The organism is Streptomyces sp. NBRC 110028 (genome assembly GCF_001417735.1).
In the GTDB taxonomy this organism is placed as follows: domain Bacteria; phylum Actinomycetota; class Actinomycetes; order Streptomycetales; family Streptomycetaceae; genus Streptomyces.
The window spans coordinates 1-49,776 of sequence record NZ_BBUZ01000052.1; the positions used below are offsets into that span (position 1 = coordinate 1).

General features: G+C 71.6%; 43 protein-coding genes and 3 pseudogenes. 24 read left to right on the forward strand and 22 right to left on the reverse strand.

Features of this window, described 5'->3' with window-relative positions; genetic code table 11:
• Positions 1-84: 84 nt before the first annotated feature.
• The 4 genes and pseudogenes from ASC60_RS35325 to ASC60_RS35340 all read right to left on the reverse strand — a co-directional run bounded on the left by ASC60_RS35325 (position 85) and on the right by ASC60_RS35340 (position 3,778).
• Complete coding sequence (locus tag ASC60_RS35325; RefSeq protein ID WP_055557806.1) at positions 85-531, reverse strand: hypothetical protein; 447 nt, start codon at positions 529-531, stop codon at positions 85-87.
• 38 nt (positions 532-569) lie between these two features.
• The gene (locus ASC60_RS43510) at positions 570-2,036 is read right to left on the reverse strand and encodes a restriction endonuclease fold toxin-2 domain-containing protein (protein ID WP_234357267.1); all 1,467 of its coding nucleotides are present in this window, start codon (positions 2,034-2,036) and stop codon (positions 570-572) included.
• 604 nt (positions 2,037-2,640) lie between these two features.
• Positions 2,641-2,970: pseudogene (locus ASC60_RS35335) on the reverse strand (SDR family oxidoreductase); the annotation flags it as partial.
• A gap of 25 nt (positions 2,971-2,995) precedes the next feature.
• Positions 2,996-3,778 (reverse strand): DUF899 family protein, encoded by a 783-nt coding sequence (locus tag ASC60_RS35340; RefSeq protein ID WP_055557808.1) that lies wholly within the window; start codon positions 3,776-3,778, stop codon positions 2,996-2,998.
• 195 nt (positions 3,779-3,973) lie between these two features.
• On the opposite strand from ASC60_RS35340, the gene ASC60_RS35345 reads away from it, so the two are divergent.
• Positions 3,974-4,627, forward strand: coding sequence for a TIGR03086 family metal-binding protein (locus ASC60_RS35345; RefSeq protein WP_055557840.1), 654 nt, complete (start codon positions 3,974-3,976; stop codon positions 4,625-4,627).
• Here ASC60_RS35345 and ASC60_RS35350 read toward each other — a convergent pair.
• The 3 genes from ASC60_RS35350 to ASC60_RS35360 are packed head-to-tail and all read right to left on the reverse strand — an operon-like array spanning position 4,605 to position 6,480.
• Complete coding sequence (locus ASC60_RS35350; protein ID WP_055557809.1) at positions 4,605-5,378, reverse strand: MerR family transcriptional regulator; 774 nt, start codon at positions 5,376-5,378, stop codon at positions 4,605-4,607. The two genes, ASC60_RS35345 and ASC60_RS35350, sit on opposite strands and share 23 nt — an antisense overlap.
• Positions 5,372-6,115, reverse strand: a complete 744-nt coding sequence (locus ASC60_RS35355; RefSeq protein WP_107097252.1) for an alpha/beta fold hydrolase — start codon at positions 6,113-6,115, stop codon at positions 5,372-5,374. Before ASC60_RS35355 ends, ASC60_RS35350 begins: the two co-directional genes overlap by 7 nt.
• A gap of 35 nt (positions 6,116-6,150) precedes the next feature.
• On the reverse strand, positions 6,151-6,480 hold the full coding sequence (locus tag ASC60_RS35360; protein ID WP_063787271.1) for a hypothetical protein: 330 nt from the start codon (positions 6,478-6,480) through the stop codon (positions 6,151-6,153).
• Between the two features lie 291 nt (positions 6,481-6,771).
• On the opposite strand from ASC60_RS35360, the pseudogene ASC60_RS35365 reads away from it, so the two are divergent.
• Positions 6,772-7,494, forward strand: a pseudogene (locus ASC60_RS35365) (glycoside hydrolase family 11 protein); the annotation flags it as partial.
• Between the two features lie 44 nt (positions 7,495-7,538).
• A complete protein-coding gene (locus ASC60_RS35370; RefSeq protein ID WP_234357269.1) occupies positions 7,539-8,201 on the forward strand; it encodes a polysaccharide deacetylase family protein in 663 nt (220 codons plus the stop codon).
• Between the two features lie 206 nt (positions 8,202-8,407).
• On the opposite strand, the gene ASC60_RS35375 is transcribed toward ASC60_RS35370, so the two are convergent.
• From ASC60_RS35375 to ASC60_RS35385, 3 genes are all read right to left on the reverse strand, one after another.
• Positions 8,408-8,704, reverse strand: a complete 297-nt coding sequence (locus tag ASC60_RS35375) for a GYD domain-containing protein (RefSeq protein WP_055557842.1) — start codon at positions 8,702-8,704, stop codon at positions 8,408-8,410.
• Between the two features lie 204 nt (positions 8,705-8,908).
• Positions 8,909-9,553: a DUF4232 domain-containing protein gene (locus tag ASC60_RS35380; RefSeq protein ID WP_055557812.1), complete on the reverse strand. Its 645-nt coding sequence runs from the start codon at positions 9,551-9,553 to the stop codon at positions 8,909-8,911.
• Between the two features lie 143 nt (positions 9,554-9,696).
• Positions 9,697-11,268 (reverse strand): serine/threonine-protein kinase, encoded by a 1,572-nt coding sequence (locus ASC60_RS35385; RefSeq protein ID WP_055557813.1) that lies wholly within the window; start codon positions 11,266-11,268, stop codon positions 9,697-9,699.
• A gap of 133 nt (positions 11,269-11,401) precedes the next feature.
• Between ASC60_RS35385 and ASC60_RS35390 the strand changes: the two genes are divergently transcribed.
• From ASC60_RS35390 to ASC60_RS35415, 6 genes are all read left to right on the forward strand, one after another.
• Positions 11,402-12,247 (forward strand): class I SAM-dependent methyltransferase, encoded by an 846-nt coding sequence (locus ASC60_RS35390; protein WP_199831140.1) that lies wholly within the window; start codon positions 11,402-11,404, stop codon positions 12,245-12,247.
• 150 nt (positions 12,248-12,397) lie between these two features.
• Positions 12,398-13,291: a TetR/AcrR family transcriptional regulator gene (locus ASC60_RS35395; protein WP_055557814.1), complete on the forward strand. Its 894-nt coding sequence runs from the start codon at positions 12,398-12,400 to the stop codon at positions 13,289-13,291.
• 39 nt (positions 13,292-13,330) lie between these two features.
• Positions 13,331-14,218: a 3-keto-5-aminohexanoate cleavage protein gene (locus ASC60_RS35400; RefSeq protein ID WP_199831142.1), complete on the forward strand. Its 888-nt coding sequence runs from the start codon at positions 13,331-13,333 to the stop codon at positions 14,216-14,218.
• Positions 14,219-14,264: 46 nt separating this feature from the next.
• Positions 14,265-15,242 (forward strand): 3-hydroxyacyl-CoA dehydrogenase NAD-binding domain-containing protein, encoded by a 978-nt coding sequence (locus ASC60_RS35405; RefSeq protein ID WP_055557816.1) that lies wholly within the window; start codon positions 14,265-14,267, stop codon positions 15,240-15,242.
• A complete protein-coding gene (locus tag ASC60_RS35410) occupies positions 15,239-15,712 on the forward strand; it encodes a thioesterase family protein (RefSeq protein WP_055557817.1) in 474 nt (157 codons plus the stop codon). The genes ASC60_RS35405 and ASC60_RS35410 overlap by 4 nt, the downstream gene beginning before the upstream one ends.
• Positions 15,713-16,029: 317 nt before the next feature.
• Positions 16,030-16,947, forward strand: coding sequence for a 1-aminocyclopropane-1-carboxylate deaminase/D-cysteine desulfhydrase (locus tag ASC60_RS35415; protein WP_055557844.1), 918 nt, complete (start codon positions 16,030-16,032; stop codon positions 16,945-16,947).
• 175 nt (positions 16,948-17,122) lie between these two features.
• On the opposite strand, the gene ASC60_RS35420 is transcribed toward ASC60_RS35415, so the two are convergent.
• Together ASC60_RS35420 and ligD are read right to left on the reverse strand one after the other, a co-directional pair.
• Positions 17,123-18,046: an ATP-dependent DNA ligase gene (locus ASC60_RS35420; RefSeq protein ID WP_055557818.1), complete on the reverse strand. Its 924-nt coding sequence runs from the start codon at positions 18,044-18,046 to the stop codon at positions 17,123-17,125.
• Positions 18,043-18,939 (reverse strand): non-homologous end-joining DNA ligase, encoded by an 897-nt coding sequence (ligD, locus tag ASC60_RS35425; RefSeq protein ID WP_055557819.1) that lies wholly within the window; start codon positions 18,937-18,939, stop codon positions 18,043-18,045. The genes ASC60_RS35420 and ligD overlap by 4 nt, the downstream gene beginning before the upstream one ends.
• 30 nt (positions 18,940-18,969) lie before the next feature.
• Here ligD and ASC60_RS35430 point away from each other — a divergent pair, with 30 nt between their 5' ends.
• Positions 18,970-19,968, forward strand: a complete 999-nt coding sequence (locus tag ASC60_RS35430; RefSeq protein ID WP_055557820.1) for a Ku protein — start codon at positions 18,970-18,972, stop codon at positions 19,966-19,968.
• Between the two features lie 97 nt (positions 19,969-20,065).
• On the opposite strand, the gene ASC60_RS35435 is transcribed toward ASC60_RS35430, so the two are convergent.
• A complete protein-coding gene (locus ASC60_RS35435; RefSeq protein WP_055557821.1) occupies positions 20,066-20,896 on the reverse strand; it encodes an NAD(P)H-binding protein in 831 nt (276 codons plus the stop codon).
• 144 nt (positions 20,897-21,040) lie between these two features.
• Here ASC60_RS35435 and ASC60_RS35440 point away from each other — a divergent pair, with 144 nt between their 5' ends.
• Positions 21,041-21,640, forward strand: a complete 600-nt coding sequence (locus ASC60_RS35440; protein ID WP_055557822.1) for a TetR/AcrR family transcriptional regulator — start codon at positions 21,041-21,043, stop codon at positions 21,638-21,640.
• A gap of 11 nt (positions 21,641-21,651) precedes the next feature.
• Here the strand turns inward: ASC60_RS35440 and ASC60_RS35445 are convergent, their stop codons facing one another.
• Positions 21,652-23,121, reverse strand: a complete 1,470-nt coding sequence (locus ASC60_RS35445) for a glycoside hydrolase (protein WP_055557823.1) — start codon at positions 23,119-23,121, stop codon at positions 21,652-21,654.
• A 212-nt stretch (positions 23,122-23,333) separates the two neighbouring features.
• A pseudogene (locus ASC60_RS44270) lies at positions 23,334-23,393 on the reverse strand (hypothetical protein); the annotation flags it as partial.
• 489 nt (positions 23,394-23,882) lie between these two features.
• On the opposite strand from ASC60_RS44270, the gene ASC60_RS35450 reads away from it, so the two are divergent.
• From ASC60_RS35450 to ASC60_RS35465, 5 genes are read left to right on the forward strand one after another with little or no spacing between them, the layout of a single operon-like run.
• Positions 23,883-25,604: a trypsin-like peptidase domain-containing protein gene (locus tag ASC60_RS35450; RefSeq protein ID WP_370593003.1), complete on the forward strand. Its 1,722-nt coding sequence runs from the start codon at positions 23,883-23,885 to the stop codon at positions 25,602-25,604.
• A complete protein-coding gene (locus tag ASC60_RS35455) occupies positions 25,601-27,928 on the forward strand; it encodes a serine/threonine-protein kinase (protein WP_055557825.1) in 2,328 nt (775 codons plus the stop codon). The genes ASC60_RS35450 and ASC60_RS35455 overlap by 4 nt, the downstream gene beginning before the upstream one ends.
• Positions 27,929-27,940: 12 nt before the next feature.
• Positions 27,941-29,422, forward strand: a complete 1,482-nt coding sequence (locus ASC60_RS35460) for a vWA domain-containing protein (RefSeq protein WP_234357271.1) — start codon at positions 27,941-27,943, stop codon at positions 29,420-29,422.
• Positions 29,419-30,351 (forward strand): hypothetical protein, encoded by a 933-nt coding sequence (locus ASC60_RS43515; protein WP_063787272.1) that lies wholly within the window; start codon positions 29,419-29,421, stop codon positions 30,349-30,351. Before ASC60_RS35460 ends, ASC60_RS43515 begins: the two co-directional genes overlap by 4 nt.
• Positions 30,348-31,649, forward strand: a complete 1,302-nt coding sequence (locus tag ASC60_RS35465) for an ABC transporter substrate-binding protein (RefSeq protein ID WP_063787273.1) — start codon at positions 30,348-30,350, stop codon at positions 31,647-31,649. Before ASC60_RS43515 ends, ASC60_RS35465 begins: the two co-directional genes overlap by 4 nt.
• Before the next feature lie 10 nt (positions 31,650-31,659).
• Here the strand turns inward: ASC60_RS35465 and ASC60_RS35470 are convergent, their stop codons facing one another.
• Together ASC60_RS35470 and ASC60_RS35475 are read right to left on the reverse strand one after the other, a co-directional pair.
• Positions 31,660-33,570, reverse strand: a complete 1,911-nt coding sequence (locus tag ASC60_RS35470; protein ID WP_055557827.1) for an MFS transporter — start codon at positions 33,568-33,570, stop codon at positions 31,660-31,662.
• Between the two features lie 187 nt (positions 33,571-33,757).
• Positions 33,758-36,370 carry a D-alanyl-D-alanine carboxypeptidase family protein gene (locus ASC60_RS35475; RefSeq protein WP_055557828.1) on the reverse strand — a complete coding sequence of 871 codons (2,613 nt, stop codon included), beginning with the start codon at positions 36,368-36,370 and terminating at the stop codon, positions 33,758-33,760.
• 256 nt (positions 36,371-36,626) lie between these two features.
• Between ASC60_RS35475 and ASC60_RS35480 the strand changes: the two genes are divergently transcribed.
• The 3 genes from ASC60_RS35480 to ASC60_RS35490 all read left to right on the forward strand — a co-directional run bounded on the left by ASC60_RS35480 (position 36,627) and on the right by ASC60_RS35490 (position 39,066).
• Positions 36,627-37,373 carry a GPP34 family phosphoprotein gene (locus ASC60_RS35480; RefSeq protein ID WP_055557829.1) on the forward strand — a complete coding sequence of 249 codons (747 nt, stop codon included), beginning with the start codon at positions 36,627-36,629 and terminating at the stop codon, positions 37,371-37,373.
• Between the two features lie 432 nt (positions 37,374-37,805).
• On the forward strand, positions 37,806-38,678 hold the full coding sequence (locus ASC60_RS35485; protein ID WP_055557830.1) for a helix-turn-helix transcriptional regulator: 873 nt from the start codon (positions 37,806-37,808) through the stop codon (positions 38,676-38,678).
• A 178-nt stretch (positions 38,679-38,856) separates the two neighbouring features.
• Entirely contained in the window at positions 38,857-39,066 is a 210-nt protein-coding gene (locus ASC60_RS35490) for a DUF397 domain-containing protein (protein ID WP_055557831.1), read from the forward strand.
• Between the two features lie 145 nt (positions 39,067-39,211).
• Here ASC60_RS35490 and ASC60_RS35495 read toward each other — a convergent pair whose 3' ends face one another.
• On the reverse strand, positions 39,212-40,084 hold the full coding sequence (locus tag ASC60_RS35495; RefSeq protein ID WP_055557832.1) for a hypothetical protein: 873 nt from the start codon (positions 40,082-40,084) through the stop codon (positions 39,212-39,214).
• A 143-nt stretch (positions 40,085-40,227) separates the two neighbouring features.
• On the opposite strand from ASC60_RS35495, the gene ASC60_RS35500 reads away from it, so the two are divergent.
• From ASC60_RS35500 to ASC60_RS35510, 3 genes are all read left to right on the forward strand, one after another.
• A complete protein-coding gene (locus ASC60_RS35500; protein WP_055557833.1) occupies positions 40,228-41,007 on the forward strand; it encodes an SDR family oxidoreductase in 780 nt (259 codons plus the stop codon).
• 315 nt (positions 41,008-41,322) lie between these two features.
• On the forward strand, positions 41,323-42,894 hold the full coding sequence (locus ASC60_RS35505) for a sodium:solute symporter family protein (RefSeq protein WP_055557834.1): 1,572 nt from the start codon (positions 41,323-41,325) through the stop codon (positions 42,892-42,894).
• A gap of 232 nt (positions 42,895-43,126) precedes the next feature.
• Positions 43,127-44,452 (forward strand): glycosyltransferase 87 family protein, encoded by a 1,326-nt coding sequence (locus tag ASC60_RS35510; RefSeq protein WP_370593004.1) that lies wholly within the window; start codon positions 43,127-43,129, stop codon positions 44,450-44,452.
• On the opposite strand, the gene ASC60_RS35515 is transcribed toward ASC60_RS35510, so the two are convergent.
• The 4 genes from ASC60_RS35515 to ASC60_RS35530 all read right to left on the reverse strand — a co-directional run bounded on the left by ASC60_RS35515 (position 44,430) and on the right by ASC60_RS35530 (position 48,175).
• The gene (locus ASC60_RS35515; RefSeq protein ID WP_055557835.1) at positions 44,430-45,554 is read right to left on the reverse strand and encodes an ADP-ribosylglycohydrolase family protein; all 1,125 of its coding nucleotides are present in this window, start codon (positions 45,552-45,554) and stop codon (positions 44,430-44,432) included. The genes ASC60_RS35510 and ASC60_RS35515 overlap by 23 nt on opposite strands.
• Positions 45,555-45,882: 328 nt before the next feature.
• Positions 45,883-46,191 (reverse strand): SCO5918 family protein, encoded by a 309-nt coding sequence (locus tag ASC60_RS35520; protein ID WP_055557836.1) that lies wholly within the window; start codon positions 46,189-46,191, stop codon positions 45,883-45,885.
• 84 nt (positions 46,192-46,275) lie between these two features.
• On the reverse strand, positions 46,276-47,727 hold the full coding sequence (locus ASC60_RS35525) for a DEAD/DEAH box helicase (RefSeq protein ID WP_079038842.1): 1,452 nt from the start codon (positions 47,725-47,727) through the stop codon (positions 46,276-46,278).
• A gap of 244 nt (positions 47,728-47,971) precedes the next feature.
• A complete protein-coding gene (locus tag ASC60_RS35530; protein WP_055557837.1) occupies positions 47,972-48,175 on the reverse strand; it encodes a cold-shock protein in 204 nt (67 codons plus the stop codon).
• A 919-nt stretch (positions 48,176-49,094) separates the two neighbouring features.
• Here ASC60_RS35530 and ASC60_RS35535 point away from each other — a divergent pair.
• Positions 49,095-49,442 carry a MerR family transcriptional regulator gene (locus ASC60_RS35535; RefSeq protein WP_055557838.1) on the forward strand — a complete coding sequence of 116 codons (348 nt, stop codon included), beginning with the start codon at positions 49,095-49,097 and terminating at the stop codon, positions 49,440-49,442.
• Between the two features lie 169 nt (positions 49,443-49,611).
• Positions 49,612-49,770, forward strand: coding sequence for a hypothetical protein (locus ASC60_RS41920; protein WP_159043387.1), 159 nt, complete (start codon positions 49,612-49,614; stop codon positions 49,768-49,770).
• The last annotated feature ends 6 nt before the right edge of the window (positions 49,771-49,776 follow it).

Consider the following 49,776-nt stretch of genomic DNA (forward strand, 5'->3'; position numbering starts at 1 on the left):
GCGCCGCGTGCCACCGTGCCGCCCGGCCCCCCGTGACCGCCGAACGGGCCGTGGGTCACGTGGGGAGGCCGTCGATCTTCGGATTCAGCCGAGTTCTCCGGTGGCCTTGAGGTGCTCCATGAACGCGGCAGCGATCCGCGGACGGGGCGCTTCTGGAACGAGGGTGTCCGACAGTTCGGCCTCCAGGCCCCATTCCGTGTTGAAGGCGACGGCCATTCCCGTCGGCAGCACGTTGTTCGAGAGCCAGACGGCGAAGGCGGCCGCTGTGTGCACGGTGCAGTCCATGATGGACACCCCCTCGGGGGCAAGCAGGGCCATACCTTCAAGCTCTTCGTCGTCCAGGGTGATCCCGAAGTGCATGGACGATCCGCTGACCGGGCCGTCGGAGCCATCGTCGATGCGAATGAACTCCTCCGGGTTGCGCTCGCGCAGCAGGGCCTCCAGGCCCTCATAGGACAGGCCCCAGCTCTGCCCCTCCGGCGGGCTGAAGATGTACATGGTGCGAAGTTCGGCGATCTCTTCCGGTTCCATCGTGGCGCTGTGCTTCCTGTGCGGCGGGGCAGCGGTGGTCAGGGTACGTAGCGGGCGTGGCCTTTGACACCGTAGGCGGCCATCATGACGCGCCAGTACTGGACCGACTCCTGGTTGTTCGTGACCGTCTCGACTCCTCGCATCTCCGTGTTCCTCGGATCGTCGAGCGCGGCAGCGTACTTCTTCAGCTCGTTGCGGTCCTTGTAGTAGAGGAAGTCCTTCTTCCCCTTCTCATGGTTCTCACGGAGTTCGTCGAGCGAGCGGTAGCAGCGCTGGTTCGGCTTGTGGACATACTTCGCCTCGACGGCCATCCCGTCGAGGTCACGGAATCCGTCCACCATCAGCGTGTTCCCTACGCTGTGGCCGGGCGGGATAGGGACCTCGTACTCTGGGGAGCCGGACACGCGCTTCTGGTAGGCGACTTCCGCCGGCTTGCCACCCGAGACCTCGCCCGGCCGCAGCGAGCTCAGCCAGGTCTGGAACTTCTTCTGCTCCCCGGGGGTGAGCGGTGGAAAGCGGGGGTCGGGCGGCGTGCCTGGGGGGATCGGCTGGACGCGCGGGCCGCCCTTGGAGGGGCGATAGCCGACCGGAACAAGGGTCGGGACACGGATCAGCGGAGCCAGGAACGGCGGCAGACCTGGTGGCACGAGGCTGTCGTTGTCGGGCTGCGGCATCTTCACCCTGGACTTGGACGTGTCCAAGGCAGCGGGGATCTTGCCGAGGGCGGCGATCCGTGTGTCACCGGCAATGGCCTCGTGAAGGCCGCCATCGTGGCCGTCCCCTCCAAACCTGGGCTGTTCCCAGGGCCAGAGGGACTCTCCGGTGAGGGGCATGGATTCCATGGCCCGGCGATCCTTGGCGGTCTCTATGTGATCGGCGTAAGCGTCACACGCGTTGGCGAGCATCTTGCAGGCGGTGGGAAGGTTCGCCATGAGCGTCTCGTCCTCGCCCACCGCGCTCGGCGGCGCGGTCTTGCCGACGAACTTCTTGAAGAAGTCCTCGACCGCGTCGGCGGTCTCGCCGACCTGGTCGAGGTTGGCGGTCTTCCACGCGGTGTCGGAGTCCCAGTAGGCGTCTTCGAGGATCTTCGCGGCGCTGCGCCAGGTCTTGGCGACGGCGCGGAGTTTGTCCGGCTGGCCGAGGAAGCGCTCGTTGAAGAAATACTGGTCGGTGCCGCTGGTTTCGCCGACCACGTCGGGCAGGTCCTCGGCGTTGTGGCTGGCACGTGGGTTGCAGTCGGGGCCGGATGGCTGGTCACCGATCCCCGGGTCCTGAGGGCTCTTGCCAAGGAGCTCCGCCGCTGTCTTGCTCTCGTTCTTCAGGAACTCCTCGGACGCTTTCAGCAGTGCACCGGCACCGTTGGCCATCACCTGATGGGCAAAGCCGGACTTGTCGAAGACCGTCTTCACGGCCTCCTTGTACACGGCGGCGAAGGCCCGTCCCGCCTCGTCGTCACCCGCCATCCCGCCATGCTCGCTGAGTTCGGTGAAGAGCAGACTCAGCATCTCGAAGATCAGATCACGCAGCCTCACCATCGACCAGGACGCGTTGACGAAGTTCGACGTCTGATGCCGGAGATCCAACGCTCTCCCGCCCTCCCCGCAGATCCACAACGGATGCCCACAGCACCGTACACGGGTGCGAACTGTGCGTGCACGAGCGACGGTTGACGCCCCCGTGTCGCAGACGGCCAGCGAAGCGAACAGCGACGCGCACTGACCAGATCCTGCCACCGGCGCCACCCGGACCTCGCGCCACAGAGCGTCAGCTACGCCTCCCAAACGAACGGCTTCGTGCGTGCGCGGTGCGTGAGCGGACTGTCCGGCACGAGCCGTCATAAGCAGGATCAACCAATCAGCGACCGTGGCGCTGACCAGGTAGAACAGCGCCAGACAACAGCACCGAGCACCCCCCGGCAAGGATTCGATCCCACTCCTAAAGCGGGTGTCGCAGGTTCGAATCCTGCCGGGGGCACCAATCTGATCAAGAGTCTCCGCAGGCCATGGGCGCGAGCACACTGACTCCCGAGTCAGGCCGGGTCCGGTGGGTGCCCGACGGAGGTGTTGAACAGTGCTTCGAGAGGTTGCCGCAGGCCGGGGCGTGGTCGTCTAGCACCCCTTTGAGGTTCACGTCGACCATCCGGTCCCACTCGTCGACCTTGAGTTCGTCGAGCGCGGAGACCGGTCCGACACCGGCGTTGTTCACCAGGACGTCCAGCCCGCCGAACTCGGCTTCGGCGGTCGCGACCAACGCCGCGACGTCTGCTCGGCTGGTCACGTCGGTCGCCACGGCCACGGCCTGTCCGCCGGCGGATCGGATGTCCTCGACCACGTCGTCGAGTGCCTTGTCGCTGCGGGCTCCGAGCACGACCTCCGCGCCACGCGCGGCCAGGCGGAGGGCTGTGACCCGGCCGATCCCGCCGCCGGCACCTGTGGGCGCGTGCCTGCGTGTCGGCGAAGGCGCGTCAGTGGTGGTGGCCGTGGCGGCCGAGGGTCTCCACGGGGGTCGCGCCGGGGCGGGTCCACTGTGGCACGGGGCGGCTGGTCGGGCCCCAGGTGGCGTTCCCGTTGGCGTCCGAGCGCCAGGACCAGCACGGGCTGCCTCCCTCGGGCCGGCCCTCGGGGGTGTCCTCCCACGCCTCGCCGCGGCCGTAGGGCGTCATGTCGAGCAGGCCCAAGGACCCGTTGACCCGCTCGTTGCCACGGCCCGTCGTGGAGTAGGTGAGGAACACGCGGTTGCCGTCGCGCAGGAAGCAGGTGAGGTGACCCATGTCGTCGCCGACCGGCGCGTCCACGTCGCGCACCGAGTACCAGGGCTGGGTGTAGCCCATGAACGCGACGTAGGGGGCCACTTCGTCCCACCGGCCCGTGGTCAGGATGGCGAACGAGACGCCGCGGGCGCCCAGGTAGACGTCGTCCTTCAGGTGCCAGGCCGTGGTGGTGCAGCCCTCGCACTGCCCTTGGTGCGGCGTGTCGTCATACCACATGTGCTTGTAGACCACGAGTTCGTCGCGGCCCTGGAACAGGTTCAGGAACGGGACCGGGCCGTCGGGTCCGACGACCTCGACCGTCCCGTCGAACTCCACCATCGGCAGGCGGCGGCGGGCGGCGGCGATGGCGTCGCCCTCGCGGGTGTGGGCCTTCTCGCGGGCCAGCAGTTCGTCGCGGGCGATCTGCCAGGTGGCCGGGTCGACCACGGGCGGGCGGCCGGGCTGTGGGGTGGTCGGGTCGTCCGGTGTGGTCGTCATGGTGTCCTCCGTGGTGTCTCGTGCCGGGCAGCGTCGTACGACGTTCTACGGCGGTCACCGGAAGAGACTCGCGGCCCGGCCGGAACTCATCGCAGCAGGCGCGTCGCGCTGCCCGGGCGAGCGGCCCTTCCCCGTCGTAGCGCGGCGTCCGATAGCCGCCGGACAGGGCGGGGGCAGGCGGCCAGCCTGTTGGACGTGAACGATTCTTCCGAAGCGCTCGTCGAGCGGTATCTGCTGGCCGGCGCCGAGTTCGAGCAGCGGCTGCGGGCCGTGCGGGCCGGGCAGTGGGCCTGGCCGACGCCCTGCACGGAGTGGAACGTACGCGACCTGGTCCATCACATGACCCGGGGCAACCTCGGCTACACGGGGCTGCTGAACGGTGACACCGGTGAGGACTTCCTGCGCCGACGGGACGCCGACGCCCTGGGCGACGACCCGGTCGGCGCGTATGTCCGGTCCGTGCGGGATTGCGCCAATGCCTTTGCCCGGCCCGGTGCGTTTGAGCGTGTTCTCGACTATCCCCTGGGCCGCGTTACCGGCCGGCAGGCCCTCGCCGTGCGTACCACCGACAGCGTGATCCACACCTGGGACCTCGCACGCGCCCTCGGCGTGGACGACCGCCTGCGCCCGGACCTGGTGGAGTGGGTCGACGGCCATGTGGAGGCGATCTACGCCGGGCTGCCCGAGACGCCCACCGCGACCGAGACGACCCATCGGTTCTTCGCGCCGCCCCTGCCCCCTCTCCGTCACGACGCCGCTCGCCAGGACCGGTTGCTGCGCCGGATGGGCAGGGACCCGGATGGGCTGGGACCCGGAGGGGAGGACGCTACCGGCCTCGGACGCGCTTGAGCCTGGTCCAGCCCGTCCAGCCCCGTTCCCTCAGCAGCTCGATCAGCCGGCGGGCGGGGGGCACGGTGTCGTACGCCAGGGTGTCCATCAGTGCCACGAGCGGGGGGTCGAGGTCGGCGTCGTCGACGTAGTGTTCGCCCCGCTCGTCGGCCAGTCGCGTGAGGTAGGCGGCCAGGTCGTCGGCCAGGCCGGTCAGGCGTGGATCGTCGGCGGCGTGGTCGAGGGCCTGGCTCAGGGTGCGGTAGAAGCCGATGAACCGCGGGTCGGCGATCTGCGCCCGCTTGCGGGCCATCCACTCCGGGACGCGTTCGGGTGAGCGCGCGGCCAGGGGGACCCAGCCGTCGCGGTCGGCCCGGACGATCCGCTCGTCGATGCCGAGAGCACGGAGGTGGTCGAGGAAGGCGACCACCTCCCGGGGCAGTGCCAGATGGTCCCCGGCGGCCAGGCGGGCGAGCTGGTCGCGGTGGTGTTGGCGCTCCTGGATCTCCGTGCGCAGCCGTTTGTCGATGTCCGCGACGGCCGCGGCGAAGTCCGCTTCGTCGGCCTGGAGGAGTTCGCGTACGCGCGCCAGCGGGACCCCGGCCCCGGCGAGGGTGCGGATCTTGATCAGTTCGACCACGGCGCCCGCGTCGTACCTGCGGTATCCGGACTGGTCCCGTTCCGGTTCCGGGAGCAGCCCCTTGGCGTGGTAGTGCCGCACCGCGCGGACCGTCACTCCGGCGTACGAGGCCAGTTCGCCGATGGTCAGCATCCCGGCAGGTTACGGATGATCTCCGCGATGTGCGGGGCGTGGGTGAAGACCAGGCGGTGGTCGGCGTCGAGCCAGGTCGTGGAGGTGTGCGGTCGTGCGCGTACGAGACGTTCGACGCCCGCGCGCCACAGCTGGTTGTGGCGTGGCGCACGGCCCTCGGCGCTGTCGCCGGCGATGTTGGCCGACATGATCAGGCTGATGGGGTGGTCGATCTTCCGGTAGCGGTCGAGGAGCGCGGACCGCACCACGTCGATTTCGAGGTTCAGGTCGTGGATGTCGTGTGCGGTGAGCCGCGTGGAATGCGCCAAGTCGTCTGCCAGTGAGCGGAATTCCGCCAGGTCGGCATCGGTGATGAACGGTTCGGGCAGCGGGTTCGCGCCGTCGATGAGGACGAGCCCCGCGACGGCGTCGGGGCGCTCGGAGGCGTAGTGCACGGCCAGGTCCGCGCCCAGCGAGTAGCCCACGAGCAGGGGCGCCGTGGGCAGGTCGAGCGCCGTCAGTACGGCGACGAGGTCGCTCAGGAACGCGTCGAACGAGTACCGGTCGGAGGCCGAGGCGAGACCGTGGCCCCTGAGGTCGAAGGTGACCACGTCGTGGTCGCGCCGAAGGAGCGCGGTCAGCTCGTGCAGGTCGGCCTGGGTCGAGTTCAGGCCGGGGCACAGGACCAGCGGGCGTCCCCGGCCGCCGCGAATCATCGGGATCGTGACGCCGTCGTGGTGGATCGTTTTCGTCGTCATGCCGGTCATGCTGCGGGGCTGCCCCTGCGGCAGGGTCAAGACGGGGGTGCCGTGAACCGTTCGGCGGCGTCCCGGAGTTCGTCCTCGCGCCGCGGGTCGTACGTCTCCTCCGACGACCGGGCCTCGCGGCCGCGGTCGACGTACGACCCGGTCGGCGCCCGGGTCGTACCGAGGACGACGTCGGCGAGGTAGCGGCCCGCGGTGCCGCGGGTGGTGGCGAACGGGGTGAGGGTCATCGCGGGCAGGACGCGGCGCATCGCGAAGCGGGAGACGGGAGCCGCGTTGCGGGCGAGGCCGGTGCCGGGGACGAATCCGGGGTGGTGGGCCACGACGTCGATCCCGGCCGGGAGGCGGCGCGCGTACAAGGACGCCGTGTCCCGCTGCCCCCGGGATGTCCCGGCTCGGCCGTCCGGTGAGCGAACCGCGCGCCGGGTCCGACGCCTTCGCGCACCATTGGGCCGTGCGGACGGCCGCCGTCCAGCACACCGCCGACCGGTAGCCGTCCTCCCGACTCCGGGGCGACCGGTAAATCTTCGGAAGTTTTCGTGATTCTTTCCGGAATGCTGTTGACTGTTGATGTGAGCAGATCAAAACTGCGAGGCAAACGCCGCATGGTCTCCCCACCGGCCTCATGAGGGCGAGGAGGAATCACGCACATGAAGCACGTATCCGCTCACACACACCCGACAACCGGCAGGCGCGGTCGCTTACGCGCGCTCGGCCGGTTCAGGCTGCTCATCAGCATCGCCTGCACGACGGTGCTGGTCACCGTGGCCGCGATAGCGCTGCCCGGCACCGCGCAGGCCGACACGGTCGTCACCACGAACCAGACCGGCACCAACAACGGCTACTACTACTCGTTCTGGACGGACTCGCAAGGCACCGTCTCCATGAACCTGGCCTCCGGCGGCAGCTACAGCACGTCGTGGCGCAACACCGGGAACTTCGTCGCGGGCAAGGGCTGGAGCAACGGCGGACGCAAGAGCGTGACGTACTCGGGCACGTTCAACCCGTCCGGCAACGCCTACCTGGCGCTCTACGGGTGGACGTCGAACCCGCTGGTGGAGTACTACGTCGTCGACAACTGGGGCACGTACCGGCCCACGGGGACGTACAAGGGCACCGTCACCAGCGACGGCGGTACGTACGACATCTACAAGACCACGCGGTACAACGCACCGTCCGTCGAAGGCACGCGCACCTTCGACCAGTACTGGAGCGTGCGGCAGTCGAAGCGGACGGGCGGAACCATCACCACCGGCAACCACTTCGACGCCTGGGCGCGCGCCGGGATGCCGCTGGGCGACTTCAAGTACTACATGATCCTCGCGACCGAGGGCTACCAGAGCAGCGGCAGCTCCAACATCACCGTGGGCGGCGGCTGATGGGCACCGGAACGCGTCACCCGTCACGTTCCCTGGTCGTGAGGCTGGCCGTCGTCGCGACCGCCGCCGCGGGCACCCTCAGCGCCCACGCCGCCACCCCGGCGCAAGCCGCGGCGCCGGCGGCCTGCAACGGGTACGTCGGGCTCACCTTCGACGACGGCCCGTCCGGCAGCACCTCCGCCCTGCTCGACGCGCTCAAGCAGAACGGGCTGCGGGCCACGATGTTCAACGAGGGCCAGTACGCCGCCGCCAACCCGTCCCAGGTACGGGCCCAGGTCACCGCGGGCATGTGGGTCGCCAACCACAGCTACACCCACCCGCATCTGACCCAGCAGAGCCAGGCGCAGGTCGACTCGGAGATCTCCCGGACGCAAACGGCCATCGCGAACGCGGGCGGCGGCACGCCGAAGCTGTTCCGGCCGCCGTACGGGGAGACCAACGCGACGGTGAAGTCGGTCGCGGCCAAGTATGGCCTGACCCAGATCATCTGGGACGTCGACTCACAGGACTGGAACAACGCCAGCACCGACGCGATCGTGCAGGCCGCAGGACGGCTCACCAACGGCCAGATCATCCTCATGCACGACTGGCCCGCCAACACGCGCGCCGCGATCCCCCGTATCGCACAGGGCTTGGCCGGTCGCGGCCTCTGCGCCGGGATGATCTCACCCCAGACCGGCCGCGCCGTGGCCCCGGCCTGACAGCACCAGCACGCGCACGGCGGACGTTCGGAACAGCGAAAGCGGCGCCACCGGGAGAATCCGGTGGCGCCGCCCTTTCTTTCAGGACTCGGCGGTCAGTCCCTGATCTCTTCGGCGCACTTGGCATACCGCAGCAGCGGTCGGCAGGCCCCCGTCTCCGCGGGGCCTGCCGCCGTGCGCCCCGGCGCCAGAGGTCCGGCGGATCGTCAGGCCGCCGCCTTGGCGATGATGCCGTCCATCTCCTCCCGGCCGAAGGCGCGCAGGGTCGTGGTGCGGACGTTGCCCAAGCTGCTGAGCTGCAAGGATGCCGCGGTGGCGGTTTCGTCGTCGGGTGCCTCGATGGTGAAGACGACGTCGTACGGGCCGACTGTCCAGAGGAAGTCGAGGAGCTTCACCCCTTGCTTGTCCAGCGCCGCCTTGAACGCGTCGTAGCGCTTCGGGGTGTCCCGGTAGGCGCGGACTCCCTGCTCGGTCCAGTTCAGTAGCACGACGAATTTCGGCATGACCTTCACCTCCACGAAGGGGCACATCGCGAGGTCAATCGTCGACGTCAGGGGCGCCGACCGCCCGAGAGGCGCACCCATTCGGGTGGTACGCCGGGGCGCCCGCCGCCACCTCCGCCCGGGCGGGCTCATGGACCGCCGCGTCGGTCCTCCGGGCCCGCCGGATCACCCCGGGCCGATCAGCGGCGCCTCCACCTGAGCCGGTCAGCCGATGGGGTTGACGAAGGTGCCGGGGTGGGTGGCACCGCGCTGGTCGACGAGGCTGTCGTTCTCCCAGGGCCACTCGACCTTGAGGGACTCGGTCTCGTCGGGCGGAGTGATCTCGACCCGGGCCGGCTGGTAGAAGCCCTCTTCCTCCTTGGTGAAGGCGAGGTTCAGGGTGAACTCGGTGCTCTGGCCGGCCTCCACCTCCACGGGGCTCCCCTTCTGCGAGGAGCGGGCCAGGGACCAGCGCTCGCCGCCGTTGATCGAGGTCAGGTCCACACCGGGGAAGCCGCTGAGCTTGCAGGAGCTGGTGCCCTTGTTCATCAGGACGATGGTGGCCGTCGCCGACCCGTCCGCGCCCTCGTCCGGGACCGGGAGCGCGTCCTCGCCCGTGGCGAAGGCGGCTTCCAGGTTTTCGGTGCGGCAGCGCTCGACGCCCGCGTGCGCCCTGCCGCTGCCTTCGGCGGCGCCCTGCCCGCTGCCCGACCCCGCCGGGGCCGTGTCGGCCTGGCCCGCGGACTGCGCGCCGCCGGTCTCCGAGCCGTTGCAGGCCGTCAGGGTCAGGGCGGCGGCCGCGGTCAGGGCCGCGGCGGCGACGCGGAGGGTGCGACGGCGGGCGGTGCGGGCAGTGGTGTCGGAGCGCATTTTCGGGTCCCCCGGAGAGGTCGGTGTCGTGGTCCGTTCGGTACGACAACAACTCTCGCCGGGGCCACTACCGCAACACTGCCACCCGGCTGACTTCCGGCTAACACGCCTGTGCCCAGGGAACGGACGCCAAGGGGAAGCCCTCAGCGCGTGACCAGCACGCTCACTTCCAGGGCGCCCTTGTTGTCGTCCAGGCAGGTGTCGCCGTCGTTGATCCGCAGCTCCAGGGTGCCCGCGTGGGCGGCCCGGAACGTCCACTCGCGGCCCGCGCGGTGGCTCGGCAGGCTCTTGGGATTCCCCGAGAAGCGGCCCAGGAGGGTGCCGAACCGGGATCCGGAGTCGACCTTGCAGCCCCAGGCGCCCCGCAGGGATTCGTCGTCGGCGGCCGTGTGCCCGAGGGGGCCCACCTCCGGCAGGGAGCCGGAGTCCACCGTCCAGGTGCCGGTGGAGTAGCGCACCGTCACCGCGTCGCCCTTGCGGAGCGGGGTCCGCGTCGCGCGCTGCCAGCCCTCGGTCGACTGGACGCTCAGCTTCGTGGTCGTGGTGACCGGGGCGGCCGGGGTGGGCTCATCGGTCGACGCGGCGCTCCCGGGGCCGAACGGCGGCGCGTCCGTCACCACCAGGAAGACCCCGGTGGCCAGGGCGGACACCAGCCCCACCGCCACCGGCCACCACCACCTCACCCCGCGGCGCGGGGGCGCCGCGGCGGGTATGCGGTCCACGACGGTCGGCTCCGCGCCGGCGACGGTCGGCTCCGCGCCGACGAGGGTCGGCTCGGCGCCCAGGGCGCGGATGCTCGTCTGCGTCGCGGCCTCCGCCAGGGAATGGGGCACCCGTACCGTCGTGGCGTGGATGCCCGCGTCGCCGGTGGGCGCCGGGACGGCCGGGCCGGGGGCGGAACCGTCCACGACGCTCCGCAGCGCCTCGCGCAGCTCGGCCACCGAGGGCCGCTGGTCCGGGGACTTGTGCAGCAGCGCCTCGATGACGGGCCGCAGCGGGCCGACCCGGTCCGGGATGTTGGGTGCCGCGAAGGTGACCGCGTGCAGTGCGGCGGCCTGGGTGGTGCGCTGGAACGGCGCCACCCCGGAGGCGACGGCGGACAGGGTCGCGCCCAGCGCCCACAGGTCGGACGGCGGGCCGACCTCGTCGGCGGTCAGCTGCTCGGGGGCCATGTAGCCGATGGAGCCGAGGAGTTCACCGGCCGTGGTGAGCGAGTCGTCGCCTTCCAGGGCGGCGATGCCGAAGTCGGTGAGGACGGCGTTGCCGTCCGGGCGCAGCAGCACGTTGGCGGGCTTGATGTCGCGGTGCAGCGCCCCGACGGCGTGCACGGCTTCGAGGGCGCTCAGCAGCTGGAGGCCGATGGCGGCGGTGCGCTGCGGGGACAGCGGACCGGTGGCCGCGAGGTGACGGTCGAGGGAGGGGCCGTCGATCAGCTCCATCGTGATCCACAACCGGCCGTCGTACTCGACCAGATCGTGCACCCCGATCACATGGGGGTGGTGCACCCGGGCGACGGTGCGCGCCTCCCGCACCGCCCGGCGCAGCCGCCTGTGGTGCTCGTCGCCGTCGCTGTGGACGTGTAACTCCTTGACGGCGACCTCGCGCTCCAGCACCCGGTCCCGGGCACGCCAGACGGTGCCCATGCCGCCCCGGCCGAGCTGGTCCAGGAGCAGATAGCGTTCGGCGATCAGCCGTCCGTCCTCGGCGGATCTCACTCGGTCTCCCCTGTCTCTCCCCCCGGCCCCGGCCGTACGCGCGGGGATCGATGCGGCGAGCATAGCGGGACCGTTGTCGTACTCGTGCGGCTGATCGAACCGGCCGGCGCCTTCGGCGGGTCGCGGGTGTTCAATGGACCGCATGGCGGACGACAACGGGTGGCGCGTCGAGCTGAGCGGGGTCCCGGAGACCCTGCTGTGGAACCTTTACATGCGCGCGCACGAGGCGCGGCGGCCACGGCCGGTGCTGGCGGATCCCAAGGCCGTGGAGCTGGTCGACCGCATCGACTACCCCTTCGAGGAGACCTTCGGGCCACCCGGTCCGCTGCTCGCGCAGGGGCACGCGCTGCGGGTGCGGACCTTCGACGACGCCGTACGGGACTTCCTCGCCTCCCACCCGGACGGCACCGTCGTCGCGCTCGCCGAGGGGTTGGAGACCCAGTACTGGCGGGTGGACAACGGACGGGCCCGCTGGCTGTGCGTCGAGCTGCCGGAGACCGCCGCGGTGCGGCGCGCCCTGCTGCCGGACGACGAGCGGCGGCGCACCCTCGCCCGGTCGGCGCTCGACCTGTCGTGGCGGGAGGAGGTCGATCCCTCCCGCGGGGTGCTGATCACCGCGCAGGGGCTGCTGATGTATCTGCGGCCCACCGAGGTACGGGACCTGATCGCCGGATGCGCGGAGGGGTTCCCGGGCGGGGCGCTGGTCTTCGACGCGGTGCCCCGCTGGTTCAGCGCGCGCACGATGCGCGGCGAGCTGCGCACCGCGCGGGGGTACCGGCCGCCGCCCATGCCGTGGGGCATGGACGCGGGTGAGCTGGCGAAGGTCCGCGGCGCCCATCCGCGCGTGGCCGAGGTGCGGGAGCTGCCGCCGCCGCGCGGGCGGGGGCTGTACCACGGGGCGCTGGTGCCGGTGCTGCGGCGGCTGCCCGCCGTACGGAATCTGCGCCCCACGATGACCGCGATCGCCCGCTTCGGCTGAGTGGCTGGTTTTCTCACCGATCTCCACTGATCGCCGAGTCAGTCCTCATCTCATCACCTGGCGGAAATTCGGGCGCGTAGAGGGCCATAAGGGCGCATACCCCGCCCGCGTCCATTGCGCTTATCTCAACACCTCCGTAGCGTGTCGGCCATGCGGCAAGAGTTCGACGTCGCGGCGCGCGTCCGTCAGGTGATCGACGAAGCGGGCTGCAGCCAGCGGGAGTTCGCGCGGCGTGTGGTGATGGACCCCTCCAAGCTGTCCCGCTCGCTCGGCGGCACCCGCCGTTTCACCGTCGCCGAACTGGCCCGCATCGCCGACGCGGGCCGGGTCGACGCCGGGTGGCTGCTCGGCACCGCCGGACCCGGCGAACCCGCCGCCGGCGCCCCCGAACCGGCCGCCCGCCCCTCACCCCCCGAGGGCGGGCGGCCCCTCCAGATCGTGCGCGAGACGGTCCGGCTCATCGCCGAGCACGGCTTCCACTCCGTACGCGTCGCCGACATCGCCGCCGCCTGCGACACCAGCACCGCCGCCATCCACTACCACTTCCCCGGCCGCGCCGAATTACTGGAAGCCGCCGTGCGCTGGTGCATGGACGAGGACACCATGCGCCGCGCCGCCCGCCTCGCGGACGCCGACGACGCCCTGGAGGAGCTGCGTCAGCTCATCGACCTCCAGGTCCCGGACAGCACCCAGCAGCGCCACCAGTGGCTGGTGTGGATGGACCTGTGGGCCGAGGCCGCGCGCTCGACCGCCATCGGACAACTGCACGCCGCGTTCTACCGGGAGTGGCGGCGCACCATCGCCGAGGTGATCCGGCGCGGTATCGCCCAGGGCGTCTTCCGCGACGTGGACCCGGAGTTCGGCGCCCTGCGGCTCACCGCGCTGATCGACGGCTTCGCCACCCAGGTGGTCGCCACCGCGCCCGGTGAGGGCGGTACGAGCGCGGAGCACATGCGCGCCGCCTGCCTCGCCTACGTCGACACGGAGCTGTCCGCACGGCCCCCTCACCGTCCCGGCGAAACCCGTTCATCCCCGTTCCCGTAGCTACGGAGCAGTCGCAGAAGACGGAGAAACCCCATGCCCATGAATGACAGCGTCATCATCACCTGCGCTCTCACCGGGGCCGGTGACACCGTGGCCCGCAGCCCCCACGTCCCCGTCACCCCCGAGCAGATAGCCCGCTCCGCCGTCGAGGCCGCGGAGGCCGGGGCGGCCGTGGTCCACATCCACGTACGCGACCCCGAGACCGGTGCCCCCGCCCGCGATCCGCGGCTGTACCGCGAGGTCGTGGAGCGGGTGAAGGAGACCGGCACCGACGTCGTGATCAACCTCACCGCGGGCATGGGCGGCGACCTGGTCATCGACCCCGAGGAACCGCTCACCCACCTCCCCGGCACCGACCTGGTCAGCGGCCTGGACCGGCTTCCGCACGTCGAGGACCTGCTCCCCGACATCTGCACCCTGGACTGCGGCTCGCTCAACTTCGGCGACGGCAGCAACCTCTACGTCTCCACCCCCGACATGCTGCGCGCCGGCGCGGCGCGCATCCAGGAGCTGGGCGTCCGCCCGGAACTGGAGATCTTCGACACCGGGCAGCTGTGGTTCGCCAAGCAGCTGCTGGCCGAGGGGCTGCTCGACGACCCGACCGTCTTCCAGCTGTGCATGGGCATCCCGTGGGGCGCCCCCGCCGAGCCGGGCGTCCTGGGGGCCATGGTCGACCTGCTGCCCGAGGGCGCGCAGTGGGCCAGCTTCGCCCTGGGCCGCATGCAGATGCCGTGGGTCGCCCAGTCCATCCTGCTCGGCGGCAACGTACGGGTGGGGCTGGAGGACAACCTGTACCTCAGCCGGGGCGTCAAGGCCACCAACGGCCAGCTGGTCGAGCGCGCCGTCCAGATCACCGAGCTGCTGGGCGCCACCGTCGCCACGCCCGACGAGGCCCGGCGGCGCCTGGGCCTCAAGCCGCGCTCGTAACCCCTCCCGGCCTGCCTGCCCCCCTCCTCACCTCCTTAGGACCCCCATGCCCTCACCCCCTTGCGCCCCCGACCGTGTCCGCCGCGTCGCCTGTATCGGCGCGGGCGTCATCGGCGGCGGCTGGGTCGCCCACTTCCTCGCCCGCGGCTACGACGTCACCGCCTGGGACCCGGCACCGGACGCCGAGGTGAAGCTGCGCCGCCTCGTCGACGCCGCCTGGCCCGCCCTGGAGCAGATCGGCCTCGCCGAGGGCGCCTCACCGGACCGCCTCACCCTCGCCCCGACCCTCGAAGAGGCCGTTGCCGAGGCGGACTTCGTCCAGGAGAGCGCTCCCGAGAAGCTGGAGCTGAAGCGGAGCCTGCTGGCCCAGCTGGACGCGGCGGCCCCGGCGGGCGTCGTCATCGCGTCCTCCACCTCCGGCTATCCGATGACCGACATGCAGACCGAGGCCACCGGCCCCGGCCGCCTCCTCGTCGGCCACCCGTTCAACCCGCCGTACCTGATCCCGCTGGTCGAGGTCGTCGGCGGGGAGAAGACCGACCCGGCCGCCGTGGAATGGGCCTCCGCTTTCTACAAGGCGGCCGCCAAGTCCGTCATCACCATGGACCGCGAACTGCCCGGGTTCATCGCCAACCGCCTCCAGGAGGCGCTGTGGCGCGAGGCCCTGCACATGGTCGCGAACGGTGAGGCCACCGTGAAGGACATCGACGACTCCATCACCGAAGGGCCCGGTCTGCGCTGGGCCTTCATGGGCCCGTGCCTGACGTTCGCCCTCGCGGGAGGCGAGGGCGGCATGGGGCATATGCTCGATCACTTCGGACCGTCACTGAAATCGCCATGGACGCGTCTCGAAGCCCCTGAGCTGGACGACTCGTTGCGTACGGCCATGGTCGACGGATGTGACGAGGCGGCGGCCGGGCGGAGTATCGCCCAGCTCGTCGCGGAAAGGGACCAGGGCGTGATCAACGTCCTGCGGGCGACCGGCCGGTTGCCCGAGCAGCGCAACGAGGGAGGCGACAAGTGAGCGACCAGCTCCCCCACTACCACCAGACCGTCCGACCGGAATGGATCGACTACAACGGTCATATGAGCGAGGCGTTCTACGTCCTCGTCTTCGGACACAGCACGGACGAGATGATGGTCGAGACCGGTCTCGACTCCGGGTACCGGGTGAAGACCGGCTGCTCCCTCTACACCGTCGAGACGCACCTACGCTATCTCCACGAAGTCGAGGAAGGCGCCGAGCTGACCATCCGCACCCGGGTGCTGGGCGTGGACGAGAAGAAGGTGCGGTTCTCCCACGAGATGTACGTGGGCGAGCCGGAGGGCGGCGAGCCGGTGGCCACCACCGAACTGCTCGCCCTCCACATCGACCAGAAGGAGGGCCACGCGGCGCCCTTCCCCGAGGAGATCCGCGAGCGGCTCACCTCCCTGGTCGAAAAGGCCCCCACGTGGGCGGGCCGCTCCATCGGCGCGGTGCCGGCGGCCGCCTAGGCGCGGCGCACGCAGAGACGAGGGGGTCACGGGGCCGCACGGCCCGGTGACCCCCTCGACGCGTTCAGGCCGCCAGATCACCACGGAGCGCGCCACGCTCGAAACGACCACGGCATTCCACCGATAGCCGCGAACCGGCGCCAGGGCCAGGACCAGGAGAACGCCGCTTCCTCTCGCATCGCCTGACCGAGGCGTTACGGGATGCCCTCCGGGTCGCGGAGAGCCGAGGCAGGCGCTTGCCCCGACCCGACGACGACGAGGCTTCCGGACGAGCCCGGACCGGCGGGTCGGGCCCGGGTTCCTAGACTTCCGTCGTGATGCCTCCCGCCGCCCTTCCCTCGCCGCTGACCCCGCTCGCCGATCCGGTCGTGGAGCGTGCGGGGCTGGAGCTGCGGCTGAAGCGGGACGACCTCATCCACCCCACCGTCCCCGGCAACAAGTGGCGCAAGCTCACGCCCAATCTGCGGGCCGCCGCCGAGCAGGGGCATACGCGGCTGCTCACCTTCGGCGGGGCGTACTCCAACCACATCCGCGCCGTCGCCGCCGCCGGGGCCGCGCGGGGCATGTCGACGGTGGGGATCATCCGGGGCGACGAGCTGGCCGACGCGCCGCGCAACTGGTCGCTGGCGCTCGCCGAGTCGTACGGCATGCGGCTGTCCTTCCTCGACCGGTCCGGGTACCGGGAGATGCTGCGCTCCCTGGACGACCCGGGGACCCTGCGGGAGCTGGAGGCGCGGTGGGGGCGCTGCTATGTGCTGCCGGAGGGCGGTTCGAACGCGCTCGCCGCGCACGGGGCGGCCGAGCTGGTCGCGGAGATGCCCGGTCTGGGCGCGCGCGACTTCGTGTGCTGCGCGGTCGGCACCGGCGGCACGCTGGCCGGGATCGCCGCCGCCCTGCCGGAGGGGGCGCGGGCGGTGGGGTTCGCCGTGCTGAAGGGGGCGGACGGGTATCTGGAGGGCGAGGTGGCGGCGCTGCACCGGCTCGGGTGGGGGCGGGAGTTCGGCGATTGGCGCATCGAGCACGGGTGGCACGGGGGCGGGTACGGGCGGGTCCCGGCCGAGCTGGATGCGTTCGCGGCGGGGTTCGAGGAGCGGCACGGGGTGCGGGTGGAGCGGCGGTACGTGGCGAAGATGCTGTGGGGGCTGTACGGGCTGGCGGAGGCCGGGGCGCTGCCCCGGGGCGGCCGGGTGACGGCGGTGGTCACCGGGCCGCCGGATCCTGCGGGTGCGGGGTAGGGGGCTTGTCCCCCGCCCCGCCCCTTCCCGAATCCGGGGGCTCCGCCCCCGGCCCCCCACCGGGGCTCCGCCCCGGACCCCGAGGCCGGGGCGAGGCGGGCAGGCGCGGGACCCCGCGGAGAAAACGAGGCCAATGGTCCGCCCGGCGCGCTCGGGGCTGGGGCTCGGCGCGGGGTCATTCCCCGGCCCGTAGCCGGATGACCGACGTCGCCGCGTGGCGGACCGTGCTTTCCTGGCGCACCTCCACCGTCAGGTCCGGCGCGATCGGCTGGTAGGCGATCCACGCGCCGACCGTGTCGAGCGCCGTGGGCGGGTCCGGGGAGGGGGATTCCACCGGTGGCAGGTCCCGCAGGGCCGGGGCGAGCTGGGCCCGGACCGCCGGGGAGAGGGGGCCGGAGACGACGGGGGTGTCATCGCCCGGCAGGACGAGGGCCAGGGCGCGGGGGCGGAATCGGGGGCCGACGACGCCGACGACCACGGCGTCCCGGGTTTCCGAGTGCCGCAGCTTCCGCCAGTGCCGTCCGGGCCGGTACGGCTGGTCGGGGCTCTTGATGACCAGCCCCTCGACGCCGATGGCCGGGAACGCCTCGTACCAGGTGGCGGCCAGCTCCGGGTCCATCGTCATCGGGACGGCCTGCAGGGGCGGGCCGTACGGTTCGAGGAGCGCGACGAGGCGGGCGCGGCGTTCGGCGTACGGCCGCGGCCGCAGGTCGTCCGGGCCGCTCGCGAGGAGGTCGAACGCGGCGTAGGACGCGGGGAGTTCGCGGGCGAGCCGCGCGGCGCGGGCCTCGGACGCGGCGGTGGCGCGCTTCTGGACGGCGGCGAAGTCGGTGTGGCGCCCGACCCACACCACCACCTCCCCGTCGAGCACGGTGCCCACCGGGAGCCGCAGGGCGGCGGCCGCAAGGTCGGGGAAGGCGCGGGTGACGATGCGGCCGGAGCGGGTCTGCATCCGCACCTCGTCCGCCAGCCGGAAGATCAGCAGCCGGTGGCCGTCGAACTTCGGCTCGTAGGCCAGCTGCCGCCCCGGCACGGCGACCGGCAGGGTCGGAACGGGCCGGGCCAGCGCCACCGGCACGGGTGGCAGCAGGGCGGTCATGACGTGGCGGGCAACGGGTGGGCCCGTGCCGGGTCGAGGAGCGGGGCGAGCAGATCGCCGTGGCGGTCGAGGCGGGCGGGGACGTCGTCGATCCGGAAGACCAGCCGCCCGGGGTCGTCGCACGCCTCCACCTCGTCCCAGGTCACGGGCGTGGAGACGGTCGGCTCCGGGCGGGCGCGGGGCGTGTACGGGGCGGCGGTGGTCTTGGCGGCGGCGTTCTGGCTGAAGTCGACGAACACCTTGCCGGGCCGCAGGGAGCGCGTCATCTTCTGGATGGCCAGCCCCGGCAGCGCGGCGGAGGCCTCCGCCGCGAGCCGCCGGGCGTAGTGGGTGACCTGCCGGGACGGCGCCGGTTCCAGCGGGGTCAGCAGATGCAGCCCCTTGGAGCCGCTGGTCTTGGCGTACGCGGCCAGCCCGTCCGCGGCCAGCCGCTCCCGCAGCCATACGGCGACGGCGCAGCAGTCCACGATCGTGGCGGGCGGGCCGGGGTCGAGGTCGAACACCAGCCGGTTGGCGATGCCCGTTCCCTCGTCGATCCGCCACATGGGTACGTGGAACTCGACCACCAGGTTCGCCGCCCACATCAGCGAGGCCAGGTCCTGCACCAGCACCTGGCGCGCGGTCTCCCCCTCATGGCGGCTGACCTCGGCGGTCGTCACCCACGAGGGGGTGCCGGGGGGCGGGTTCTTGGTGAAGAACGTCTGCCCGTCCGGGCCGTCCGGATAGCGCAGGAACGCGAGGGGGCGCCCCCGCAGATGGCCGAGCATCGGGTCCGCGGCGGACGCCAGATAGTGCAGCAGCTCGCCCTTGGTGGTGCCGGTGGCCGGATGGATGACCTTGTCGAGGTTCCTGAGCGCGATCCGTCGCCCCTCCACCTCCGTGATCGGGGACATACGATAAGAATCTCACGAAAGGGATCAAGCATGCGATCTATCTGGAATGGGAACATTTCGTTCGGCCTGGTGAGCATCCCGATCAAGATGTATCCGGCGACCGAGGACCACTCGGTGTCCTTCCGGCAGATCCACACCGCCGACGGCGGCCGCATCCGCTATCGCAAGGTCTGCGAGCTGGAGGACAAGCAGGTCGATTCGGAGGAGATCGGCAAGGCGTACGAGGATGCCGACGGTGCCCTGATCCCGATCACCGACGAGGACCTGGCCGCCCTTCCGCTGCCGACCACCCGCGCCCTGGAGATCGAGGCGTTCGTGAACGCCTCGGACATCGATCCGCTGCAGATGGGCGACGCCTACTACCTCGGCGCCAACGGCACCGCCGCCGCCAAGCCGTACGCCCTGCTCCGCGAGGCCCTCAAGCGCAGTGAGAAGGTCGCCATCGCCAAGTACGCCCACCGCGGGCGGGAACGGCTCGGCATGCTGCGCGTCGTCGGCGACGCCATCGCCATGCACCGGCTGCTGTGGCCGGACGAGGTGCGCGAGCCCGCGGGTGTGGCGCCCAAGGAGAAGGTCACGGTGAAACCGGCCGAGCTGGATCTCGCCGACACCCTGATGGCCACGCTCGGCGAGGTGAACCTGAGCGAACTGCACGACGAGTACCACGAGGCCCTGGAGTCCCTGGTGGCGGCGAAGGTCTCCGGCGCCACCCCCACCGCCGAACCGGGCCAGCGCCCGACCGGCGCCCAGGTCGTGGACCTGATGGCCGCGCTGAAGGACAGCGTCCGCAGCGCGAAGGAGGCCCGCGGCGAATCGGCCGAGGAGGCGGAGGCGGCCGAGGCAGCCGAATCGGCCGAGGAGAAGGCGACGGTCACCGAACTGACCGGCCGCAAGAAGGCCCCCGCCAAGAAGAAGGAGCCCGGGAAGAAGACGGCCGCGAAGAAGGCCGCGGCCAAGAAGACCGCGGCGAAGAAGCAGACGCCGAAAAAGGCGGCGGCCAAGAAGCAGCCCGGCAAGCGCGGCGCCTGACGCGGGGTGCGGGGTCACGCCCGCCCCACCCGGCCACCCGCCGGTGGCGGGTGGCCGGGTGGGGCGGGCACCCACAGCGCACCCCCGGCGCACCGGCCTATCCGCCGAAGGCACCCCGGTGGTCCGCGACCCACTCCGCGAACGTCCGAGGCGGGCGGCCCGTGATGCGCTCGACCTCCGGGGAGATCGCCTGCGGCCGGTCCACGCAGCCCGCGGAGAACCGCAGCAGCGCATCCGCGATCTCCGGTGTCACGAACCCGCCGATCATCTTCTCGCGCGCCACCTCGTGCGGAATCTCCTCGTACCGCAGGGGCCGCCCGATGGCCTCGCCGATGACGCGCACCTGGTCGGCGAAGGTCAGCGACTCCGGGCCGGTCAGCTCGGGCGTCCGGCCGACCAGGTCGTCGGTGAGGAGCGCGCGGGCGGCGACGGCACCCATGTCGGCCTCGTGGATGGGCGCCACGTGCGCTCCGGCGTACGCGCCGTACACCACGTCCCCGGCCTTGATCTGGTCCGCCCACTGGAAGGCGTTCACGGCGAAGGCACCCGGCCGGACATGGGTCCATTCCAGCCCGGTGCGCTCGACCTGGGCCTCCAGCTCGCGGTGCATGGCACCGATCGGGTTGTCCTTCGGGTCGGCCTCCTCGAGGACGGAGGACGAGGAGAGCGTCACGATGCGCCGCACCCCGCTCTCCTTGGCCCGCTCCAGCAGTTTCTCGACGCCCAGCTGCCACGCCACCGCGCCGTGGAGGAAGAGCCCGGTGGCTCCCTCCAGCGGCAGGTCCTCGGTCCGTGCCCCGCTGACCCCGTCGGGGAAGCGGGTGGCCTCGGGGTCACGGGTGAGCGCGCGGACCTCCGCGCCCGCGGCGGCCAGTTCCTCCACCACATGCGCGCCGACGTTTCCGGTGGCTCCGGTTACCACGATCATGACGTGCCTCCCTGGCTGTCCTCAAGCATTCCCGAAGCCAGGTTCATCCAATCGGATGAAGTTGTCAAACACATAGATGGAGCTAGTCTGGTCCGATCGAGCACGGAATCGAGCACGGAGCAGTGGCACGAGGAGTTGAAGGACATGGAGGGGACGCCGAAGAGGCCCCGCCGCGCCCCCGCGCCCGAGGAGCGCAAGCTGTGCCCGGAGCGCTCCCGGCGGCTGCTGCTGGAGGCCGCGCGGGACGAGTTCGCGCAGAAGGGGTTCGCGGGCGCCCGGGTGCAGGACATCGCGGACCGGGCGGGCGTCAACAAGCAGCTGATCGCGTACCACTTCGGCGGCAAGGAGGGGCTGTACCGGGAGCTGGGCCGTGAGTGGCTGAAGCGTGAGGAGACCTTCAACGACCCCTCGATCCCCCTCGACGAGCTGGTCGAGCGCTACCTCCGGGAGGCCTTCGCCGACCCCCGGGCGACCCGGTTCAACGCCTGGTGCGGCCTGGACGACGCCGTGCCGGAGGAAGGCCCGGAAGACCTCTCCGACCTGCGGCGCCGCCAGGCCGCCGGCGAGATCGCGGAGGACATCGACCCCGCCATGGCGATGCTGCTGTGCGTCAGCCTGGTCGCGGCGCCGATCGCGCTGCCGCACGCCGTGCGGCGGTACTTCGACGCCGATCCGGAGTCACCGGAGTTCCGCGAGCACTACGCGGAGCAGCTGCGCCGGATCATCCGCCACCTGGCGATCTGAAAGCGACGCGGCTACTCCGTCACCCCGTCGATCTGGAACGTCTGCACGGACTGCGCGGCGAACGGAACGCTCAGCCGCTTGCCGTCCAGCACCGTGTCCCGGCGCGCGGTGTACAGGTCGCCGCCGCCCGCCGTCTGTGTCGACCAGCGCGGCACGAGGCCGCCCGTACCGCCGGTGACCTGGCCGAACCGGGACAGGTCGAAGGTCATGGTCTGCGCGGCGCCGGGGTTGACGGCGACGAGCACGAGGCGGCGTGCGGCCGGGTCGTACGCCGCCACCGCGTGGTCCGAGCCGGTGGCCAGGACCCGCATGCCGGGGCGGATGTGCCGGGTGAACTGGGCCAGGACGTAGTACTTGGTCTGCACGGCACCCGGCTGCGCGGTGTTCGGGTCGTAGTGGATGAGCGCCCAGCCCGCGCTGGGGTCCATGACCTGCCAGTAGCACCAGGCGGTCGGGTGCAGCCGGCGGAAGTCCAGGCAGAGGTTGGTGGCGAGGGTGAGGCCCGTGCCGTCCTTGTCGCCGGTCTCGGAGTTCCACAGCTTCTTGCCCGCGGCGCGCACGTCCGCGTACAGCAGGTCGCGGCGGCCGCCCGAGCCCTGGTAGCCGTGCACGTTGACCTGGTCGACGAGGGCGCGGGTCGCGGTGTCGAAGGAGCTCCAGGTGGTGCGGGCCAGGTCGTAGCTGGTCTCGTCCGAGGCCGAGATGCGGGCCCCGGTCAGGCCGCGGCTGTCCAGCTCGGTGCGGAGGTGGCCGAGGACGGTGCGCTGCACCGCCGCGTCGATGTGGCAGCCCTCCTGCGTGCCGTCCGCCTTCCACCACGCGGAGGACGGTTCGTTGAACGGCTCGACGGTGGCGAAGCGGACGCCCCAGTGGTCCTGGGCGTAGCGGGCGGTGGTGGCGAGGTAGACGGCGAACTGCCGGTAGTTCCAGGACTGGAGGTTGTTGCCGCCGTCCGCCGCGCCGGAGGGGTTGTGGTTGAGACACATCCACCACATGGGTGAGTTGGAGAACAGCTCGGTGACGGCGCCGCGCTGCACGGCCTTGGTGAGCGCCGCGCGCTGGACCGCGTCGGAGGCCCAGCGCCAGGCGGAGGAGGCGGGGTCCTCGCTGGACCAGTCGTGCCAGTAGCCCTCGATCTGCTTGAACCGGGGGATGTTGGGCGAGACGGCCATGGACTGGCCGCCCACGCTGGTCCAGGCGCAGCCGCCGAGGTTGTAGCGGGCGATGTTCAGCCCGAGTCCGGGGAGGGTGGTACCGGCGTACGTGGTGTTCCTGGTGGTGAAGAAGAGGTCGGCGAAGTCGTCCCGCTGTCCGAAGAGGTTGGCCCACCAGGCGAGCGAGGTGCCCCAGCCCTCCCAGCCACCGTGGTCGGTGCCCGGGTCGATGGTGACGGCCTCGTCGGCGTGGGCCGTGCCGGTGGTGAGTGCGGTGCCGAGCAGGGTTGCGCTTGCCGCGGTGAGGAGCGTTCTTCGTCGCACCATGTGTCCCTTCTGCCGCTTGGGGCCCCGTGGTGTGAAGGGTCGGGCGCGGAGAGGGAGTTGTCGAGAGGCATGACAGCGCTTTCTGCCGTCGCGGGCCGGTCGCGGGGCGAGGGGGTGTGGGTGTCCCGCCCGTCCGGCGACCGGCCGCTCCCCGGCGGCGCCACGGATGCGATGCCGCCGAAGGTGACCGACTGCGTGGTGTCCGGGTTGGTGCCGGTGATGGTCACCACGGTGCCACCGCCGGTCGACCCCTGGTTCGGAGAGATGGGCATGGCGTTTACTCCCTGCCGCAGACTGAACGGGCCCGGAGGTCCGAAGGCGGCTCAGAGGACGGAACGGGAAGGGACGGAGAGATGGGCCGGGCGGGTCGGACCCGCTCGCGCTCGCAGGAGAATGCGATGTGCGCCGACCGGGTCGTTGGGGACGCCCGCCCGGCCCCCTCGCGCGGCACGCCCGGCGCCCGGGACCGGCGAGGATGCGGGGCCAGCTCGCCGGGAACACCGACGGAGGCCATACCGCACATTTTCAGTAATCCATCGAAAGAGTTCCGTCCACAAGAAGTGTGACGTGGCATCACTCGAATGGCGGGGCGTGCGACCGCCGGGGGTTCCTCACGGCCCTCGCGCCGGGCCCGTGGTGACCGCGCGGGAGCGCGTGCGGCGGGGACTTTCGCCGTCCACTCATCCTTTCCCGTGACCCATCGGACGAAGGGGTCACTTCCGCACCCGGCGGGCGTATCCTCTTGCCACATGGGGGCGGACATGAACATTCCCGTCAATGAGTCCTCCGCCGGGGGGCGTTGGCGGGTTCGGATCCGCGGCATGACCGGCGAGATCCTGGGCGCGGGGATCCTTCTGGGCGGCGACACCGTGCTGACGTGCGCCCATGTCATCCCGGACGACGGGCGGCCGGTGCCCGCCTCACAGGTCCTGGTCGACCTGGTGCAGGTGCCCGACGCCGCCACCGTGACCGCGCGGGTCGCCCCGGGCTGCTGGGTGCCCCGGCGCTCCGACGGATGCGGTGACATCGCGCTGCTCACGCTGGACCGCCCGCAGCCCGCCGAGCACGCCGCGCCCCTGTACCGGCTGTCGCCGGAGCCGCTGGGGCAGGTCCGGAACCTGGGCTTCCCCCGACACAACGACGACGGCACCTGGTTCTACGCGAAGATCGCGGGCGCCGTCGGCCCGCGCGCGGAGTGGCTGGAGCTGATCCCGGACTCCCCCGGGGACGTGGTGCGGCGCGGATGCAGCGGCGCCGGGGTGGAGGACCTGAAGACCGGCCATGTCATCGGAATGATCGTCAACCGCTACGACGACGCCCCCGACATCCCCGCCGACGAGCGCCGGCTGCGGTCGAACATGATCCACATCGAGACGATCCTGCGTCACCTCCCGCTGCTGCGCGACGCCGTGGGCGGCGACCGGGTCGTCGACGCGCGGCTCGTCTCCCGGCTCACCTCCGGCGAACGGGAGGTGCTGGACATCCCGTTCGCGCAGCGGCTCGCCCTGTGGCTGCGCCGCGAGTCCCTGGCCGGGCGGCGCGCGGGCGTCGCGGACGTGGAGACCGTCGTCATCGCGCACGACGACAGCGGCCGCTACGAGGCGCTCAGCCGCGCCGTGACCCTCGCCGACCGCGAGCTGTCCGGGGGCGGCGACGACGAGGCGGTGTCCGCCGCGCCGCACGGCACCGTACCGCCGCTGGGCAGCGTGGACCTGGCCATCGACGTCACCGGCCGCACCGAGACCGAGGTGGCCCTCCGGGTGGCCGACCGGATGGACGTGCGCTCACCCGGCGACACCTCCCCGCTCGGCCGGATCCGGGCCAACGCCGTACCGCTGACCATCGTGGCCGTGGGACTCGACCGGGCGAGCGACCCTGAGGCGCTGATCGGCTTCATGAAGCTCCTCGCCGACCTGGGCGCCCGGCTGATGCTGGTCTTCCGCGATCCGCACGCGCCCGGACTGCGGCTGGCCGAGGAGCTGTTCCGCCCCGAGCCGGAGCGGATCGACGCCTGGCTGGACGAGCTGGCCGCCCTGGTCGCGGAGGCCACCGGGCTGGAGCGGGAGGCCACCGGGGCCGGGGCGCGCGCGTTATCCGATCCGGCAAAGGCCCCGGCGCTGCGCATCAACCTGACCCGGCTGCGCGGCGACCCCGAGCTGCGCACCCATCACATCGTCGCCAAGCTGGCCGCGTTCGAGCACGCCGTACGGGCGGTACGGGAGCGGGCCGAGGCGGCGCTGCGCACGGCCGACGCCCGGCGCGAGGAGGTCAAGGAGCTGAAGGGGCTGCTCAACGCGTACGCGGCGCTGCTCGGGGCGAAGGCCGCTTCGGAGCGCCGGGAGCTGTTCCCGCTCCAGCGCGCCGCCCACCGCGAGCTGACCGCGGTGCCCTGCGACGTGGCGGCCGCGCGGCGCGCCGTCGACCGCTTCGTCCAGGCCGTGCACAGGCCGCCGCACCCGCGGCCGGAGGGGGAGGCGCCATGACGACGGCCGGTGCGGTGTGTGCCCGCGCGGACTGCCCCGGCGGGGGCCGCGGCCGGGTCAACGACCGCGGCTTCTGCGCCGAGTGCGGCCGCAGACCCCGGCCCGCCGCGCCCACCGCCCCCGAGACAGCCGGCACCGGGCCCCGAACGGGGAGCGGAAGCCTGCGGTCCGGGCCGACCACGGCCACCGACCGCGCCCGCCGCCGCGACGCGGCGCGGAAGTTCACCCTGGGGCCCGCCGGGGACGATCTGCTGGACCTGCCGCGCGTCGAACTGCCCTCCCTCACCGACCTCGTGCTCGACGATCCGCGTCCCCCCTCCCGCGGCCAGATCTGCGGCCGCCCGGGCTGCGAGGAGACCGTGGGCGCGCCGTACAACGGGGAGCCCGCGCTGTCGGCGGGCTTCTGCCCCCGCTGCCGCCACCCGTTCGACTTCACCCCGCGGCTGCGCCCGGGGGATCTGCTGGGCGACCAGTACCGGGTGATCGGCTGTGTCGCGTACGGCGGGCTCGGCTGGGTCTATCTCGCCGAGGACACCCAGTTGGAGCGGCAGCCCGTCGCCATCAAGGGCCTGATCAACAACGAGGACGAGGCGGCGCTGCGGGCGGCGGTCGAGGAGCGCCGCTATCTGACGATGCTCGACCACCCCGGCATCGTCCGCATCATCAACTACGTCACCCAGCCCGAGCCCGGCAGCGACCGGCTCACCGGCTACATCGTGATGGAGTTCGTCGGCGGCATGACGCTCGCCCAGATACGGGACCGCATCGCGGACGCGACGCCGCCGTACGACGGGCCCCGGCTGTACGAGCACATCCTGGCGTACGGCTGTCTCATGCTGCGCGCGATCGGCTATCTGCACGGCGAGCGGCTGCTGTACTGCGACCTCAAGCCGAGCAACGTGATGCACTACGAGAGCCGCGTGAAGGTGATCGACCTGGGCGCGGTCCGCCGGCTCGGGCAGCGGGGCGGCGATCCGCCCGTGATCACCAAGAAGTTCGCCTCCCCCGAGTCGCTGCGGGGCGGCCTCCTCACCGAGCGCCACGACCTGTACGGCGTCGGCGCGACCCTGCGGTCGCTGTCCGAGGAGGCGCGGCTGCCCGCCCAGGCGCCGCCGGGGCTGGGCGCCGAGTCGTACCGGCGGGTGCTGGCCCGCGCCACCGCACACGATCCGCGGCGGCGGTTCGGGTCGGCGGGCGAGATGTCCGAGCAGCTGTGGGGCGTGCTCCGGGAGATCCACGCGCTGCGGCTGCGGGAGGAGCAGCCCGAGCCGTCCACGCTGTTCGCCCCGACCGCCGCGCTGCTGGACGCGGGGCTCGGCCGGATCCCGGGGCTCGAGCACTGGCTGGACGGCGATCCGGGCCGGGCCCTCGCCCACGGGCTGCCGTCTCCGGAGCGGGTGCCGCCGGGGCTGCCGGTGCCCTTCCCGGACGCGGCGGACCCGGGCGCCGCCCTGCTCAACACCCCGACCGACAGCAGTCCGCGGCGGCTGATCGAGCAGCTGGGCGCGTTCCCGTACCCCTCGGCCGAGATCCGCTTCCGCATCTGCCGCGCCTATCTGGACCTGGGGCTGCGGGACCGGGCGGAGGCCGAGCTGACGGCCGCCGAGGAGATCATCGGCGGCGCCCCGTACGACTGGCGGCCCGCCTGGCACCGCGCCCTGCTGCGGCTCGCGGGCGGCGCGGTGACCGAGGCACGGGGCGCGTTCGACGAGGTGTACAGCGCGCTGCCCGGTGAGTACGCGCCCAAGCTGGCGCTGGGCCACTGCGCCGAGCACCTGGGCGACCACGAGGCCGCCAAGCGGTTCTACGAGGCGGTGTGGGAGCGCAACCACTCCCAGGGCAGCGCCGCCTTCGGGCTGGCCCGGCTGCGGCTCGCCGCCGGGGACCGGGGCGGGGCGGTCACCGTCCTCGACGGGGTGCCGAAGGTCTCGCGCCACTACGACGCCGCCCGGATCGCGGCCGTCCGGGTGCTCGCCGGCCGGCTCGGCCCCCCGCCGGGCGGGCAGCCCACCGGTGAGGATCTGGTGGAGGTGCTGACCCGGCTGCCGCGGCTGTATCTGGACGACGGGCGCGCCCAGGGGCAGGCGCGGGACCGGCTCACCGCGGAGGTGCTGGAGGCCGCGCTCGGCTGGACGCTGCGTCCGGCGGCCCCGGGCGGGCCGGCCGGCCCCGGGCTGCTGTTCGGCGAGGGCGACGACGAGCTGTCGGTGCGGTCGCGGCTCGAAGCGGTGCTGCGCGATCTCGCCCGGCAGGCCGACACCCCGGAGGCCCTGGGGGTGCTGGTGGACCGCGCCAACGCCATCCGGCCCATGACCGGCGTCTGACAGGGGGAGCACATGAGCCAGGACCAGGACGGGCTGTACGGGGACGATCACGAGGGCGAGGTCGAGGGCGAGGGCCCCGCCATCAGCTTGCGCGTGCACCAGAACAAGTACCTCCCGGCCGCCGGGGGCCGCGCCGAGATGCACGCCGTCATCAGCGTCGAGGCGAAGGGGCTGGGCCCGGCCGCGGCCCGTACCGCCGCCTCCGAGGTCATCGTCATCGACTGCTCCGGATCGATGGGCTGGCCCCCCACGAAGATCGCGGCGGCCCGCCGGGCGACCGCGACCGCCGTCGGCGTGCTCCGCGACGGCACCCACTTCGCGATCATCGAGGGCACCGAACAGGCCCAGGTCGTCTACCCGTATCCGGGAGGCATGGCCGTCGCGGGCCCCGACACCAGGGCCGCCGCCGCCCGCGTCGCGGCCCGGCTGCCCGCCATCGGCGGTACGGCCATCGGCGCCTGGCTGGACCTGGCCCGGCGGCTCCACCTCAGCGGCCCCGCCGCGATCCGGCACACCCTGCTGCTCACCGACGGCCGCAACGAACACGACCCGGCCGGATACCTGGACAAGGTGCTGGACGCCTGCGCCCCGCACTTCACCTGCGACGCGCGCGGCATCGGCGACGGCTGGGACGCCACCGAGCTGAAGGAGATCGTGCGCAGACTGCACGGCCGCGCCGACGCCGTGCTCGACGACTCCGCGCTGGCCGCCGAGTTCGCGGACATGGCCCGCGCCTCCATGGCCAAGGCGCTGGCCGGGGTGCGGATCCGGGTCCGTACCCGGGCGGGCGGCCGGATCGGCTTCGTCAAGCAGGTGCATCCCACCCGGGTCGACCTCACCGGCGAGGGCACCCGGCCCGACGCGCGCACCTGGGAATGCGGCACCGGCGCCTGGGGCGACGAGTCCCGCGAGTTCCATCTGTGTGTCCTCGCCGACCCCGAGGGCGATCCGGTGGGCGAGGACGTCGAACTGGCCACCGTCGACCTCCTGCTGGACGGCGATACGGAGCCCCCGCCGCCCGCCGCGCAGTCCGTGCTCGTCCAGTGGACCGACGACCTGCTGCTGTCCTCCCGCGTCGACCCCCGTCTCGCGCACTACGGCGCCGATTCCGACCTCGGCCTCGCCATCACCGCGGGCTGCGACGCGTACGAGGCGGGCGACCGCGAGGAGGCCCGGCGGCAGTGGGGGCAGGCCGTCCGGCTCGCGCACGGACTGGGCAGCGCCAAGATGCTGGAGCGGCTGCGCGGGCTGGTCCACATCGTCGACGCCGCCACCGGCGAGGTGCGGATCCGGGAGCCCATCCGGCCACTGGACCTCAACTCGGCGATGATCGTCACCGAGGAGAGCGTCCGCTTCACCGGCGCCGCCCTCACCCCGGCCCCCACCGGCCCGGACGTGATCTGCCCCAACCCGTCCTGCCGCCGCACCGCGCCCGCCACCGCCGCGTACTGCCAGAAGTGCCGGACCCCGCTGCGCCCGGAGGAGGCGTCATGAGCGGCACCCGGGCCTTCCTCGTGCGGCGGCTGACCGCGCTGCTCGCCGTCACGGGGGTGGCGGTGACCACGCTGTTCGCCGCGTACTACGGCGTCAGCCGCAACTGCGCGGCGGTCAGCGACCGGTCGACCCCCGCGATCCTGCAGGTGGCCGCCGCGATCGACGCCCTCCACGCCTCCAACGACAAGGCCAGGCGGAGCCTCACCGGCCCCACCACCGACGTCGAGGGACTCGGCGAGGACTACCGCAACGAACTGTCCACGGCCAACCAGAGCCTCGCCCAGGCCGTCAAGAGCACCACGGGGGGCGAGGAGGCCCGTCAGTCGCTGCTCACCATCACCGGGCTGGTCTCCTCGTACAGCGACATCGTCGAGCAGGCATATGTGAACCGCGGCAACGACGCTCTGCGCGACGCCTATCTGAGCTACGCCACCGCCATGCTCACCCGGCACGACGACGGCATCCTGGCCCGGCTGGGCACCGTGCAGAAGGGGCAGCAGAAGGTGCTGCGGACGCAGACCTCGTTCGGCGGGCTGCTGACGTTCGCCTGGTGGGTGCTGGTGCCCGCGCTGTTCCTCACCCTCGCGGCGCTGCTGGTCCTCACCCAGCGATATCTGCGGCACCGTTTCCGCCGGCTGGTCAACCCCTGGCTGATCGCGGCGACCGCGCTGCTGGTCGCGGTGGTGCCGCTGGCCGGCTTCGCGTACCAGACCCAGGAGCGGCTGGCCTCGGCGGGCCGCACCCTGCACCGGACGGACATCGGCTCCAGCGGCGGCGCGACCGCCGAGGAGGTGGCGGCGACCATGCGGGGCACCCACTGGCGGGCCGGGGCCGGGGGCTGGATCCCCCTGGGCGGCGCGGCCCTCGCCGCGCTGATCCTCATCGGGCTCCAGCCGCGCATCAACGAGTACAGGTTCCAGCCGCGATGAGCGCCCGGACGAGCCCCCGCGGCAGCTCCTGGAACGTGAGCGCGGCGATCCTCGGGCTGTGGCTGGTGGTGCTGACCGCGGTCGGTGTGGGCGACACCGGCGGACAGCGGTCGCACGGCAGCGTCAGCGTGCTGGCCACCTGGACCGGACACGAGGGCACGGCCTTCCGCCAACTGCTCCGGTCGTTCACCGCCGAGACCCGCATCCGGGTCGACTACCAGGGCACCACCGCGCTGCGCGAGGTGCTGTCCTCGGACGTGAAGGCGGGCACCCCGCCCGATATCGCCGTTCTGCCCACCCCGGGCGAACTGGCCACCTACTCCGGCGCCCTGGTGCCCCTGCAGAAGCTGCTTCCCGCGAAAACCCTCGCGGCCTACGACGGCCCGCTGTGGAAGCCCGCGCCGCGCGGGGACGGAGCGGTCTACGGGATCGCGGTCAAGGCCGATCTGAAGAGCATCGTCTGGTACGACCGGGACCGCCACGACCCGAGCGAACTGCCCGCCCTCGCCGCCCGGGACGGCCAGTGGTGCGCCGGAATGGGCGGCGACGCGACCTCCGGCTGGCCGGGCACCGACTGGGTCGAGGACATCCTGCTCCAGCAGCAGGGCAAGGCCGTCTACCAGGCGTGGGCGACCGGCCGCCTGGACTGGACGGACCCCCGCGTCAAGCAGGCGTGGCGGACCTGGGGCTCCCTGTTCGGGAAGGGCGCGGCGCGCACCGCGCTGCTCACCGACTTCCGGGCCGCGGGCCGGAAGCTGTTCGCCCCGCGGCCCCCGTGCGCGCTGGAGCACCAGGGCTCGTTCATCCGCGGCGACTACCCGAAGAAGCACCGCGCCCGCGCCGCCTTCGACTTCTCTCGCGGGCTGATCCCCGGCGCCGACCGGCGCACCGCCGCCCGGGAGGTGTCCGCGGACTTCGCGGTGATGTTCCGCAAGACCCCGCAGTCGGAAAAGCTCCTGGCGTACCTCACCCGGGCGGATCACCAGACGGCCTGGGTGGGGAAGACCCCGCGCGACAGGACCCCGCCGTTCTTCGCGAACAGCGAGGTCCCCCTCCGCGTGTGGACCGACGGCGTGGCCCGGCGGATCGCCCGCACGCTCAGGGACTCCGGCTCCCTGTGCCTGGACGCGTCCGACGCCATGCCGACCCGGATGCGGCTGGCCTTCCAGCGCGCCGCGCTCGCCTACCTCAGCGATGTCGGCAAGGGCCCGGACGCGCTGCTGACCAGCCTGGAGAAGGTCCGCACCGATCTGCGCCGGGAGCGCGGACAGCCCTGGCTGCCGACCGTCTGCGGATGACGCGCCCGCGCTACGGGGCCATCTCCTCCGGGCAGGGCGTGCCGCGCGGCAGCTGGTACTTGCCCGCTATCCGGTACGTGCCGGGGCGCGGGGCGTGCAGCACGGTCCACTCGTCCTCCGGCTGCCCCGCCTCGGCGTCCTCGACCTCCTTGGTCAGACAGCCCTGGCGGTTGACCGGCGGCTCATCGCGCCGGTCGGCCTTCGGCGCGTGGACGCTGCGCCCCTCGGAGTCGACCAGGCCCAGCCACGGCGAGTACGGGATGCGGATCAGGACCGGTCCGCGCTCCCGCACCTTCAGCACCAGCTGGTCGGCGTCCGCCCGCTCCACGGTGGCCGGCGGGTCGGCGAGCTGCGTCGGGTCCTTGACCTCGTACAGCTTCCAGTTGGCGTCCGACCACACCTGCCGCAGATACGGCAGCTTGCTGTCCAGCAGCAGCCGGGACTCCTTCTCGGCGCCCTGGTCCGGGTTGTCGGCGGGCAGTACCACGAAGTGCACCGCCCAGCGCTTGAGCCAGTCGTGATAGGTCGTGGGGGTGAGGGTGTTGTCGCCGTAGAAGATCGGGTTGCGGTCCAGGTCCCGCTGCCGGTTCCAGCCGCGCGCCAGGTTGACGTACGGGGCGAGCGCGGAGGACTCGCGGTGGCTGCGCACCGGCACCACCTCGACCCGGCCCCGGCCGGCGTCCACCCGCTTCAGCCGGTCGACCAGCGGCGCCAGCTCCCGCGCCCAGGCCGCCGAGGGGGTGGTGTGGATGACGTCGTCGCCGGTCTTGACCAGCTGCCACACCGTGATCGTCGCGAGCGCCAGCACCAGCGCGGTCCACCGCTGTCCGGGCCGCGTGGTGCGCCACTCGGCGCGGGCGGGCCGGATGCGGCGCTCGCTCAGCGCGGCGATCACCACCACCCCGCCGAAGATCATGCCCAGCCGGGAGATGTTGGTACCGATCTGGGAGGGGATCAGCCAGGTGAGCACCACACCGAGCGAGTACAGCGCCGCGCCGACCCGCACCGTGCGCCAGTCGGCCGGGGACAGCAGCCAGGCAGCGAGTCCGGCGATGAGCGGCAGCACCGCCGAGCCGAACGACATCGGCTGCTCACCGGAGAACGGGAACAGCCACGCGGACAGCGCGACCACCAGCGTCGGGGTGACGCCGAGCGCGTACGCGGCCGGGCGCCGCTTGGTCAGCCACAGCGCGGCCGCCACCATCCCCACGAACAGGCCCGCCACCGGGCTGGCCATGGTCGACACCCCGGACAGCAGGGCGGCCAGCAGGAACCGGCCGGTCCGGTGATGCCAGTGCCGGGACCGCCACCGCACCGGCCACGCGAAGATCACCGCCACCGCGGCGAGCCCGAACATCGCGCCGAGCCCGAAGGTCACCCGGCCCGAGATCGCGTTGCAGACCAGCGCGAACGCGCCGTACAGGGTGGGCCACATCGGCCGCGCCACCGAGCGGCTGCGGACCAGCAGCAGGGCGAGCAGCCCCGCGGACAGCGTCCCGGCGATCACCATGGTCGACCGCACGCCGAGGACCGCCATCAGATACGGCGAGATGACGCTGTACGACACCGGGTGCATGCCGCCGTACCAGGCCAGGTTGTACGCCGAGTCGGGGTGCTGGAGCGCGAACTCCGCCCAGGCGTCCTGCGCGGCCAGATCGCCGCCGCTGTTGGCGAGCAGCGCCACCCACAGCAGGTGCAGCACCGCGGCCGCGGCCAGCGCGGCGGGCACCGGGCGGCGCAGGGCGTACCAGGCGCGCCGGAACAAACCCGTCCGACCGGCCGCCTCACCTCCGCGCTCCGCCTGCGCCGCATGATCGTCCGGTGCGGTGGGCGAGCGCTGCGCGGGCAGGCGTATTCGCGCCGCGGTGCTCTCCTCCGAGTTCCCGTTCTTATCGGCCCGTGTCGGATCCACGGTGGTCACTGCGGCTCTCCCCGTCTCCCCCGAGGTCTGCCCCTGTTCATCTGTTCAACCCCGCACCGGTCCCCCACCGTTCGCCTCGGTCGGGGCGAGTCAGGGTCGTGGGCATCATCCGACGCTAGCACGCGAGGCGGTTCGTCAGCGGCTACGGACACCGGCGCGGCTCCCGCGCCGGTGCCCTTGGTCCAGGTCAGGCAATGCGGGTCAGCTTCGCCCCGAAGGACGGCTCGGACAAGTCGTTTTGCAGCGCCACCGGCGCCTTGACCTGACCGGGCCCGCTGCCCACGGTCACCTGGCCGACGACGGTGCCCGCCTTCGCCGAGTGCGGAATGGTTTTGCCACCGTCACCGATCTCGATGTCGACGTTCAGCCCCGCCCAGCCGACCGCCTTCAGGTCCTTGGTGGCGACGACCGGGGTCGTCCCGCCGAGGCCGTCGTCCACCTGGCCGACGACATCGCCCTTCTTGATGACGGTCGCCGAGGTCAGGGCGTCCTGCACGGTGCTGATCAGCTTGTAGCTCTCCGTCTGCGCCAGCTGGAGGCTGGCGTCCAGCGTGGTGGGCGCGCGCTGCTCGAGCACGACGCCGAGGATCCGCTGCTTCTTGCCGTCGATCGTCCGCACCGCGCCCCACATCAGCGCGCCGCCGGCCGGGGTGGACGAACCGGTCTTGATGCCGATCACGCCCGGCTTCACCAGCAGATTGTTGTTGTTGTAGATCTTGCCGTCGAGGCCGGGGATCTCGGTGTTGGGCGTCGCCACGACCTCGCGGAACGCGTCGGACTCCATCGCCGCCTTCGCCAGCTTGAGCTGGTCGGCCGCGGTGGACTTGGTGGACTCCTTGAGCCCACTGGGGTCCGTGTAGGTGGTGTTCTTCATGCCCAGGCTCTTGGCCGCGTCGTTCATCTTCTTGGTGAACGCGTCCAGCGACCCCGCGTCCCAGCGGGCCAGCAGCCGGGCGATGTTGTTGCTGGAGTTGATCAGCAGCAGCTGGAGCAGCTGGTGCTGGGTGAAGCTCTGCCCCTTCTTCACCGACGCCCGCGACTCGTCGGCGGACTCCGACTCCTTGGCGGCCGTCGCGTCGATCTCGATGCGCGGGCCCTCCGCACCGGCCTTCAGCGGGTGCCCCTTGAGCACCACGTACGCCGTCATCACCTTGGTGACACTGGCGATCGGCACCGGCTTCTGCGCCCCCGACGTACCCAGGCTGCCCACGCCCTGGACCTCGGCCGCGGACTGGCCCTCGCCCGGCCACGGCATGGCCAGCTTGTCGCCCTTGAACGCGTACGACGCCTCGGCCGTCAGCTTCAGCTCCGGGTCCGGCAGCGGCCGCACCGCCTGCGCGATCCCCAGCAGCACGACGAGCAGCAGCACCAACGGCGTCCAGATCTTGACCCGCCGCACCGCCGTCCGGACCGGAGTCTCGGGTTTCGGCGGCTTGTTCGTCAGCTGCGCCAGCAGATCGAGCGGCGCGGGCTGCTTCCCGTCCGGCGTCTGCGGCGGCAGCGGCTGCTGCTTGGTGCGCTCGGCCTCCGGCAGTTCGCCCGGCTTCGCCGGTGCTTTCGCCTGTGCCTTCGACTCTGCTTTCGCCTCGGTCTTCGGCTCGGTCTTCGGCTCGGTCTTCGGCTTCGCCTTCGCGGGAGCGGGATCGTCGGCGGAGCGCAGCGGTACGAACTTGCTGGTGCGCTCGTTCTCGCCCTCGGACCGCTTCTTGGCACCCTTGGCGTCGTCCTTGGCGTCGTCGCCGGGGAGCGCCCTGATGGCGGTGGTCGGCTGGTCGACGCCCTTCTTCTTCTCCGGGAGCACGCCGAACGCGGCGGTGGGCCGGTCGATGGGCTTGTCGTCCACCTTGGGCGCGCGGAAGACGGCGGTCTTCTGGTCGACGGACCGACCGGCCGACGGCTTGTCGTCGCCGTCGTCGGACGCGGCCTTCGTGTCGCCCTCGTCCCCGTCGTCATCGGCCCCGGCCCATGCCGGACGCCGCCCACCGGAAGCGCGCTTGTCGTCGGCCTTGGCGTCGGCCTTGGCGTCCTTGGCGTCGGCGTCCTTGGCGTCCTCATCGCCCGCGTCGCCGGATCCCGCCTTCGCCGGACGGGACGAGCCCGGATCGTCGGCGTCGCCGTCATCATCGGCGCCCGACGTCGCCTCAGCCGTCCCCTCGGCGCCGGAGTCGGCGTTTTCGGCGACGGGGGAGGTCACGTCCTTCGAACGGAACACCGCGGTCTGCCGGTCGACCAGCGACTCCGAAGCGGCGTCGCCGGAGGCGGTCTCCCCGTCTCCCTCGGCCTCGGCCTCGTCGGCCTTGACGCCCGGCGCGTCCGAGTCGCCCTTCACGACGGACGCCGAATCATCGCCGGCGTCCGACGCGCCCGCGTCGCCCCCGGCGTCGTCACCGTCGGCGCCCGACGGCACGTCCGTCGTACGGAGCGACGTCGTCCGCTGGTCGACCGGGGCGTCCGACGGCTTGCCGTCGGACGTACGGCCGGAGTCGACGTCATCGCCCTCGGCCCGCGCGTCCGCGTCGGGTTCCCCGGCCTCACCGGATCCACCGGACTCCGCTTCGACCGATGCACCGCCTTCGCTTTCGCGAACACCAGGCGTATCGCCGTCGCCCACAGCTTCCGGACACTCCGATTCCGGTTCCGCGGGAGCCGACTCGGACACGTCCTCGGCGACGGCGATCGCCGAACGCCCGCCGTCGGCCTCCTCTTCACGGGAGGCCGTGAGCCGCGGATCGCGTGCCCCCCTGGCCGTCTCCCCCGACGACTTCCGCTGATCCGACTTGCCGGGGGACTCGCCCGCCACCGATGCCTCCTCGATACGTCACACGGGGCGCCGGGCGCCTCCTGACGCCGCGTCCCGCATTACAACCATCAACCAGTGTCCTGTGTGTCCGGCGCGCAGCCGCGCAACGCCACCGCCGGAGAGCGCCTCAAGGTGATCACTCACCTGCTAGACGAGAAAGACATACCTACCGGTTCCCACCCAAATCCCTCAGGCACTCTCGACAGACCAATGTGGCAGGGGTCACCCTGTCATTCATCCACGCGGGGAGGCATGGATGGGCAGGAGCCGCAGAACAATTCCGGAGGAGCTTCTGCTGCTCGCCCTGGACCCGACCACGGGTACCACGGCGCAGCCGCAGTCGCTCGACCTCGGTCTGGCCGGGGCACAGCTAGTAGAGCTGGCCTTGGCCGGACGGATAGCCCCTGACGGGGATCGTATCGCCGTGGTGCTGCCACGGCCGACCGGAGATCCAACTCTGGACTCCGCACTGGAACTGCTGCGTCGTCGCGGCAGCCCGGTCCGGGCCGTCCACTGGATCGGCGGGCCCCGGCTGGGGCTGCGCCAGACGTATCTCACGCACCTGGAGCGGTGCGGCATGGTGCATGCCGTGGCGGGCCAGATGTGCGGGGTACTGCCGACGACTCGCTACCAGGCGACGGAGACGGCGATCAGCCGGGAGATCAGGTCCCGGCTGGACAGTGCGATCCGCACCGGCGTACCGCCGGACCCGCGGACCGCGGCGCTCGCCGCCCTGGCCCACGCGGTCGGACTCGGCAAGCACCTGTATCCCGGGAACGAGGGGCGCTCCTCGCGCTCCAGGCTCCGGGATCTGATCAGGCACGACCCGATGGGCGGTCTGGTGGCGCACGCCGTGATGGACGTGCAGAACGGTGTCGCGGCGCAGCCACGGCGCGCACCGGCCCCGGGCCGACAGCCGGCAGCACGCGCCGCGGAGCCCGCGGCCGGGGTTCCGGCTCAGCCGTCCCGCCGCGGGAGCATGGCCCGCGTCGGAGCGCGCTGACCCCTTGACCGGAGGCCCCCAGGGCGCCCCGGGACGCCGCGCAGCGCCGCGAGCGCCCCACCGCACCCCGAGGAGCCCCCGGAGCACCACAGCGCACGACAGGGCACCACAGCGCACCACAGGGCACGTATCCAGGGCACCACAGGGCACCACCCGGGCTCACGAGAGCCCGCAGAACCGATACAGCACCACCGAGCACCAGTCCGCTCCACCGACCGCACCGCAGTCCCCACCGACCCGGTCCGGGAGCCGCTCAAGCGCGGGGTGGTGGGACGGCCGTTCCGGACGACCGGCCGTCCCACCGCCCCGCGCGCGCGTTCGATCGCCCTTAGTGCGGTCTTTGTCGGGCCATTTCCCAGCGCGGCCGGGTCCGGTAGTGGCAGGCTGCTGAACAGGATGTATCAGCAGTACGAAGCCGGAGGTGCACGTCCCGTGACATCGAACGTCGGCCCCACTGTCCGGCGACGCCGGTTGGGCCAGGAACTGCGCAGGCTCCGCCAGGAGAAGGGCATGACGGCGGAGGAGGTGGCGGAGGAGTTGATGGTCTCCCAGTCGAAGATCAGCAGACTGGAGAACGGCCGTCGCAGCATCAGTCAGCGCGATGTGCGCGACCTCTGCCGGACCTACAAGGTCGAGGACAAGGCCCTGGTCGATTCCCTGATGCAAATGGCGAAGGAGTCACGCCAGCAGGGCTGGTGGAACGCCTTCGGCGACGTCCCGTACAGCGTCTACATCGGGTTCGAGACGGACGCGGCGTCGCTGCGGGTCTACGAACCCCAGGTGATGCCGGGGCTGTTGCAGACCCCAAAGTACGCGGAGGCGGTGATCAGCGGGGCGCTGCCGGAGGTCGCCCCGGACCAGATCGCCCAGCGGGTGCAGGTGCGGCTTCGGCGGCAGGAGCGGATCACCGATCCGCTGGCCCCGCTGCGGCTGTGGGCCGTGGTGGACGAGGCGGCGATGCGGCGCGTGGTCGGCAGCCACAAGATCATGAGCGATCAGCTGGAGTATCTGGTCCGCATGAGCCGCGAGCCGCATGTGACGGTGCAGGCGCTGCCGTTCGGCATGGGCTCGCATCCGGGCATGAGCGGGCAGTTCACCATCCTGGAGTTCTCCGACGAGTCGGATACGAGCGTCGTCTATCTGGAGGGCGTGACAAGCGACCTCTATCTGGAGAAGCTCACCGATGTGCAGAGCTACAGCATGATGTATGAGCATCTGCGGGCCCAGGCGCTGAATGTGGACCAGAGCCGCCAGTTCATCACCGAGGTGGCGCAGGACCACGCGCGTCGGCACGGGGAGGGCTGACGACGCCGGTCGGGAGCGAGCGCGGAGCGTACACCTCCGCACTCCACCGCGGAAGGGGCCGGTGGAATATGCCACCCGGTCGAGTGAATGGCCACCTTTCCTGACGATGTTGACGAGTAACGTCGGCCTCGCCTCCAAACGGGGGTGCATCTCGTCAACAAAACGCATCGGAGCAATTGTGTCCATTCAGCAGGGAAAGACGAGTACCTGGGTGAAATCCTCGTACTCCGCAGGAAACGGCGCTTGCGTAGAGGTCGCCTCCCCGGTCGTCGACGAGATCGCCGTGCGCGACTCCAAGGACCCGCACGGACCGACGCTCAGCTTCGCCCCCGCCTCCTGGTCGGCCTTCGTCGCCGACGTTCACGGCGGCGCCTTCGACCTCGGCTGATCCTGCTGTTCGACCGGCCGCGGCAGCGCGGTCCGGCCCCGCAGAACCGCAGGTTCGCAGTAACACGCCACCGGGCCCTCTCGACCGGCCGCCGTCCCTGCCGAGAGGGCTCGCCGCATGCCTTCCCCCGCTTTATCGCCCGCCGTCATCGAAGTTCCGCGACGTACCGGTCCGTCCCGGGAATCGTCGGAATGAACGGCGCGACGAATTCCACCCGGCCCAGACCGGACCGTTCCACATCGGCGTCGAGACCCGTCAGGAATTCCTCCCAGCACATCCGTGGATCGCACTGCAGGAACCACAGCAGCGTCAGCCTGGTGTCGACGCCCTCCACCTGCTTGACGTACGCCATCCGGTCCGACGGCAGCGGGGTGGGGCGGAAGACGGTCACCAGCGCGGCGGGCGAGCCGGCCAGGCGGCGGGGCAGATGGCGGGCCGTGAGCCAGTCGAGCAGCTCCCCGCGCCGCTCGGGGCTCTCGCTCTCGATGACCTCCAGGACCAGTCCGGCGTAGGGGTGGTCGAGGGCGTGGTGGTCGCGCGGCCCGGCCGCCCCGTCCCGGTAGACGGTCGCCTCCCGGTCGTGGAAGGCCGTCAGGACGTGGGTGCGCTCCTGGAACACCCGGCCGTCCCGGTTCAGCCGCTTGTTGATGCCGACCGTCCACCGCATGTGCTCCGCGTAGCGGTCCTCGGTGAGCCAGTAGACGGTGAGGTAGCAGCCCGCGGTGACCGGCTGGGCGACCGCCGACTTCGCCGGGTAGCGCAGCCGCTGGAGGTCGCGGGTGGCGACCCAGCGGCGCCCGGCGTAGATCCACGGCATGGCCATCGCGCCCGCGATGAAGTGGTCGTCCTCGTACCAGCGGTTGTACGCGTACTCATGGCCCGGATGCGGCTCGACCATGGTGATCAGGGCGTGCCCCGGGCGCACCCCGTAGGGGCCGACGGAGGCCAGTTCCCCGTACCGCGCGGCGAATGTGTCCTCCGGCTCGCCGTGTGTGCCCTCGCTCGCGTCGCTCGTCATGCCCAACAGGTGTAGCTGACGTGGCGTCAGCTGGGGAGGGGTGCGGCACGATCCGCGCCGGACGGCATTCGGCGCGAACCGGGTCTGGTCATATCCGGTCCGCGCGCCTAGCCTGACGCGGCGTCAGTCCCGAGGGAGGCCCCATGCTGAGCGGCAGAACGGTCATCGTCTCCGGTGTCGGCCCCGGCCTCGGCCACCGCGTCGCCGCCGCGTGCCTGCGCGAGGGCGCCAACGTCGCCCTCGGCGCGCGGACCGCGGAGCGGCTGGCCGAGACCGCCGCGGAGCTCGACCCGGGCGGCACGCGCACCGCCCACCGGGCCACCGACATCGCGGACGAGGCCCAGTGCGAGGCGCTGGCCGCGCTCGCCCTGGACCGCTTCGGCCGGATCGACGCCGTCGTCAACGTGGCCGCCCTGGACAGCCACTTCGGCGGGCTTGAGGACGCCGACTTCGCGTCCTGGGCGCGCGTGGTGGACGTCAACCTGTTCGGGACGCTCCGGATGACCCGGGCCTGCCTGCCCGCGCTCAAACGGAACGGCGGCGCGGTGGTGCTCATCGGCACGCAGTCGTCGCTCGCCGCCCCCACCGAGGTGCGGCAGGCCGCGTACGCGGCGTCCAAGGGGGCACTCACCTCGGCCATGTACGCGCTCGCGCGGGAGCTGGGCCCGCACCGGATCCGGGTCAACACCGTGCAGCCCGGCTGGATGTGGGGGCCGCCGGTGCGGGCGTACGTCCAGTTCGCCGCGCACACGGAAGGGCTGCCCGAGGCCGAGATCGAGCAGCGGCTCGCGGGCCGGATGGCGCTGCCCGATCTGGCGACGGACGGCGATGTGGCGGAGGCCGCGGTGTTCCTGGCCTCCGACCGGGCCCGGGCGATCACCGGGCAGTCGCTGCTGGTGAACGCCGGTGAACTGATGCGTTAGCGCGACTCCTGTCCGGCCTTTCGGGATCCCGCTCCCGTACCGACCCAATCGATGCGCGGGCGTGCGTCTGACGAAGTGCCCGCTCATCCTGAATTCGCGGACGCGTGCACGACAACGCCTCAGCGGGTCAAGAATCCGTAAAATCGTTCTTTGTTATGACCTGTGTTCACACTCGTGACCTCTCGAACCCTTGACCGGCCGCCCGGACAAGCGGTTCAATCCCGGAAGTACCCCGCTCCCGCTCGGGGGAACCGCCCAAAGGAACGTCGCGGCGAAGTGCGCTCCCGTTCACAAGGCGGACCCCTGGGAGGGGACATGAACAGTCTCGACTGGGCTGTACTCATCGGCTATTTCGGCGTCATGGTCGGCATCGGCGTCTGGTCCCACAAGCGCGTGGACAACGTCAGCGACTTCTTCACCGCCGGCGGCAAGATGCCCTGGTGGCTGTCGGGCATCTCGCACCACATGTCCGGCTACAGCGCCGTGATGTTCACCGGTTACGCGGCCATCGCCTACCAATACGGCATCACCTCTTACGTCACCTGGTCCTTCCCCATCGCCATCGGCATCGCGATCGGCGCGAGCCTCTTCGCGCCGCGCCTCAACCGGGTGCGCAGCAAACTGGGCGTCGCCTCACCCCTCGAATACCTGAAGAACCGTTACAACCTGCCCACCCAGCAGGCCCTCGCCTGGTCCGGGGTGTTACTGAAGATCGTCGACGTGGGCGCCAAGTGGGCGGCCATCGCCACCCTGCTCTCCATCTTCACCGGCGTCTCGCTCAACCAGGGCATCCTGATCACGGGCGCGGTCACCGCCGTCTACTGCACCGTCGGCGGGCTGTGGGCCGACGCGCTCACCGAACTCGGCCAGTTCGTCATCCAGCTGGTGGCGGGCATCGCGATGCTGATCGCCGTGCTCAACGAGCTGGACGGCTTCAGCACCTTCTGGACCGTCTGGGACGACCTGCCCGACAGCCACGCCGAACCGACCGTCGGCCCCTACACGCTGATCTTCCTGCTCTCCTACCTCTTCATCAAGACCTTCGAGTACAACGGCGGCATGTGGAACCAGGCGCAGCGCTACATGGCCACCGACAGCGCCCACTCCGCCAAGCGCTCGGCCCGGCTGTCGGCCGTCCTGTGGTTCGTCTGGCCGCTGGTGCTGTTCTTCCCGATGTGGGTCGCGCCGCTCATCATCAAGACGGACAAGCCCGCCGACTCGTACGCCGAGATGGCCGAACACCTGCTGCCGCACGGTCTGCTGGGGCTGGTCATCGTCGGCTTCTTCTCGCACACCATGGCGATGTGCTCCTCCGACGCCAACGCGATCGCCGCCGTGGTGACCCGCGACATCATGCCCGCGATCTTCAAGTCCGTACGGCAGTGGAGCACCCGCACCGGCCTGCTCGCCGCCCGCTACACCACGCTGCTCTTCCTCGCCCTGTCCATGGGCATCGCCACCCAGGTGAACTCGCCCTTCTTCGGCGACATCATCACCGTCGTCATCAAATGGGTCGCCGGTCTGATGGGGCCGATCGCGATCCCGCTGATGCTCGGCATGCTGCGGGCCTTCCGCAAGTCCGGGCCGACCGCGGCGCTCACCAGCTGGGGCCTCGGCCTGATCGCCTTCTACCTGGTCAACTACCCGATCAACGACGCGATCGACGGCGGCGTCAACCTGGAGTACCAGGTCGCCGTCCCGCTCGCGGTCTCGCTCGTGCTCTTCATCGTCGTCGGCTATCTGAAGCCGGAGGACACCCCCGAGCGCGACGCCATCCTCGCCTCGCTCAACTCGGACGACGACGGTCCGGGTGCGGCGGGCGCCGCGCGCTCGGTTCCGGCACCGGACGCCACCGGCCGTACGACGGTCGCGGGCGCGTCCGACTGACGCCCCGCCGCGCGGCGGCAGCCCCACCGGGCCCCGGTCACCCTCGCTCCTTCGGTGACCGGGGCCCCGCCGTGTGGGCTTGTCGTGTGAAGCGGACCGGTCCGGCCGCCCTGAAGTGGAGCTTTACGGCATCCCCAGGCAACCGTCCCCCCTCTCAGGACCCTCCTCCGGAACGTACTATCGTCGGCCGCCTGTGCCGTTCGCCGCCCTCACGCACCTCTGGAGCGACCCCGTGACCGCGACACAGATGATCGCCCGGCGTCCCGTCCTGTGCGCGGCGGTGTTCTGTCTGCTGTCCTTCACGGGCTTCTGGGCCGCGCAGCGGGCCGCCCAGGTGTCCATGGTCGATCTGCTGGTCTACCAGGCCGAGGGCTGGACCGTACGCAACGCGGCGGACCTGTACGACATGCGGGCGACCGTGCACCATCTGCCCAACACCTACCCGCCGTTCGCGGCCATGCTGTTCACCCCGCTGACCGTCATGGGCACGGGCGTCCTGCGCACCTTCGGCACCGCCGCCAACCTGGCCCTGATGGTCGCCCTCGCCCATCTGTCGCTGCGGCTCGTCGGCCGCCCGCGCCGGGCGCCGCGCGCAGCCGCCGTGCTGGCCCTGGCCGGGGTCGCGGTGTGGTGCGAACCGGTGTGGACGACCCTGCGCTACGGCCAGATCAACCTGGGCATCGCCGTCCTCGTGCTGTGGGACCTGACCCGCCGGCCGGGCCACCGCTGGGCCGGATTCGGCACCGGCGTCGCGACCGGGATCAAGCTGACCCCCGGGCTCTTCGTGGTCTTCCTCGCCGCCGCCGGGCTGATCGACGCCGTCCGGCGGCTGCGGGCCGGGCACGGCTTCGCAAGTGACCACCTGCGGCGGGCGGGTGTCGCCACGGCCGCCTTCGCCTGGACGGTCTGCCTGGCGGCGCTGGCGCTGCCGTACGACTCCAACCGCTTCTGGACCGAGATCGTGTTCGCCACCGACCGGCCCGGCGACGTCGAGGGCTCGGGCAACCAGAACCTGCTCGGCGCCCTCGCCCGCCTCCTGCACACCCCCGACCCCGGCCCGTGGTGGCTCGCCGCCGCCGCGCTGACCGGCTGCGTCGGCCTGGCCACCGCCGTCGCCGCCCAGCTCGCGGACGACCGCGCCCTCCCGCACGCCCGCGCCTGGGCCGCCGTCAGCTGCGCCGTCACCGCCCTGATGGTCAGCCCGGTCTCCTGGTCCCACCACTGGGTGTGGGCGGTCCCGATGGTGCTGCTGCTCGCCGTCGAGACGGTCCGCCGCGCGTCCCGCGCCTGGGCGGGCTGGACGGCGCTGACCGGGCTGCTCTTCTGCTCCTTCATGATCTGGTACGCCCCGCACAGCATGAAACAGCGGGTCGAGCTGCACCAGACCCCGCCCCAGATGCTGATGACGGCCGTCTACCCGATCATCGGCGTCGCCTTCCTGGCGACCGCGGCGTGGGTCACCTTCCGCGCCCTGCGCGGCGGCCTGGGCGCCCCCGCTCAGCCCGTGGCGCCGCGCCGTCCCGAGTCCCGCACGCTCACGCGCGCGGGTAGCGGCTGAGCCAGGCGGGGGCCGAGTTCTCGGGGCCGTGCAGGGCGGGGCCCTGGGTCATCTCCATCGCGAAGTCGTCCGCCAGCTCCAGGATCGTGCCGCGCCCCTCCACCTCGGCGAGCCACGCGGGCGGCAGCGCCGTCTCACCGTGCAGCACGCCCAGCAGATTGCCGCAGATCGCCGCCGTGGAGTCGCTGTCCCCGCCGTGGTTGACGGCCAGCAGCAGACCGTGCCGTACGTCCTCGGCGACCAGGGCGCAGTACAGCCCCATGGCCAGCGCCTCCTCGCCGGTCCAGCCCTCGCCGAGGGATTCGACGCGCTCGGGCGTCGGCAGCCCCTGGCGTACGGCGCCCAGCGCCCGCCGCAGCGCGTCCGTGGTCTCCTCGTGGCCGGGGTGGCCCGCCAGATGGGCCAGGGTGCGCTGAACGGCGCCGTCCAGCGCCTCCCCGCGCGCCAGGCCGTGCACGATGAGGGAGAACGCGCCGGCCGCCAGATAGCCCGTGGGGTGACCGTGGGTCTGCGCCGCGCACTCGATGGCCAGCTGGAACACCAGCTGCGGCTCCCAGCCCACCAGCAGCCCGAACGGCGCGGAGCGCATGACGGCGCCGCAGCCCTTGGAGTCGGGGTTCTTGGGGGCCTCCAGGGTGCCCATGGTCGCGTCCCCGAGCCCGGTCAGACAGGCCCGCCCGGGTGCGCGCTGGGCGTACAGCCACTCCTCGCGGGCCAGCCACCCGTCGCCCTCGCGCCGCTCGTCGGGGCCCCAGTCGCGCTGGGTGGCGTACCAGCGGCGGTGCGCGGCGTGGATGTCGGTGGGCGGATGCCAGGCGCCGGTGTCGCGGCGCACCTGGGCGCGTATCAGGCCGTCCACGGTGAACAGCGTCATCTGGGTGTCGTCGGTGACCGCGCCGCGCCGCCCGTACGCGGGCAGGAAGTCCGTCACGCCGTGCGCGCCGTGGTTCGCCCGGATGTCGGCCAGCGAGGAGAACTCCACCGGCGCCCCCAGGGCGTCCCCGATCGCCCCGCCCAGCAGACAGCCCCGTACCCGGCTGCGGAAGTCCTGCTGTTCGGCGCGGCCCCATACGCCGGTCGCTGCGCTGGCGGTTGCGGTCACGACCTTTCCCCTCTTCTTGGATATATGTATGGCCCTGGAGTGTCTTTGAACTGTAATGGACACTCTTTGATCGAATCCGGGTGCCGTCAATGGGGCGGCGAATGGTGAAGGCGTCATCACGGATAGTGCGACGGACCTCCTCATTCCGAAATGGTGCACCGGATAACGGACAGCACACAGCGCGCAGCGACGTTCCCATCGCGCGGCAGATCTTACGGGGAAGCCCCGGCATTCCCGAGACGGCGGAATGTATCGCGCCGCCGGCACGGATGAGGGCCCCGACCGCACGGCGGTCGGGGCCCTCATCATGCGAGCGTGTCGATCCCGGTCAGGCAGGTTCCGGGGAGCCGAGCAGCGCGGACGCGGTCTCAAGTGGCGTATGGCCCGCGTCGGGTGTGGATACGGGAAGGGAACGGCAGGTGAAACCGAGACGGGTCAGTGCTCGGGTGACCTCGTCGGCGGTGAAGTCACGGCGGTCCTGACGGGTGATGACCGCGCCCACTTGCTTGACGGGGTATTGACGGCGGCCGATGAGCACGGAGTCTCCCGTGACGGTTTCGGGTTTGATACCTGCCATCGCTTGCTCGACCTCACTCTTGATCAGGTCGAACGGGAAGCGGGCGATAACACAGCGCATAATGCCTCAACAGGGTCGAAGAGAGGCCGAAATCGGATGACCGGCCGGAGAGATCAGCGGGGCGACCGAGCGTCCGTCCGGGGCTTACGCGGCCGAGCCGAGGGTGGACCGCCGCTGCGAGGCCCCCGACCCCGTCCGGGTCGATCCGGCGGCGCGGCGGGCCCGGGCCGGCCGGCTACGCCGTCCCCGCGAGGACGAGCCGCCGCGCTTGGCGCGTTCGACGACCGGCACGGCGATGGTGACGGGGATACCGGAGGGGGCCTGGGCACCGGTGATGCGGCTCAGTTCCGCTTCGCCGGAGCGGACCTTGGTGCTGTGCGGGGTGATGCCGGCCGTGCTCATGAGCCGGGCCATGTCGCGGCGCTGACCCGGCAGGACGAGGGTGACGACGCTGCCGGACTCGCCGGCCCGGGCGGTGCGGCCGCCGCGGTGCAGGTAGTCCTTGTGGTCGCTGGGCGGGTCCACGTTGACGACGAGGTCGAGGTTGTCCACGTGAATGCCGCGGGCCGCGACGTTGGTGGCCACCAGTACCGTCACGTCGCCGGTCTTGAACTGGGCGAGCGTGCGGGTGCGCTGGGGCTGGGACTTGCCGCCGTGCAGGGCGGCGGCGCGGACCCCGCTGTTCAGCAGGTGCTGGGTGAGCTTGTCCACCGCGTGCTTGGTGTCGAGGAACATGATCACCCGGCCGTCACGGGCGGCGATCTCGGTGGTGGTGGCGTGCTTGTCGGCGCCGTCGACGTGCAGCAGGTGGTGTTCCATCGTGGTGACGGCGCCCGCCGAGGGATCGACGGAGTGGACCACCGGGTCGGCCAGGTAGCGCCGGACCAGAAGGTCGACGTTGCGGTCCAAGGTGGCCGAGAAGAGCATCCGCTGCCCTTCGGGCCGGACCTGGTTCAGCAGCGCGGTGACCTGAGGCATGAAGCCCATGTCGGCCATCTGGTCCGCCTCGTCCAGCACGGTGACGCCGACCTGGTTCAGCTGGCAGTCACCACGGTCGATGAGGTCCTTCAGCCGCCCGGGGGTCGCGACGACGACTTCGGCTCCGCCGCGCAGAGCGCTGATCTGCCGGCCGATCGCCATGCCGCCGACGACGGTGGCCAGCCGCAGCTTCAGCGACCGGGCGTAGGGGGCGAGCGCGTCGGTGACCTGCTGGGCCAGCTCGCGGGTGGGAACCAGGACCAGCCCCAGGGGCCGGCGGGGCTCGGCGCGCTGTCCGGCGGTACGGGCCAGCAGGGCCAGGCCGAAGGCGAGGGTCTTGCCCGAGCCGGTACGTCCACGGCCCAGGACGTCGCGGCCCGCGAGGGAGTTCGGCAGCGTGGCGCCCTGGATCGGGAACGGCACGGCCATGCCTTCCGCGGCCAGGGCCGCCAGCAGCGCGGGCGGCATGTCCAGTTCGGCGAAGGTCTCGGCCGGAGGCAGAGCGGGGGTACGCGTGACGGGCAGGGCGAACTCTCCCTGCGGCGCCGCGGGACGACGGCCGTTCCCACCGGAGCGGGGGCGGACGGAGCGGTTGTTCGTTCGGGCAGTACGTTTCATGCGGCCTTCCTCGATGCGGCACGTCGAGGAATTCTCGGCAGCAGCGAGCCGCGCAGAAAAGAATCGCAAGAACGAACCGAATAGGTAAACGAAACGAAGTGGGGCGGAAGAGGTGCGCCCATCGCATCGAAAGATGATCGACATACGCCGGCACGGCGGACGCTCAAGATGCCGGATCGTCGGGGAAAACGAGTGGGGCCCGCACCCAAGGTGCGGGCCCCAGCGTCGCTGTTACGCGTCAGCGTCAGGCGGGAACGATGTTCTCGGCCTGCGGGCCCTTCTGGCCCTGCGTGAGGTCGAAGTTCACCTTCTGGCCCTCCTGCAGCTCACGGAAGCCCTGGGCGGCGATGTTCGAGTAGTGGGCGAAGACGTCGGGGCCGCCACCGTCCTGCTCGATGAAGCCGAAGCCCTTTTCCGAGTTGAACCACTTCACGGTGCCAGTAGTCATGCTAAATCTCCTTCGGGCGCAGTGCCCGGAGCCCGCACCTTGCGGACCCCGCGTCGCCGCGATGATCGCCCCTCCGGAAATACACCGGAAAATACAAAAGCATTCCCGCCGTGTACGACGGCGGGGACACTTGAAGTCTGGGAACCACAACTGCAACTGACAACGACGGTAGCACGGCAGGCCGGGTCCCGCACGGCAAATTGACAGTCACACTCGGTGAGGCAAAAACTCCCCACCAATTCAGAGGCTATTTCTGCAGTCGCGGCATTACATATTGAGCATCGGCGGGGAGAACGCCACCGAGGGCCGACGGGCCGCCCGGAAGACGGCCTCACAGTGAACGGCCGAGGTGACACCCGAGGCCCCCGCCGCCGCACGCTCACGTTCACCTCCCCGGCCCCATGGGGGCGGGCCACCCTGGGCCTGTTGCGGCAGTAGAGGTAAATCTGCACCGGCCGAAGTAGACATGCGACGCTCTTGTAGCTACTGTTTCTCGCGTAGCCAACGACGTCAGTCAGGCGCGGCAGAGACGAACTGCCGCGAGCAGGAAACGGCACGACAGCGGAGCGGCGGGGCCGGGAAGTGCAGGAAGGTCCCGCCACTGGCTGCCGGGCCGGGTGGCCCCAGGGCCACCACGCATGACGCACGACAGCAGCTTCAGCAAGAGCAGCGAGAGAAAAAGGAGAGGAGGGAGACGCCATCAGGATCGCCCGAGCACGGACCTGGTCCACTCGGGTACCGCAGGCCCCGGATTGGAAGGTGGTCCCCGGTCACGCAGCCGCGATCCCCGCGCCTCGCCCCCAGGGCAGGCAGCGGAAACAGAAGGCCGGCGCACAGCGCCGGTAGATGGTGTTGAACCCTCGGGGCCCTGGTGCCAAATGGTGCCAGGGCCCCTCGACGCGTCCCACAGAGAGGTGCGATGAATTCGAAGCCCCGAGAGCGAGCCACCGACAAGTTCGACGACGATGATTACCCCGCGTACACCATGGGCCGCGCGGCGGAGATGATCGGCGCCACCCCCGCCTTCCTACGGGCCGTCGGCGAGGCCCGCCTCATCGTCCCCCTGCGATCCGAGGGGGGCCATCGCCGCTACTCCCGTTACCAGCTGCGCATCGCCGCACGCGTTCGCGAACTCGTCGACCAGGGCACTCCGATCGACGCCGCCTGCCGCATCGTCATCCTCGAAGACCAGCTGGAAGAAGCCCGGCGGCTCAACGAAGAGCTGCGGGGACCCGTCGCCGAATCGAACCAGCCCGAGGCCTCCTGACCACAGCCATCGGGCCCCGGTCCCCGCCCCCTGGGGTGATCTGATGTCCTGATGTACCGTCACCCACATGGGAACCGGCGTACTGCGCTGTGGAATATGTGGATCCAGTCGGCTGACCCCGGTCGGGCAGCTCAGGACGCTCGAAGGCCACAACGACCGACTCCGGCTCATGTTCCCCCGCCCGCGCGCCTACAAGCTCCGTCCGGCGTTCGACGTCGACTTCGCCCGCGCCTGCCTCGACTGCGGCGCCCTGCTGCCGTTCCTCAGCGACGTGGACCTCAAGCGGCTCAACGACGACGCCGACGGCCTGACCGGCTACGACACCTAGTGCCGC

Coding starts and splice junctions, on each gene's coding strand:
- ASC60_RS35325 (WP_055557806.1), bottom strand. CDS start 531: ATGGAACCGGAAGAGATCGCCGAACTTCGCACCATGTACATCTTCAGC.
- ASC60_RS43510 (WP_234357267.1), bottom strand. CDS start 2,036: ATGCTGAGTCTGCTCTTCACCGAACTCAGCGAGCATGGCGGGATGGCG.
- ASC60_RS35340 (WP_055557808.1), bottom strand. CDS start 3,778: ATGACGACCACACCGGACGACCCGACCACCCCACAGCCCGGCCGCCCG.
- ASC60_RS35350 (WP_055557809.1), bottom strand. CDS start 5,378: ATGCTGACCATCGGCGAACTGGCCTCGTACGCCGGAGTGACGGTCCGC.
- ASC60_RS35355 (WP_107097252.1), bottom strand. CDS start 6,115: ATGACGACGAAAACGATCCACCACGACGGCGTCACGATCCCGATGATT.
- ASC60_RS35375 (WP_055557842.1), bottom strand. CDS start 8,704: ATGCCGAAATTCGTCGTGCTACTGAACTGGACCGAGCAGGGAGTCCGC.
- ASC60_RS35380 (WP_055557812.1), bottom strand. CDS start 9,553: ATGCGCTCCGACACCACTGCCCGCACCGCCCGCCGTCGCACCCTCCGC.
- ASC60_RS35390 (WP_199831140.1), top strand. CDS start 11,402: ATGGACCGCATGGCGGACGACAACGGGTGGCGCGTCGAGCTGAGCGGG.
- ASC60_RS35395 (WP_055557814.1), top strand. CDS start 12,398: ATGCGGCAAGAGTTCGACGTCGCGGCGCGCGTCCGTCAGGTGATCGAC.
- ASC60_RS35400 (WP_199831142.1), top strand. CDS start 13,331: ATGAATGACAGCGTCATCATCACCTGCGCTCTCACCGGGGCCGGTGAC.
- ASC60_RS35405 (WP_055557816.1), top strand. CDS start 14,265: ATGCCCTCACCCCCTTGCGCCCCCGACCGTGTCCGCCGCGTCGCCTGT.
- ASC60_RS35415 (WP_055557844.1), top strand. CDS start 16,030: ATGCCTCCCGCCGCCCTTCCCTCGCCGCTGACCCCGCTCGCCGATCCG.
- ASC60_RS35420 (WP_055557818.1), bottom strand. CDS start 18,046: ATGACCGCCCTGCTGCCACCCGTGCCGGTGGCGCTGGCCCGGCCCGTT.
- ligD (WP_055557819.1), bottom strand. CDS start 18,939: ATGTCCCCGATCACGGAGGTGGAGGGGCGACGGATCGCGCTCAGGAAC.
- ASC60_RS35430 (WP_055557820.1), top strand. CDS start 18,970: ATGCGATCTATCTGGAATGGGAACATTTCGTTCGGCCTGGTGAGCATC.
- ASC60_RS35435 (WP_055557821.1), bottom strand. CDS start 20,896: ATGATCGTGGTAACCGGAGCCACCGGAAACGTCGGCGCGCATGTGGTG.
- ASC60_RS35440 (WP_055557822.1), top strand. CDS start 21,041: ATGGAGGGGACGCCGAAGAGGCCCCGCCGCGCCCCCGCGCCCGAGGAG.
- ASC60_RS35445 (WP_055557823.1), bottom strand. CDS start 23,121: ATGGTGCGACGAAGAACGCTCCTCACCGCGGCAAGCGCAACCCTGCTC.
- ASC60_RS35450 (WP_370593003.1), top strand. CDS start 23,883: ATGAACATTCCCGTCAATGAGTCCTCCGCCGGGGGGCGTTGGCGGGTT.
- ASC60_RS35455 (WP_055557825.1), top strand. CDS start 25,601: ATGACGACGGCCGGTGCGGTGTGTGCCCGCGCGGACTGCCCCGGCGGG.
- ASC60_RS35460 (WP_234357271.1), top strand. CDS start 27,941: ATGAGCCAGGACCAGGACGGGCTGTACGGGGACGATCACGAGGGCGAG.
- ASC60_RS43515 (WP_063787272.1), top strand. CDS start 29,419: ATGAGCGGCACCCGGGCCTTCCTCGTGCGGCGGCTGACCGCGCTGCTC.
- ASC60_RS35465 (WP_063787273.1), top strand. CDS start 30,348: ATGAGCGCCCGGACGAGCCCCCGCGGCAGCTCCTGGAACGTGAGCGCG.
- ASC60_RS35480 (WP_055557829.1), top strand. CDS start 36,627: ATGGGCAGGAGCCGCAGAACAATTCCGGAGGAGCTTCTGCTGCTCGCC.
- ASC60_RS35495 (WP_055557832.1), bottom strand. CDS start 40,084: ATGACGAGCGACGCGAGCGAGGGCACACACGGCGAGCCGGAGGACACA.
- ASC60_RS35500 (WP_055557833.1), top strand. CDS start 40,228: ATGCTGAGCGGCAGAACGGTCATCGTCTCCGGTGTCGGCCCCGGCCTC.
- ASC60_RS35505 (WP_055557834.1), top strand. CDS start 41,323: ATGAACAGTCTCGACTGGGCTGTACTCATCGGCTATTTCGGCGTCATG.
- ASC60_RS35520 (WP_055557836.1), bottom strand. CDS start 46,191: ATGCGCTGTGTTATCGCCCGCTTCCCGTTCGACCTGATCAAGAGTGAG.
- ASC60_RS35525 (WP_079038842.1), bottom strand. CDS start 47,727: ATGAAACGTACTGCCCGAACGAACAACCGCTCCGTCCGCCCCCGCTCC.
- ASC60_RS35530 (WP_055557837.1), bottom strand. CDS start 48,175: ATGACTACTGGCACCGTGAAGTGGTTCAACTCGGAAAAGGGCTTCGGC.
- ASC60_RS35535 (WP_055557838.1), top strand. CDS start 49,095: ATGAATTCGAAGCCCCGAGAGCGAGCCACCGACAAGTTCGACGACGAT.
- ASC60_RS41920 (WP_159043387.1), top strand. CDS start 49,612: ATGTTCCCCCGCCCGCGCGCCTACAAGCTCCGTCCGGCGTTCGACGTC.